The sequence below is a fragment of the Klebsiella sp. K-3 genome (genome assembly GCF_051207495.1).
GTDB classification, from domain to species: domain Bacteria; phylum Pseudomonadota; class Gammaproteobacteria; order Enterobacterales; family Enterobacteriaceae; genus Klebsiella; species Klebsiella aerogenes.
Genome location: NZ_JBPNXF010000007.1, coordinates 113,785 through 170,958, shown reverse-complemented (window position 1 = coordinate 170,958; position 57,174 = coordinate 113,785). Strand labels below are relative to the sequence as shown.

56 protein-coding genes and 1 pseudogene (2 of these 57 cut by a window edge) are annotated in these 57,174 nt (G+C 54.1%); 24 read left to right on the top strand and 33 right to left on the bottom strand.

Translation table 11 applies throughout. From position 1 onward, the window contains the following. Nucleotides 1–506, bottom strand: partial view of a diguanylate cyclase gene (locus ACSEMK_RS13145; RefSeq protein WP_430914514.1) — the 5' portion only. The gene continues 1,279 nt to the left of window position 1, outside the view; 506 of the gene's 1,785 nt are visible here — the first part of the coding sequence; the start codon lies at nt 504–506; the stop codon falls past the left edge of the window. A gap of 74 nt (nt 507–580) precedes the next feature. Continuing rightward, complete coding sequence (locus tag ACSEMK_RS13140; protein ID WP_087859313.1) at nt 581–1,768, bottom strand: HD-GYP domain-containing protein; 1,188 nt, start codon at nt 1,766–1,768, stop codon at nt 581–583. Nucleotides 1,769–2,693: 925 nt separating this feature from the next. Here ACSEMK_RS13140 and lpxP point away from each other — a divergent pair. The 3 genes from lpxP to ACSEMK_RS13125 all read left to right on the top strand — a co-directional run bounded on the left by lpxP (nt 2,694) and on the right by ACSEMK_RS13125 (nt 4,716). Further along, a complete protein-coding gene (gene lpxP, locus ACSEMK_RS13135; RefSeq protein WP_087859314.1) occupies nt 2,694–3,608 on the top strand; it encodes a kdo(2)-lipid IV(A) palmitoleoyltransferase in 915 nt (304 codons plus the stop codon). Nucleotides 3,609–3,699: 91 nt separating this feature from the next. Beyond that, nucleotides 3,700–4,338 (top strand): leucine efflux protein LeuE, encoded by a 639-nt coding sequence (gene leuE, locus ACSEMK_RS13130; RefSeq protein ID WP_087859315.1) that lies wholly within the window; start codon nt 3,700–3,702, stop codon nt 4,336–4,338. Nucleotides 4,339–4,452: 114 nt separating this feature from the next. After that, the gene (locus tag ACSEMK_RS13125) at nt 4,453–4,716 is read left to right on the top strand and encodes a DUF2534 family protein (RefSeq protein WP_015366132.1); all 264 of its coding nucleotides are present in this window, start codon (nt 4,453–4,455) and stop codon (nt 4,714–4,716) included. A gap of 46 nt (nt 4,717–4,762) precedes the next feature. Here ACSEMK_RS13125 and ACSEMK_RS13120 read toward each other — a convergent pair whose 3' ends face one another. The 4 genes from ACSEMK_RS13120 to ACSEMK_RS13105 all read right to left on the bottom strand — a co-directional run bounded on the left by ACSEMK_RS13120 (nt 4,763) and on the right by ACSEMK_RS13105 (nt 6,264). Then, entirely contained in the window at nt 4,763–4,885 is a 123-nt protein-coding gene (locus ACSEMK_RS13120; protein WP_015366133.1) for a hypothetical protein, read from the bottom strand. 133 nt (nt 4,886–5,018) lie between these two features. Further along, entirely contained in the window at nt 5,019–5,093 is a 75-nt protein-coding gene (gene yoaJ, locus ACSEMK_RS13115) for a protein YoaJ (protein ID WP_100279139.1), read from the bottom strand. Next, entirely contained in the window at nt 5,090–5,194 is a 105-nt protein-coding gene (locus ACSEMK_RS13110) for a YoaK family small membrane protein (protein ID WP_045374857.1), read from the bottom strand. Before ACSEMK_RS13110 ends, yoaJ begins: the two co-directional genes overlap by 4 nt. 47 nt (nt 5,195–5,241) lie before the next feature. Next, entirely contained in the window at nt 5,242–6,264 is a 1,023-nt protein-coding gene (locus tag ACSEMK_RS13105) for a sensor domain-containing diguanylate cyclase (RefSeq protein ID WP_271032357.1), read from the bottom strand. A 292-nt stretch (nt 6,265–6,556) separates the two neighbouring features. Between ACSEMK_RS13105 and ACSEMK_RS13100 the strand changes: the two genes are divergently transcribed. Beyond that, a complete protein-coding gene (locus ACSEMK_RS13100) occupies nt 6,557–6,805 on the top strand; it encodes a putative hemolysin (protein WP_015366135.1) in 249 nt (82 codons plus the stop codon). A gap of 10 nt (nt 6,806–6,815) precedes the next feature. Here the strand turns inward: ACSEMK_RS13100 and ACSEMK_RS13095 are convergent, their stop codons facing one another. Beyond that, nucleotides 6,816–7,163: a DUF488 domain-containing protein gene (locus tag ACSEMK_RS13095; RefSeq protein WP_087859627.1), complete on the bottom strand. Its 348-nt coding sequence runs from the start codon at nt 7,161–7,163 to the stop codon at nt 6,816–6,818. A 140-nt stretch (nt 7,164–7,303) separates the two neighbouring features. On the opposite strand from ACSEMK_RS13095, the gene ACSEMK_RS13090 reads away from it, so the two are divergent. Continuing rightward, nucleotides 7,304–7,996 (top strand): CTP synthase C-terminal region-related (seleno)protein, encoded by a 693-nt coding sequence (locus tag ACSEMK_RS13090; protein WP_113373626.1) that lies wholly within the window; start codon nt 7,304–7,306, stop codon nt 7,994–7,996. Between the two features lie 33 nt (nt 7,997–8,029). On the opposite strand, the gene ACSEMK_RS13085 is transcribed toward ACSEMK_RS13090, so the two are convergent. Then, nucleotides 8,030–9,211, bottom strand: coding sequence for a CynX/NimT family MFS transporter (locus ACSEMK_RS13085; protein WP_087859318.1), 1,182 nt, complete (start codon nt 9,209–9,211; stop codon nt 8,030–8,032). 97 nt (nt 9,212–9,308) lie between these two features. Between ACSEMK_RS13085 and ACSEMK_RS13080 the strand changes: the two genes are divergently transcribed. Further along, complete coding sequence (locus tag ACSEMK_RS13080; RefSeq protein ID WP_162750167.1) at nt 9,309–10,103, top strand: AraC family transcriptional regulator; 795 nt, start codon at nt 9,309–9,311, stop codon at nt 10,101–10,103. Here the strand turns inward: ACSEMK_RS13080 and ACSEMK_RS13075 are convergent. From ACSEMK_RS13075 to yeaG, 6 genes are all read right to left on the bottom strand, one after another. Further along, nucleotides 10,087–10,533, bottom strand: coding sequence for a DUF441 domain-containing protein (locus ACSEMK_RS13075; protein ID WP_045393296.1), 447 nt, complete (start codon nt 10,531–10,533; stop codon nt 10,087–10,089). The genes ACSEMK_RS13080 and ACSEMK_RS13075 overlap by 17 nt on opposite strands. 138 nt (nt 10,534–10,671) lie before the next feature. Continuing rightward, complete coding sequence (locus ACSEMK_RS13070; RefSeq protein ID WP_308958960.1) at nt 10,672–11,172, bottom strand: YbaK/prolyl-tRNA synthetase associated domain-containing protein; 501 nt, start codon at nt 11,170–11,172, stop codon at nt 10,672–10,674. 63 nt (nt 11,173–11,235) lie between these two features. After that, entirely contained in the window at nt 11,236–12,723 is a 1,488-nt protein-coding gene (dgcJ, locus tag ACSEMK_RS13065) for a diguanylate cyclase DgcJ (protein ID WP_271032359.1), read from the bottom strand. A 205-nt stretch (nt 12,724–12,928) separates the two neighbouring features. Further along, entirely contained in the window at nt 12,929–13,147 is a 219-nt protein-coding gene (ymcF, locus tag ACSEMK_RS13060) for a cold shock small protein YmcF (RefSeq protein WP_087859322.1), read from the bottom strand. 642 nt (nt 13,148–13,789) lie between these two features. Beyond that, complete coding sequence (locus ACSEMK_RS13055) at nt 13,790–15,073, bottom strand: YeaH/YhbH family protein (RefSeq protein ID WP_087859323.1); 1,284 nt, start codon at nt 15,071–15,073, stop codon at nt 13,790–13,792. A gap of 117 nt (nt 15,074–15,190) precedes the next feature. After that, nucleotides 15,191–17,125, bottom strand: coding sequence for a protein kinase YeaG (gene yeaG / locus ACSEMK_RS13050; protein WP_015366145.1), 1,935 nt, complete (start codon nt 17,123–17,125; stop codon nt 15,191–15,193). Between the two features lie 427 nt (nt 17,126–17,552). Between yeaG and ACSEMK_RS13045 the strand changes: the two genes are divergently transcribed. After that, complete coding sequence (locus tag ACSEMK_RS13045; RefSeq protein WP_087859324.1) at nt 17,553–18,299, top strand: MipA/OmpV family protein; 747 nt, start codon at nt 17,553–17,555, stop codon at nt 18,297–18,299. Nucleotides 18,300–18,526: 227 nt separating this feature from the next. Here the strand turns inward: ACSEMK_RS13045 and ACSEMK_RS13040 are convergent, their stop codons facing one another. Beyond that, complete coding sequence (locus tag ACSEMK_RS13040) at nt 18,527–19,411, bottom strand: D-hexose-6-phosphate mutarotase (RefSeq protein ID WP_087859325.1); 885 nt, start codon at nt 19,409–19,411, stop codon at nt 18,527–18,529. 71 nt (nt 19,412–19,482) lie between these two features. After that, complete coding sequence (gene gapA, locus ACSEMK_RS13035) at nt 19,483–20,478, bottom strand: glyceraldehyde-3-phosphate dehydrogenase (RefSeq protein ID WP_004203784.1); 996 nt, start codon at nt 20,476–20,478, stop codon at nt 19,483–19,485. A 338-nt stretch (nt 20,479–20,816) separates the two neighbouring features. Between gapA and msrB the strand changes: the two genes are divergently transcribed. After that, a complete protein-coding gene (gene msrB / locus ACSEMK_RS13030) occupies nt 20,817–21,230 on the top strand; it encodes a peptide-methionine (R)-S-oxide reductase MsrB (protein WP_045393286.1) in 414 nt (137 codons plus the stop codon). 41 nt (nt 21,231–21,271) lie between these two features. Continuing rightward, on the top strand, nt 21,272–21,550 hold the full coding sequence (locus ACSEMK_RS13025; RefSeq protein WP_015366149.1) for a YeaC family protein: 279 nt from the start codon (nt 21,272–21,274) through the stop codon (nt 21,548–21,550). 79 nt (nt 21,551–21,629) lie between these two features. On the opposite strand, the gene ACSEMK_RS13020 is transcribed toward ACSEMK_RS13025, so the two are convergent. The 4 genes from ACSEMK_RS13020 to sppA form a co-directional block, all read right to left on the bottom strand. Beyond that, entirely contained in the window at nt 21,630–22,886 is a 1,257-nt protein-coding gene (locus ACSEMK_RS13020; RefSeq protein WP_308959101.1) for a glycoside hydrolase family 18 protein, read from the bottom strand. Between the two features lie 368 nt (nt 22,887–23,254). Beyond that, nucleotides 23,255–23,896 (bottom strand): bifunctional nicotinamidase/pyrazinamidase, encoded by a 642-nt coding sequence (gene pncA / locus ACSEMK_RS13015; RefSeq protein ID WP_213795006.1) that lies wholly within the window; start codon nt 23,894–23,896, stop codon nt 23,255–23,257. 10 nt (nt 23,897–23,906) lie between these two features. Then, complete coding sequence (ansA, locus tag ACSEMK_RS13010; protein WP_045393280.1) at nt 23,907–24,923, bottom strand: asparaginase; 1,017 nt, start codon at nt 24,921–24,923, stop codon at nt 23,907–23,909. 140 nt (nt 24,924–25,063) lie between these two features. Further along, entirely contained in the window at nt 25,064–26,917 is a 1,854-nt protein-coding gene (gene sppA / locus ACSEMK_RS13005) for a signal peptide peptidase SppA (RefSeq protein ID WP_087859327.1), read from the bottom strand. Between the two features lie 164 nt (nt 26,918–27,081). Here sppA and ACSEMK_RS13000 point away from each other — a divergent pair, with 164 nt between their 5' ends. After that, a complete protein-coding gene (locus tag ACSEMK_RS13000) occupies nt 27,082–27,633 on the top strand; it encodes an NAD(P)H nitroreductase (RefSeq protein ID WP_316424103.1) in 552 nt (183 codons plus the stop codon). Nucleotides 27,634–27,749: 116 nt separating this feature from the next. On the opposite strand, the gene phoC is transcribed toward ACSEMK_RS13000, so the two are convergent. After that, nucleotides 27,750–28,496: an acid phosphatase PhoC gene (gene phoC, locus ACSEMK_RS12995; RefSeq protein ID WP_015705781.1), complete on the bottom strand. Its 747-nt coding sequence runs from the start codon at nt 28,494–28,496 to the stop codon at nt 27,750–27,752. Nucleotides 28,497–28,722: 226 nt separating this feature from the next. On the opposite strand from phoC, the gene selD reads away from it, so the two are divergent. From selD to ACSEMK_RS12975, 4 genes are all read left to right on the top strand, one after another. Beyond that, on the top strand, nt 28,723–29,766 hold the full coding sequence (gene selD, locus ACSEMK_RS12990) for a selenide, water dikinase SelD (protein WP_032708315.1): 1,044 nt from the start codon (nt 28,723–28,725) through the stop codon (nt 29,764–29,766). A 4-nt stretch (nt 29,767–29,770) separates the two neighbouring features. Then, nucleotides 29,771–31,720, top strand: a complete 1,950-nt coding sequence (locus ACSEMK_RS12985; RefSeq protein ID WP_316424102.1) for a DNA topoisomerase III — start codon at nt 29,771–29,773, stop codon at nt 31,718–31,720. A 299-nt stretch (nt 31,721–32,019) separates the two neighbouring features. After that, entirely contained in the window at nt 32,020–33,720 is a 1,701-nt protein-coding gene (locus tag ACSEMK_RS12980; protein WP_430914513.1) for an Hsp70 family protein, read from the top strand. Next, nucleotides 33,717–36,188, top strand: coding sequence for a hypothetical protein (locus ACSEMK_RS12975; RefSeq protein ID WP_430914512.1), 2,472 nt, complete (start codon nt 33,717–33,719; stop codon nt 36,186–36,188). The genes ACSEMK_RS12980 and ACSEMK_RS12975 overlap by 4 nt, the downstream gene beginning before the upstream one ends. 65 nt (nt 36,189–36,253) lie before the next feature. Here the strand turns inward: ACSEMK_RS12975 and gdhA are convergent, their stop codons facing one another. Then, nucleotides 36,254–37,597 (bottom strand): NADP-specific glutamate dehydrogenase, encoded by a 1,344-nt coding sequence (gene gdhA, locus ACSEMK_RS12970; RefSeq protein WP_430914511.1) that lies wholly within the window; start codon nt 37,595–37,597, stop codon nt 36,254–36,256. 191 nt (nt 37,598–37,788) lie between these two features. Next, entirely contained in the window at nt 37,789–38,187 is a 399-nt protein-coding gene (locus ACSEMK_RS12965) for a pyrimidine (deoxy)nucleoside triphosphate diphosphatase (RefSeq protein WP_087859332.1), read from the bottom strand. A 100-nt stretch (nt 38,188–38,287) separates the two neighbouring features. Here ACSEMK_RS12965 and ACSEMK_RS12960 point away from each other — a divergent pair, with 100 nt between their 5' ends. Beyond that, nucleotides 38,288–38,920, top strand: coding sequence for a CDP-alcohol phosphatidyltransferase family protein (locus ACSEMK_RS12960; protein ID WP_213794835.1), 633 nt, complete (start codon nt 38,288–38,290; stop codon nt 38,918–38,920). A gap of 5 nt (nt 38,921–38,925) precedes the next feature. Here the strand turns inward: ACSEMK_RS12960 and ACSEMK_RS12955 are convergent, their stop codons facing one another. From ACSEMK_RS12955 to xthA, 8 genes are all read right to left on the bottom strand, one after another. Continuing rightward, entirely contained in the window at nt 38,926–40,233 is a 1,308-nt protein-coding gene (locus ACSEMK_RS12955; protein WP_430914510.1) for a rhodanese-like domain-containing protein, read from the bottom strand. A 75-nt stretch (nt 40,234–40,308) separates the two neighbouring features. Beyond that, on the bottom strand, nt 40,309–40,953 hold the full coding sequence (locus ACSEMK_RS12950; protein ID WP_430914509.1) for an ATP-binding cassette domain-containing protein: 645 nt from the start codon (nt 40,951–40,953) through the stop codon (nt 40,309–40,311). Then, nucleotides 40,953–42,485, bottom strand: a complete 1,533-nt coding sequence (locus ACSEMK_RS12945) for a thiamine ABC transporter permease (protein ID WP_430914508.1) — start codon at nt 42,483–42,485, stop codon at nt 40,953–40,955. Before ACSEMK_RS12945 ends, ACSEMK_RS12950 begins: the two co-directional genes overlap by 1 nt. Next, a complete protein-coding gene (locus ACSEMK_RS12940; RefSeq protein WP_435336561.1) occupies nt 42,458–43,636 on the bottom strand; it encodes an ABC transporter substrate-binding protein in 1,179 nt (392 codons plus the stop codon). The genes ACSEMK_RS12945 and ACSEMK_RS12940 overlap by 28 nt, the downstream gene beginning before the upstream one ends. A 9-nt stretch (nt 43,637–43,645) precedes the next feature. Continuing rightward, complete coding sequence (locus ACSEMK_RS12935) at nt 43,646–44,209, bottom strand: carboxymuconolactone decarboxylase family protein (RefSeq protein WP_087859338.1); 564 nt, start codon at nt 44,207–44,209, stop codon at nt 43,646–43,648. Continuing rightward, nucleotides 44,206–44,916 (bottom strand): TVP38/TMEM64 family protein, encoded by a 711-nt coding sequence (locus ACSEMK_RS12930; protein WP_183269065.1) that lies wholly within the window; start codon nt 44,914–44,916, stop codon nt 44,206–44,208. The genes ACSEMK_RS12935 and ACSEMK_RS12930 overlap by 4 nt, the downstream gene beginning before the upstream one ends. Beyond that, nucleotides 44,903–45,523, bottom strand: coding sequence for a TVP38/TMEM64 family protein (locus ACSEMK_RS12925; protein WP_260841583.1), 621 nt, complete (start codon nt 45,521–45,523; stop codon nt 44,903–44,905). Before ACSEMK_RS12925 ends, ACSEMK_RS12930 begins: the two co-directional genes overlap by 14 nt. 237 nt (nt 45,524–45,760) lie before the next feature. After that, nucleotides 45,761–46,567: an exodeoxyribonuclease III gene (xthA, locus tag ACSEMK_RS12920; RefSeq protein ID WP_045393250.1), complete on the bottom strand. Its 807-nt coding sequence runs from the start codon at nt 46,565–46,567 to the stop codon at nt 45,761–45,763. 446 nt (nt 46,568–47,013) lie between these two features. Between xthA and astC the strand changes: the two genes are divergently transcribed. From astC to spy, 5 genes are all read left to right on the top strand, one after another. Then, a complete protein-coding gene (gene astC, locus ACSEMK_RS12915; protein ID WP_087859342.1) occupies nt 47,014–48,234 on the top strand; it encodes a succinylornithine/acetylornithine transaminase in 1,221 nt (406 codons plus the stop codon). After that, entirely contained in the window at nt 48,231–49,265 is a 1,035-nt protein-coding gene (astA, locus tag ACSEMK_RS12910) for an arginine N-succinyltransferase (protein WP_430914506.1), read from the top strand. The genes astC and astA overlap by 4 nt, the downstream gene beginning before the upstream one ends. Further along, complete coding sequence (gene astD / locus ACSEMK_RS12905; RefSeq protein ID WP_411325057.1) at nt 49,262–50,737, top strand: succinylglutamate-semialdehyde dehydrogenase; 1,476 nt, start codon at nt 49,262–49,264, stop codon at nt 50,735–50,737. The genes astA and astD overlap by 4 nt, the downstream gene beginning before the upstream one ends. Before the next feature lie 72 nt (nt 50,738–50,809). Beyond that, nucleotides 50,810–51,772, top strand: coding sequence for a succinylglutamate desuccinylase (gene astE / locus ACSEMK_RS12900; protein ID WP_113373641.1), 963 nt, complete (start codon nt 50,810–50,812; stop codon nt 51,770–51,772). A 367-nt stretch (nt 51,773–52,139) separates the two neighbouring features. Next, a complete protein-coding gene (gene spy / locus ACSEMK_RS12895) occupies nt 52,140–52,622 on the top strand; it encodes an ATP-independent periplasmic protein-refolding chaperone Spy (protein ID WP_015366179.1) in 483 nt (160 codons plus the stop codon). A 92-nt stretch (nt 52,623–52,714) separates the two neighbouring features. On the opposite strand, the gene cho is transcribed toward spy, so the two are convergent. Both cho and nadE read right to left on the bottom strand, forming a co-directional pair. Beyond that, entirely contained in the window at nt 52,715–53,578 is an 864-nt protein-coding gene (cho, locus tag ACSEMK_RS12890; protein WP_430914505.1) for an excinuclease Cho, read from the bottom strand. 101 nt (nt 53,579–53,679) lie between these two features. After that, nucleotides 53,680–54,507, bottom strand: a complete 828-nt coding sequence (gene nadE, locus ACSEMK_RS12885; protein ID WP_045393234.1) for an ammonia-dependent NAD(+) synthetase — start codon at nt 54,505–54,507, stop codon at nt 53,680–53,682. Nucleotides 54,508–54,802: 295 nt separating this feature from the next. Here nadE and osmE point away from each other — a divergent pair, with 295 nt between their 5' ends. From osmE to chbC, 4 genes and pseudogenes are all read left to right on the top strand, one after another. Continuing rightward, on the top strand, nt 54,803–55,141 hold the full coding sequence (gene osmE, locus ACSEMK_RS12880) for an osmotically-inducible lipoprotein OsmE (protein ID WP_045393231.1): 339 nt from the start codon (nt 54,803–54,805) through the stop codon (nt 55,139–55,141). 260 nt (nt 55,142–55,401) lie between these two features. After that, a complete protein-coding gene (chbB, locus tag ACSEMK_RS12875; protein ID WP_308958488.1) occupies nt 55,402–55,737 on the top strand; it encodes a PTS N,N'-diacetylchitobiose transporter subunit IIB in 336 nt (111 codons plus the stop codon). Between the two features lie 70 nt (nt 55,738–55,807). Further along, a pseudogene (locus ACSEMK_RS12870) lies at nt 55,808–55,873 on the top strand (hypothetical protein); the annotation flags it as partial. 11 nt (nt 55,874–55,884) lie between these two features. Continuing rightward, nucleotides 55,885–57,174 carry the 5' portion of a PTS N,N'-diacetylchitobiose transporter subunit IIC gene (gene chbC / locus ACSEMK_RS12865; RefSeq protein ID WP_015366184.1) on the top strand. 69 nt of this gene lie beyond the right edge of the window, so the window shows 1,290 of its 1,359 coding nt (coding positions 1–1,290); it begins with the start codon at nt 55,885–55,887; the stop codon falls past the right edge of the window.

Below are 57,174 nucleotides of genomic sequence, written 5' to 3'. Positions count from 1 at the left end.
TTCGTTCGGCCTTCCAGCAGCAGGCGGAAATGATCGATTTGCGTTTGCACACGCTCCAACTCCTGCTCATAAGGCTTACCGTAAACCTGCAAAATCGCCTCTTTCTCTTCGCCGCGAGCGACGCGATCGATGGCGGTCTGCTGTTCATCTTGTAATTCATCGGCAATACGCAGACCGTCGCGCAACAGCGCCAGCTCCTGCTGGCTGGCGCCAATGTCTTTTAGTTTAAGCAACCGATTTTCAATTGATTTGAGAGTTTGGATCTGCTGACGATACTGTTGCAGCGTCTCTGGTTGTTTTTCGATGACGTACAGTCGCGCGAGGTCTGAAAGCTCCCACGCGTCGCTTTCTATCTCATCGGCAAGACGAACGAACGTATCCCGTTGTTGTACTGCCTGGCGTTCAGCGCGATCGGCGCCGGAAGCCATTAGCATCGCAATACCGGATGCAATGGTCAGCCCTACGGTGATCCCGTAGGCCCAGTTAGTCATGGTGGCGATTCTCACCGAGTATTTCCTTGCAGGCAGATGAATGAGCGATTCGTATTTTTATTATAGAACCACGCCGCCAATCAGAAGATTCAAAGGCGCGGTATGCGGGTGACGAGGTGATGTAGCGCCTGGGCATGCTGGCGCAAAACAAGATACACATCGTTATCCAGAGCGCCATTTATAACATCAGCTTCGATAAGATGTAACGCCTCTTGATACGGCATTCCGAGCCGATAAGGGCGATCCTCAACAAGCGCGGTAAAGATATCCGCAACGGCGATAATTCTGTCTGGAAGGTGTAAATAACGATGATTTAAATGAAGTGGATAGCCGCTGCCATCGAGTTTTTCATGGTGATTAGCGGCCCAATCGATGATTTCCGCCAGATCGGTGAAATCTCGTAATATTTCACCGGTCATATAGCTATGTTCGCGGATCAATAGCGCTTCGTCATCGCTAAGTTCAGCCTGTTTTTCGAGGATCGCCAGTGGAATATATATTTTGCCGATATCATGCAAATAGCCGGCAATTTCAATTTTGCGGCATACCAGCGGCGGTAAATTCATATAGACGGCGAGGGCATAAGAAATTTCGCCAACCATAATGCTGTGGCTGGCGGTGAAACTACTGTAAGTATCGACAATTTTCGCGATCAGCAAACAAATATCTTTCAGACCATCGATGTCAATAAATACGTCATTAATCGGTCCCACAATTTCCAGCAGCCGCTGAATATGTTCTGCTTGCATATGGCGCCAGAAGGTAGGGTGTTGCGCCAGTTCACACAGGGTATCGCACAGTGGCGGATCGATATCGCGATAGTCATCGACAAAGCGGGCGATGAGCGCTTTTTGTTGGTCCGGGGCAACGACGCCTTGCGTAGGAAGGAGCCGTTCAAAGCAGTCCGCAAAATAGACGATATGCTGCTCCAGATTACCTTTGCGAGTAGGGCTAAAGTGGTGATCGCCAATAATGGGGCTAATAAGAGTAAAAGTATCCAGGCCGGCAAGCATCTGTACGCCGCGGATTTGGTGTGGGTCATAAAGATTATCTATCGCATTCAGTGAGTCAATGCGCCGCTTATCGCCAAGTACGCCGATATCATGCAGCAGCGCGGCCAGAAAGACGGTTTTTTGCTGGGGAGCTGGAAGATCCAACGCCAGTGATAATTTGTAGCTTATCAGCGCCGTGCGCTGTAAATGCAGATCCAGCCTCGGGTTGATGGCATTAATGACGCGCGTGATCAGCATTAAAGCCGACTTTAAGGCAATACGCATTTTTTTCTCCGTCCATGCAATCCGCTGTTGCCGTTAATCCTGTGGCATCCGAAAGTGCGCTCAAACGCCTCCCGGACGCGGCGCGAGTGAAGCGACGCATATCTGAGGCTTCATCCACGCTCCGTAAACAATTCATTTTAGCTCACATAGCCGCTTTCATTCTGGTAATCACATGATGAATCACTTCACAGTTTGATTCATATCTAGTTGCGGTGAGGAGTGATGGCTTTTACATCACCTTTCAGGAGACGGTGAGCGCGGACTGGACAATGCCCAAATCCGCGATAATGTTTTGTCAGTCTCAATTTTGTGAGATGGCATCGGCAATGCCGCATTATTGCCTGGAGTGCATCGAAGAGTAATCAAGAGGGGATGAGGTCGATATTCCTGCGAACGTGACTACTAGCTGCAAAGCTATACTTTTGTCAGTATTTATCAGTAAGCATAAATAATCCTGTTCTTATTTATATTTATTAATTACTAACATTTTAATCGGCCAGCGCGGTATGTGAATATTATTATCTACAGTGATTGTTTATATTGAACGCATTTGAGGTATGTATGTTTTTTGGTCGTTACTGTTCGGGGCTTGATGCGCTGGGAGGCAGCGTCAGTAGCGGCCTGCGTGAATCCACGCTTGTAAAATCGCCAGATGGCAGTTTAAGTCCATTCCTATATCAGAAAAAATCATTAGCGCGAAAATGATTATCAGTGTGAATATGAATGAACGGACCTCAATTCTGCTTTACAATTTGTAACATCTGTGAATCTATTATGTATTTTAGCGTTAAGTGTAATTTTTTCTTGCTGCCGTGAATTTACCAGGATTACTATTGTCTGACTTGCTGTATCGCCTAATGACGGATGAAGGGACTCGTTTTTTCCTTAAGCGTTACCCTATATTTTAATGTTTACAGGAAAAACCATGTCTTGCGCCTTTAAAAAACATCTATTGCTTCCCCGTTATTGGGTGACCTGGTTTGGCCTGGCCATTCTTTGGTTAATCGTCCAACTCCCTTATCCCGTGTTACATACGCTCGGCACCAGCGCAGGGCGGCTATCGCGTCGCTTTCTGAAACGTCGGGAACACATCGCCCGGCGTAACATTGAGCTATGCTTCCCGGAAATGTCCAGCGCTGCCCGCGAAAAGCTGCTGGAAGAGAACTTTATGTCCCTCGGCATGGGGCTTATCGAAACGGGTATGGCGTGGTTCTGGAGCGATGAACGCGTTAAAAAATGGTTTGACGTCGAAGGCATCGCTAATCTGAACGCTGCGCTTAGCGCCGATAAAGGCGTGATGGTTGTTGGCATTCACTTTATGTCACTGGAGCTGGGTGGCCGCGCAATGGGCTTGTGTCGTCCGATGATGGCGACGTATCGCCCGCACAATAGCCCGCTTATGGAGTGGGTGCAGACTCGCGCTCGTCTGCGCTCGAATAAAGCGATGATCGACCGTCGTAATCTCTCCGGGCTGGTACATGCGTTGAAATCCGGTGAGGCGGTGTGGTTTGCGCCGGATCAGGATTACGGCCCGAAGGGCAGCGTTTTTGCGCCGTTCTTCTCGGTACCACAGGCGGCGACGACTAATGGTACTTGGGTGTTGTCGCGCCTCTCCGGTTCGAAAATGCTGAGTATCAGTATGGTGCGCAAGCTGGATCGTAAAGGCTACAGCCTGCATATCAGTGAAGTTATGAATGATTATCCCGGCGAAGATAAACAGATTGCCGCCAGCTATATCAACAAGGTCATTGAACGCGAAATTCTGCGTGCGCCGGAGCAGTACCTGTGGGTGCATCGCCGGTTCAAAACCCGCCCGCTTGGCGAAACTTCGGTATATTAGTACCACAGTTGCGCTCCACGCTTTCAAAATGACCGCAGTTGCGTTAACGTGAGCCGGATCATACTTTTTGTTGAAAGCGAAGGAGTGCAGCGTGTTCGCTGAGTTTGGTGTTTTGAATTATCTGACCTACCTGGTCGGGGCTATTTTTATCATTCTCGTACCTGGTCCCAATACCTTTTTTGTACTGAAAACCGGTATCGCGCACGGCGTTAAGAAAGGATACCTTGCCGCCGCCGGCGTGTTTATCGGCGACGCGGTTCTGATGTTCCTGGCATTTGCTGGCGTTGCGACGCTTATCAAAACGACGCCGGTGCTGTTTAATATTGTGCGCTATCTTGGCGCGATTTATCTGCTTTGGCTGGGCGCTAAAATGCTCTACTCGGTATTTAAACAGCGCGAGGGGCATGATGCCGCCGATGCTGAGCCGGGGAGCGCGATCCTCAAACGCTCGTTAACCCTGAGCCTGACCAACCCGAAAGCGATCCTTTTCTATGTCTCTTTTTTCGTCCAGTTCATTGACGTTAATGCGACATCGCCGGGCGTCGCGTTCTTTATCCTGGCGCTGACGCTGGAGATCATTAGCTTTGTCTACATGAGCTTCCTTATCCTGTCTGGCTCGTTTGTTACGCGCTATGTGAAAACCAAAAAGAAACTGGCGAAATTGGGCAACAGCCTGATCGGCCTGGTCTTTGTTGGCTTTGCCGCACGCCTTGCGACGCTGCAGTCCTGATCCCGGAATCGGTTTGCCAGCGATAATCGCTGTGTTGTAACAAAAACCCTTCAATTTTTATTGCATTGGTGTTACATATACAGCCGATTATCGCTCACAGAGAAGGGAACCCGGATGATTCTGCAAAAAATCCTCAGTAATAAAAACGGCAAGAAGTTTCTGTTGTCGATGGCGACGGTATTTGCTATTGCGCTTGCCGTCGTGGGCCGCGCAACGTTCGGTGGCGTGGTGAGCGAGTACAACATGCCGTACTCGGAGTGGACAACCTCGATGTTCTTCCTGCAAGGCGCGATGGTGATGGTTTACAGTACCGTGTTCACCGTATTATTTGCTATCCCGCTGGGCTTTCTGTTTTTAGGCTCTGACCGTCAGGACTAAAAGCAACAAGGCGAACACTAGTTCGCCTTTTGCGTGATCCCGTCTGTCACCATCCTCGATCATGATGATGATGGTGGTGGTGCCGATGATGGTAACCATCATCCACGATACATCCCGATAACAGCGTGCACAGCGCAATAATCAACGGTAACACCATCGGTTTTTTCATTACTCACTTCTCCAGTTAATGCCCGCTTTGCTGCATAAATACAGCGAAGCGGCTGATGAAATGAGTGTATCGTCCTAACTTATTGAGTAGATAAGACAACTCTGCAATAGCGGGGCGGCGGGAAAAATTGAGATTACCACCAGCCCAATTCGGTGCCGGCAACCACCACGATGGCGACGATAATCATAATGATGGTCGTCTTTTTCATGATGCCCCCCCTGGCGCCGCATAGCCGCCAACAAAAAACCAGCCCAGAAAGACCACGGCGACGATGAAAATCACCACCGGAAAAAGAATACCCAATTTCATGCTTAGTTCCTGTCTCTTAACGTTATGTTATCTATCATACTGGAAAGTTATGCTTTCTGGTCAATATCGAAAATGGTCAGCTTGCGGCGTGAGTTTTTGTCGTGATACATGGCTTCATCCGCTGCGCGCAGCGCCTGCTCAACGTCCATATTTTGCGGATCGACTTCGATCACTCCAAAGCTGGCGCCAGGGTATTCTATACCGTGTCCGGCCAGACGGTAACGCCCGGTAAGCTGCTGGCGTAGGTGGGCAATAAATGCCTCCTGCTCAGATGATTCAAGCGCCGGGCCGATGATTAAAAATTCATCGCCGCCGAGGCGGCCAACGGTATCTTCGTTACGTACGTTGGCACTTAATCGTTCACCTATCTGGATGAGAAAACTGTCGCCGCAGGGGTGGCCCAGTTTATCGTTAATCGCTTTAAAATCGTCGAGGTCGATAAAAATAAGCAGGAGCCTGCGCTGCTGGGCGCGAGCTTGAGTAAACAGCGTTTTAAGATGTTTAAACAACGCGCGGCGGTTAGCCAGACCGGTCAGCTCATCGGTATAGGAGTGCATCTCCAGCGCCGCATTCGCGCTGCGCAGCTGCTGAACCAGCGTCTCTTTCTCCACGTAATGGGAGATCAGGCTGGCGAACAGGATCATTACCTGCTCACCTTCAAGATTATAGGGCTGTTTGACGCGGCTGGTGGCGCACAACGTACCATATAACGAACCATCGGCAAGATGGACAGGAATACTAAAGAACGTGGCGATCCCGAGTTCCTGCGCGGCGGTGCAGGAGCGCCAGCGTTGGCCAACCTCGTTGCAAAATATACAGTTATCATCGATTGCGCGTTTGCAGAGCGACTCGTCCCAGGGAACGGAAAAGCCTTCCGGGATCTGCATTTCGCTGCTGTTGTGGGCATACATGACTAACTGGCGCTGCGCTTCTAAATCAATCCGTGTCAGATAGGTGGACTCCATACGAGTCACCAGCTCCAGCATTTCCAGCAGTTGTCGCACCAACGTTTCGAGCGTTCGTTCGGTAGCAAGCGTCTGTGAGACGCGGGCAAGAATGAAGTCTGACATGAATGAAACGGCCCCCGGAGGTTAGCGCAGTACTGCGAGCTGGCGCAGCGAACAGCTAATAACAAACAAATTTATAACGAATGTATCACATTTAGCAGGGGGATATCTGCTATCGCGACGGTAAAAAAAAGCCCCATCGGGGGCGATGGGGCAAAACTCATTGATTATGGAATGATCTGTTCTCTGGTCAATTCGAGAACGAGCGCTACTCTAAAGGGCAAAAGTGTAGTTAAAATGGAGAAACCGTGGAGATTCAGGGCGAAAGGTCGCTTTGAATAAAACAGGAGTAATTATGAAGTGGATAGTAATGATGTTGCCGCTGATGCTAGCGGGCTGCGCTCAGTCACAACAGCCTGATGCGCCGCCGCCGCCAAATTCGATCGGTATGGCCAATCCGGCCGCCGTCTATTGCGACCAGAAGGGCGGTAAGCAGGTTCCGGTCCAGACGCCTCAGGGCGTACGCACCGACTGTAAACTTCCCAGTGGCGAAACGCTTGATGAATGGGAACTGTGGCGGCGCGATCATCCGGCGAAGAAATAATTCGCCGCCGCTAAATTAAGCTCTTCAGCCACTCCGCCAGCACCAGCGCATGATTTTGTTGCGTATCTTTTGCCGCATAGAGCAGGGTTAATGGCTGCTGGTTGGCCAATTTGGCGAGCCGTAGACCTTCATCGCGATGGGTTTCCAGTTCTTCGCGGTACTGCTGGCGGAAGTGAGAGAAGTCAATCGCTTCTCCGTGCAGAGCCTTGCGTAAATCGCTGGAAGGCGTCAGGCTTTTACACCATTCGTCATAATGCAAATCCTCTTTTTTTATCCCCCGTGGCCACAGGCGATCGACCAGCACGCGGTAACCGTCGCTGGCCTCTGTAGGGTCATAAACGCGTTTACATTGAATCATCATTATTCTCCCGTCGTTATGTCATTCTGGCGGCAAGCCCGTGCAGCGCACCGCTAAATAACCATTGTGTTCCGCGAATGATATCGCTAATCTGAGGTTCCTTGTGTTGCCCGATAATCCTCAGACATAAGGATCCTGCTATGAACACCCCTTTGCGCATTGCCCTTGTTGGCGATTACAACCCTGACGTGATTGCCCATAAGGCTATTCCGCTGGCTATTGATGATGCTGCCGCGGTCCTGGAACAACCGGTGAGCTATGACTGGTTAGCCACCAGCGAGATTGTCAGCGCAGACCAGCTCACCGATTATGACGCCATCTGGGTGGTTCCCGCCAGCCCGTATAAAAACGCCGATGGCGCATTCATCGCCATTCGCTATGCCCGCGAAAATAGCATTCCGTTCCTCGGCACCTGCGGCGGTTTCCAGCACGCGATTATCGAATATGCCCGTAATGTTATGGGATGGCAGGATGCGGCGCACGCCGAAACCGATAGCGAAGGGCGAATGGTCATTGCGCCATTAAGCTGTTCGCTGGTGGAAAAATCAGATGCTATCGAACTGCGCGCGAACACGCTGATCGCCCGCGCTTATGGCCGGGACAGCATTGAAGAGGGATATCATTGTAACTACGGTATTGCCGAAAGCTTTGCCCATGAACTGGAGCAGGGCGCGCTGCGGGTAACCGGGTGGGATGAGAACGGCGAGATCCGCGCCGTGGAGTTAACCACCCATCCGTTCTTCGTCGCCACGCTGTTCCAGCACGAGCGCAACGCGCTGGAAGGGCGTCCGGCGCCGCTGGTACAGGCTTTCCTGCACGCGGCTCGGCAATAAAAAATCGGCAGCCCTGGCTGCCGACTCTTGTGATTAATGAATTTCCCGCGCCCTGCCGGCAAGGGCGCCGAACAGCGCCATGACCACTGCGATGAGTGCGACGATAATTAACGGTATATGCCAGTCGCCGTAAGCATCATGGATTTTACCGATGAGCGGCGGTCCGCAGGCGGCCAGCAGATAACCAATAGTCTGCGCCATGCCGGAAAGCGCCGCGGCCTGATGCGCTGAGCTGGCGCGTAGACCAATAAACGTCAGGCCAAGGATCATGGTGGCGCCGGATCCGAAGCCAAAAATCAATGTCCAGATCACCGCCTGACCGGGCAGTAACCACAATCCCAGCGTGCTTACCACGCACATTAAGGCTACCAGAACGGCGATGCCGCGCTGATCTTTTAGCCTGTGGAGTACCAGCGGGATGGCCAGGCCTGGCGCGGCGGTTGCCAGCTGCAGCAGGCCATGTAGCGAGCCAGCCTGCGCTTCGCTATAGCCCATACTCTGCAGGATTGCGGGCAGCCAACCAACGATAACGTAATAGACCAGTGAATTAATCCCAAGGAACAGCGTGACCTGCCAGGCCAGCGCCGAACGCCAGATCCCCCGATTGTGCGCAGCGCCCGATCCGGTCATCGGCGTGGAAGCCTGACGACGGGCCTGCGGCAGCCAGAGTAATAGCGCCAGCAGTGGGAAAACCATCAGTAGCAGCAGCGCGCCGCGCCAGCCAAACCCCGCCAGCGCCAGCGGCACCACCATCGCGGAACCTGCCGCCGCCGCCGCGCCCATGGTAATGGAGTAGGCGCCGGTCATCCGGGCGACATGGCCGGAAAAATCACGCTTAATTAACCCTGGCAACAGCACGTTACCCAGCGCGATGCCGCAGCCAATGAGCGCTGTACCGATATATAGCCAGGCTGCTGAGGGGAGGGAACGTAATCCGATCCCGAGGCAAATAATCACCATCGCCAGCAGCAGGCTACGCTCAATGCCGAAACGGCGGGCGACGCCGGCCGCCAGCGGAGAGACCAGCCCGAAGGCCAGCAGCGGCAGGGTCGTGAGCAGCCCGGTTTGCGCCGTCGTCAGTTGGTATTCAGCGCGTATCGCATCCAGCAGTGGGGCGATACCGGTGAAAGTTACCCGTAGCGTGGCGGCGATAAATAAAATTCCGACAATCAGCAGCAGTTTGTTGCCGTTGGCAGAGGAAGAAACAGGACTCATAACATTCTCAGACTAATAAACAGGGTCGTAACAATAGCCTGTTTAACGGCTGTTTGAATCAAGCTAAAATGACAGATTATCGCTAATATCGGACAATTTGATGATTGGACTGGGTTTAGACGGCTATGAACCAGATAGCGGCCATGAAGCGGCGCTGGCGTTTCGCATTCAGGTGGTGGACGACGAGCAGTTTATTCCGCGTCATCAGCACCGCAAAGGTCAGCTGATCCTCGCGTTGCACGGCGCTTTAACCTGCGAAGTGGATAACGCCATGTGGATGGTGCCGCCGCTGTATGCGGTGTGGGTACCGGGTCAACTCCCGCACAGCAATCGCGCAACGCCAGGAGCGCAGGTGTGCTTTTTGTTCATTGAGCCGGGGGCGGCGCCGATGCCTGAGCATTGCTGCACGTTAAAAATCTCACCGCTGGTGCGAGAGTTGATTATGACCCTTGCCGAACGCGGCAGGGAGGCGCTTGACACGTCGCCTACGCAGCGCCTGGTGCAGGTATTATTTGATGAGCTACCGCAACAACCGCAGGAACATCTGCAGCTGCCGGTTTCAGGACATCCGAAGATCCGCCGGATGGCCGACACCATGGCCCGCGATCCGGCGCACTGGCAGACGCTCTCGCAGTGGGCGGCGGCGTTCGCCATGAGCGAACGCAATCTGGCACGGCTGGTGGTGCGGGAGACCGGGCTTAGCTTTCGCCGCTGGCGGCACCAGCTGCAGCTGATCCTGGCGCTGCAGATGCTGGTGCGCGGACAGACGGTACAGCAAACCGCCCAGACGCTCGGTTATGATTCAACAACCGCCTTTATCACCATGTTTAAAAAAGGATTAGGGCAAACGCCTGGCCGCTACCACGCCAGTTTATCTAAGCCTTTCCGATAAAAAGCGAAATAATGCCGGCGGCGATAAGCGGCCCGACCGGGACACCGCGAAACAGCGCAACGCCCAGTACGGTACCCACCAGCAGCCCGGCGACCAGCTGAGGCTGCGAACCCATTAGCGCGACGCCACGTCCGCCGAGCCACGAGACGAACACGCCCACGGCAATCGCCAGCAGTGACTTCCAGTTCACAAAAGAGTGGATCAGCGTTGAGGGCGGTAGCGTTCCGCTGGCGATGGGAGCCATCACGCCGATGGTCAAAATGATGATACCGATGGTCAGCCCCTGCTTTTCAATCCAGGGAAAGAAAACATTAAGCGGCGTCACCCGCACGATGATGAGCACCAGTATTGAGATAGCGACCGTGGTGTTATGACTGATAAAGCCGAGCGCCGCCAGCCCCAGCAAGATAAACAGGGTTGTATCGAACATTCCAGAGGTCCTTGCCAAAATAAAAAAGAAACCTGCTTACTCTACGCATAATCGCGTGAATAAACAGGCTTTTAATTTATTTACTGCAAATCAGTCTACCAGCGCCGCCCGCGAATCTTGTCGCACACTGGCGATGTGCTAAATGACGCGACGGAACGCTGCCAGCTCAGGGCGGGCGATACGCAGATAGTCGTCGGTATTCATAATGATCGATTTTTCCAGCAGGCCGGCATTAAAGGCTATCTCGGTAAAACGTTCGAACAGCATCGGGTCGGCGACCAGTTTTAGCTTAGGGTGAAAGCTAAAGGGCGGAATGGCGCCAAATACGCAGGCGGTAAGAGCATCGACCTCCGCCGGGCTGGCGAGCGACGCTTTACTGCCGCCAATATGCTGCGCCAGACGGGATAAATCGGCCTGCTGATCGGCGGCAAGGATAGCCAGTACGTGCTGGTTTATCCCATTACCTTTCACTGTACAGACCAGCGCTTTGGCGCCCTGTCCCAACGCGGTACCGCGGATTGCTGATACGGCTTCACATTTGCCAACGGCTTCATGTTCCATGACCCGATAGCGAGCCTGCTGCTCATCAAGGAGGCGGCATAACCGCTGGTGTATGTCGGCTGTCTCTGGCGATTGCATATTGCGATGGTTCCTCTGCTGAAAAGGGCAAGCTTAACTCCGCGCGGCGGCAATGAAAACTTATCAGCGAATGCCGGGGATTTTTTTCTGCTTTTTGTTTATATACAGGCGCGCATCGGCTGCTTTCATTGCTTCACCGAGTGAGTGTTCTGGCGCGAGATGTTCCGCTCCCCAGGAGAAATCGACGCGCTGTTGATGGTCATGAATCGCCAGATATTGCCGGATCCTCGCCGGGATATTTTCCGCTTCATCTTCCGGATAATCGATCAGAATTAGAAAGAACTCATCGCCTCCTAAGCGCACGCCATAATCGCTGCTGCGAATAGAAGCGGAAATAGCCTGCGCCAGAAGAATAATCGCTTCGTCGCCGGCGTTATGCCCCCAGGTATCGTTGATCTTTTTCAGTCCATCGCAGTCAAGGGCCATTGTAACGACGTTAACCCCTTGCGCGGTAAGTCGTTGCAGGCGTGATTCCAGCATCGGGGTAAGGATCTTACGATTATAAAGGCCGGTCATGGTATCGCTGATATTCTCTTTCGACACCGAGTTGTAGTGGCGGAAATGAACCCGCACCAGGTGCAGTAACGCGGCGGTTGAGAGTAAATAAAACAGGAAGAGTTTCCACGAGCTGAGCAGAAAATACATAATATCAAGAGATAAGGTTATCCGTAAGTTTTCTGCTACCTGATGGGTGTAATGGGCGTAATTCAACAGATGTGTTTTACTATTATGTACCTCAATGAGCGCGCCGGTATCGGAGTCCTTCAAGGTAATATCCAGATAGCGCCACACCAAAGGTCGGTCGCTGGTGTATAACAAGGCCTCAATCTCTTGCGCGGTCACATCGACCATCACTACGCCTTTGAGTTTATCCTTGAAATACACTGGCGTTAAAAACGATAAAATATTCTTTCCCGTCATCGCATCAACATACACGGTCGAGATGAGCGAACGACCCTGTTCTAAACCATCAAGGCTGGCCTGGCTAATACCCAGTTTACTGTCCTGAAGAAAATTCCAGTTCTGTATCGGATTGCTTTTAATTCTGACGGGCGCATAAAAGTAGATGTATTTATTTACCAGATCTATGTAATAGCGAAAGCGTTTTTCTGATTTGAGCGTCGCAGGAACCTCTGGCTGCCAGCTATCATTTCTGGCAACCGCGCGATCGAATGCCTGGAGCGCAGGAATATCGCCACGCCATTTGCCGCAGTCGGCATGTGCGGCGCTTAGGGTGCCATGCAATTGGGGATAGGTATAGCCGGCGATATTCAAACCACTGACATCCCCGTTGTGTTGTACGCTATTACAGACCTGTTCTAACTCTGTTTGGTTTGGGGGAGTATCCAGCTTGCGCAGAAACTGAGAGATGATGAGTTGATTCTGATACTTATCATAGAGAAAGGTCGATTCTCCTTTTTCTATGATGTATCGCATATAGCCTGACATATCGCGATGGGTAGCGATTAATTCGTATACGAGAAATGAAGACGTCAACACCACGACGCCTGCGGAAATAACATGTCGCAGTAATTTATTCTGTAATTTCATGATGTTTGCATTCGTCCTACTCGTTTAGCTGATTTTATCATAGTGGATAAACTGGCTACCAGAGCGTGGGTGAACGAACGGCTGGTCAGAAAACTATGCTGACAGATAGTTCAGGAGTGGAGAATAGGGCAAGGCAGGCTGGACTAAAAAGCGGCACTCTTCATGACGCGTGTCTGAAGAGTGCGCAGGACTGGCCTAAGGCCACTCATGAGGCGGCGGAAGCAAACATTTTGCCACTTCCGGCGAGCTGTGACATGACAGGCTGATAAACATCGATAGATTCGATATTGTCAAAAGTCACCATGTCGGATTTACAAAAAATGCATTTCGCGCCGAAGGGATTTTTTTCGCTCACATCAAAATGTGAGGTTCTGTACTGTGACCCATGGCAGCACGGGCATCGGAAATGAATATTGTTAATCATAATTTTATCCTTTTATATTATTATGTTTTTTTACATTTTGTCACTCATCCACAGATTATAAATACGTAAAGTTTCTGGTGAGCTGAGCTTCAAAACGGAAATATCTTTAATGTTACTACTAAAAATAGCATGTCTGACAAATTATGTTATCAATTTATGCCATTTTGTGGTGATTTGAATGAGATGCTTCTTATTTATCTACTCAGGTCAAAGCCGTCATCGTTATCGTAAATCAGAAGTTCGCATCAAATTTAGCCGGCGTTTAACCGTCTTACTAAGCCATTACTCTTATTAGTCATCTTCTATCCAGTTTTTTAATGTATCAAAGCATACAGGATTTGATTTGCAGAAGAATCTTAATACTATTGGAGAGACTCAGGAAAGGTGGTATCAGCGATAGCGCCTGGAGGTGTGAGTAACTGCTTGGGTAATATCTTTCTGTCTTTCAAATCGACGTAGCCATTAACGCATAGTAGAAAAAATAGTGCAACATTTATTTTAGCCATCCAGAGGCCCAATGCGTAAAGGATTAATTCGGTAATTATCTAAATGTAAATGAGCGGAGCCTGAACCTGGCTATTTATGTGTTTGTGGTACAGAAAAATCAGCCAGAATGGGTATTTATCTGGCTGATTGATGAGGCTAAGTATTGCTGGTGGTGCCTTGTTTATGGAACAGTTCGCGGAACACCGGGTAAATATCTTCCTGATCGCGAATATGCTGCATAGCAAAATTCTCAAATGTTGCCTGCAGATGTTCATACTCGCGCCACAGAGTCTGGTGGGCGCGGCGGGTGATTTCGATATAGCTGTAGTAACGAACCACCGGCAGTATTTTCTTCGCCAGCAGTTCATGACACAGCGGCGAGTCGTCTGCCCAGTTATCGCCATCCGACGCCTGCGCGGCGTAAATATTCCACTGCGCCGGGTCATAGCGGGCTTTAACAACCTCATCCATCAACTTCAGGGCGCTTGAAACAATCGTGCCGCCGGTCTCCTGGGAATAGAAAAACTCATGTTCATCCACCTCTTTCGCCTGGGTGTGGTGGCGGATATAGACCACTTCAACGTTTTTATAGGTCCGGCTGAGGAACAAATACAGCAGAATGTAAAAACGTTTCGCCATGTCTTTTGTGGACTGGTCCATTGAACCAGAAACATCCATCAGGCAGAACATCACCGCCTGGCTTGAAGGCTCCGGTCGTTTCTCATAGTTTTTATAGCGTAAATCAAACGTGTCGATAAACGGCACGCGCTCAATTTTAGCCCGCAGTTCCGCAATCTCTTTACGTAGCCGCTCCTCTTCCAGCAGCTGCGCTGGTTCGCTTTTGGCAATGGTATCGAGACAGTCTTCCAATGCCCGCAGTTCGCGCCGCTTACCGGCGGTCATCGCGGTTCGCCGCGCCAGCGAATTCTGTAATGAACGCACCACGCTGATATTGGCCGGCACGCCGTTGGCGGTAAAACCCGCACGATGGGTTTTGAACTCGTTCAACTGGCGTTGCTGGTTTTTCTTCAGGTTGGGAAGGGCCAGATCTTCAAACAGCAGGTCAAGATATTCATCTTTGGAAATCTGAAAGACGAATTCATCCTGGCCCTCGCCATCGGCGCTGGCTTGCCCCTGACCACCGCCGCCTCCACCGCCGCCGCCCTGTGGGCGTTCAATGCGGTCGTTCTGCACAAAGTGATCGTTGCCGGGATGGACGCGATTACGTAGCCCGCCGCGCCCCTGATGAAACATTGGCTCGTTAATATCGTCCGTCGGAATGGAGACGGATTCACCGCTGTCGATATCGGTCACCGAACGTTTATTGATGGCTTCGGAGATCGACTGCTTTATCTGCGCCTTGTAACGGCGCAGAAAGCGCTGACGATTGACAGCGCTTTTGTTCTTCCCGTTCAGGCGTCGGTCTATGAACCAGGTCATATGCCCTCCTGTACTGCATTTGCCAACTGTACCCTGATGTTGCTTAGGGTATATGTCTTTCGTTATACGAGCAGTGGTGCAGAAACCCGGCAGCCGCGGCTACCGGGTTTGTCGCTATCAGGACGATTTACGTACCCGCAGGTACCATTCGCACAGCAGGCGCACCTGTTTACGGGTATAGCCTTTTTCCATCATGCGATCGACAAAGTCATCGTGTTTTTTCTGCTCGTCGGTAGACGTTTTGGCATTGAACGAAATGACCGGCAACAGCTCCTCGGTATTGGAGAACATTTTCTTCTCAATAACCGTGCGCAGTTTCTCATAGCTGGTCCAGTTCGGATTACGTCCGCTGTTATTCGCTCTGGCGCGCAGCACGAAGTTGACGATTTCGTTACGGAAATCTTTCGGGTTGCTGATCCCGGCGGGTTTCTCGATTTTCTCCAGTTCCGAATTCAGCGACTCACGGTCGAACAGTTGCCCGGTATCCGGATCGCGGTACTCCTGATCCTGAATCCAGAAATCCGCATAAGTGACATATCTGTCAAAAATGTTCTGTCCATATTCGGAATAAGACTCAAGATAAGCAGTCTGGATCTCTTTACCGATAAACTCGGCGTATTTCGGGATCAGATAGCCTTTGAGGAATTCCAGATAACGTTCGGCCTGCTCCTGCGGGAACTGTTCGCGTTCGATTTGCTGTTCCAGTACGTAGAACAGATGGACCGGGTTAGCCGCCACTTCGGCATGATCGAAGTTAAACACCCTTGAGAGAATTTTAAAGGCAAAACGGGTAGAGAGACCGTTCATCCCTTCGTCAACGCCGGCGTAATCACGATACTCCTGGTAGGATTTCGCTTTCGGATCGGTATCTTTCAAGCTTTCGCCGTCATAGACGCGCATCTTCGAGTAGATGCTCGAGTTTTCCGGCTCTTTCAGGCGCGACAGGATTGAGAAGCGCGACAGCGTTTCGAGCGTTCCAGGGGCGCATGGCGCATGGGTCAGCTCACTGTTATTCAACAATTTTTCATAAATACGGATCTCTTCCGAGATGCGCAAGCAATAAGGCACTTTGACGATATAGACACGGTCAAGGAACGCCTCGTTGTTTTTGTTATTACGGAAGGTCACCCACTCGGATTCGTTGGAGTGCGCGAGGATAATACCGTTGAACGGCAGGGCGGAGATACCCTCGGTTCCGTTATAGTTGCCTTCCTGGGTCGCCGTCAGCAGGGGGTGCAATACTTTAATCGGCGCTTTAAACATCTCGACGAATTCCATGATCCCCTGGTTGGCGCGGCACAGCGCGCCGGAGTAACCATAGGCATCCGGATCGTTTTGCGCATAGTGTTCCAGTTTACGGATATCCACTTTCCCCACCAGCGCCGAAATGTCCTGGTTATTTTCATCACCGGGTTCCGTTTTGGCGATGGCAATCTGTTCGAGGATTGACGGCCACACTTTCACGACGCGGAATTTAGTGATATCACCGCCGAACTCGTGCAGGCGTTTAGCCGCCCACGGCGACATTATTGTGCCGAGATAACGGTTAGGAATGCCGTATTCTTTATTGAGGATCTGCGCGTCCTCCTGCGGGTTAAACAGGCACAGCGGATGATCGTTGACCGGGCTGCGTTCGCCGTTGGCGCTCAGCACGTAGATTGGCACTCGCTGCATCAGCGATTTCAGACGTTCCGCCAGCGAGGATTTACCGCCGCCGACCGGCCCCAGCAAATACAGAATCTGTTTTTTCTCTTCCAGACCCTGCGCAGCATGTTTCAGATAGGAAACAATCTGCTCGATGGCATCTTCCATACCATAGAACTCTTCAAACGCCGGATAGCGTGCGACAACCCGGTTTGAAAAGAGGCGGGACAGCCGCGGCTCCAGGGCCGTATCGACCATGACTGGTTCACCAATGGCCGTCAATAGCCGCTCTGCCGCGTTGGCATAAGCACTGCGATCTTGCCGGCAGATGGTAAGAAACTCCTGCAGTGTGAACTCTTCGTCCTTGGCAGCTTCATAGCGCTGGCGATAGTGATCGAATATATTCATGGCATGCCGTCCTTTCGTTTTTTAGCACAGGTTGAGAGCCGTTCATATGAATAGTAGGGGCCCCCGGAAGGAGCAGGCTGAACGACATCCTTTACTTATCAGCAACCCTCGTGCCAGGTTACAGAAGCGATTTGGATAACGTGCTCTGCGACTACACCTTCTAAATTTAAGCGTAGATGCATTTAGAAAACTTGCATGCCGCTAAAACTCAATTTCAATGACATATCAATAACTCATCCGGAAACCAGGCAATTTTTCGCATATCTTGCCAAAGCCTTTCATTAATCTGTCATGAAGTCGCAAAAGGGCGGTCATTAAGCAGTGGGAAATTGTTCGGTTTAGTGTAAGAGCAAGTAAAGCATTTGAGGCATGACCTCTACGACGTTAAACTGCACGCGCTAATTATTTGACAACAGGAATATGGATCGTGACTAAAATCAAACTTCTGGCACTGGGTGTGTTCATCGCGACGTCAGCTAGCGCAGTGCACGCTGACGGGAAGTTAACGCTGGGGGCCGGCGTGGGCGTCGTCGAGCATCCTTATAAACAATATGATGCAGATGTTTACCCAGTACCTGTCATTAGTTATGAAAGTGAAAACTTCTGGTTCCACGGTTTGGGTGGTGGCTACTACCTGTGGAATGATACCAACGACAAACTGTCCGTGACCGCTTACTGGTCGCCAATGTATTTCAAGCCGGGCGACAGCGACAATTCGCAGATGCGCAAGCTGGATCGCCGCAAATCCACCATGATGGCGGGTTTAAGCTACGTTCATAACACTCAGTACGGATTCCTGCGTACGACGCTGGCCGGCGATACGCTGGACAACAGCAACGGCATCACCTGGGATTTGGCATGGCTGTATCGTTATACCAACGGCAACCTGACCCTGACGCCGGGTATTGGCGTGGAGTGGAACAGCGACAATCAAAACGAATACTACTACGGCGTCTCGAAGCATGAGTCGAATCGTAGCGGCATGCGCAGCTACGATCCTGACAGCAGCTGGAACCCGTATCTGGAGCTGGCGGCGAACTATCGTTTCCTCGGCGACTGGAGCGTTTACGGTATTGCCCGTTACACTCGTCTGTCTGACGAAATCACCGATAGCCCGATGGTGGACAAATCCTGGAGCGGCCTGATTTCGACGGGGATCACCTACTCCTTCTGATAGTGCACTTCCACAGACTTTTTTATGCATCAAAACAGGGCGTTATGCCCTGTTTTGCTATACGGTGGTGCGGAAGTGGCGACCTCCCACGACAATTCGCGATTATGCCGGGTGGCGGCTACGCCTTACCCAGCCTACGGGTCGAGCCCACTGTCGCCTGGAAAACACGGTGTTAAGTAGGCCGGATAAGCGAAGCGCCATCCGCTCACGCCAGACGCTTGTCGGTCTTAACGCTTCACAACGCGAATGGTCTGCGCCAGGCGAGTGGGTTTCTCTTCGCTGGCTTTCTGCGGCGCGGTAACGCAGCAGGTTTCCACGCACACGAAAGTTTTGTAGCCGTCATCCGGCATATCACCCATGCTGACGGAAAGCGCCGGGCCCGGGTTCCAGGCAACGACGTTACCGTGATGGCGATGGATCACGTCGATGTTGCGCTTCAGCACGTCATCATGAATCACGCTGCACGCTTCGGCATTCAGATAAACGCGGTCGGTGCGGTCCGGGAAGGTCTGGATGCCGTCTTTCAGCACGCCTTCTTCGGCATTCAGCACTTTATCAACATAGCGGTCGCCAAGGCCGCTAACTTTCACCGCCGCGATATCGCCAACGTTGAAGTAGGTGTGCAGGGCGGATGTGGTTTCAAACTCGCCGTGGGCTTCCAGTTCGATCTCGCAGGTCTTACCCAGCTTGAAGCGCGCATACAGCGTAAAGTCGTGCGGCCAGTATTTGCGGGTTTCGTCACTGCTCTGCAGTTCGAAGGTCAGCATCACGCCGTTTTCATCTTCGTCCTGGCATTTTAGCGCCCACGGCAGGTTGCGTGCGAAACCGTGCGACGGTAGCCCCTGCTGCGCTGACGGGCCGAACCATGGCCAGCAGATTGGTACGCCGCCGCGCAGGGCGACGCCGTTTTTAAATGGGGTATTGTTGCTTAACCACAAAACTTCTTCTTCACCGGCCGGCTGCCAGGAGAGCAGGTGAGCGCCCTGTAGGGCGACGGAAGCTTTTACCTGCGGGTGGTCAACGACGATAAGTTCAAGATCGTCCAGCTTACGGCGGGAGAATGCAGGAGAAAGTTGTTCAATCACCGGGAGAGCAAAAATTTTATTAATCATTACGCCATCCTCTTTCAGGCAAAAAAAAGAGCGACCGAAGCCGCTCTTATTGATTACTTATTCATCTCAACTTATTTGGAGATGTGAGCAATCAGGTCCAGAACTTTGTTGGAGTAACCAGTTTCGTTGTCGTACCAGGAAACCAGTTTCACGAAGTTGTCGTTCAGTGCGATACCAGCTTTAGCATCGAACACGGAAGTGCAAACTTCGCCGTTGAAATCGGTAGATACAACGTCGTCTTCGGTGTAACCCAGAACGCCTTTCATTGCGCCTTCAGAAGCCGCTTTGATTGCTTTCTTGATTTCTTCGTAGGACGCTGCTTTTTCCAGACGAACGGTCAGGTCAACAACGGATACGTTCGGAGTCGGAACGCGGAACGCCATACCGGTCAGTTTGCCGTTCAGTTCTGGCAGTACTTTACCTACCGCTTTAGCAGCGCCGGTAGAGGACGGGATGATGTTCTGAGCTGCGCCGCGGCCGCCGCGCCAGTCTTTGTGAGACGGGCCATCAACGGTTTTCTGAGTGGCGGTAGTCGCGTGAACGGTAGTCATCAGGCCTTCAACGATACCGAAGTTGTCGTTGATGACTTTAGCCAGCGGAGCCAGGCAGTTGGTGGTGCAGGATGCGTTAGAAACGATGTCCTGGCCTGCGTAAGTGTCGAAGTTAGCGCCGCGAACGAACATCGGAGTGTTGTCTTTGGACGGGCCAGTCAGAACGACTTTTTTCGCGCCAGCGGTGATGTGTTTACGAGCGGTTTCGTCGGTCAGGAAGATACCGGTTGCTTCAGCAACAACGTCAACACCAACTTCGTCCCATTTCAGGTTAGCCGGGTCACGTTCAGCGGTAACACGGATTTTTTTACCGTTAACGACCAGATGACCGTCTTTCACTTCAACGGTGCCGTCGAAACGACCGTGAGTGGAGTCATACTTCAGCATGTAAGCCATGTACTCTGCGTCTAACAGGTCGTTGATTGCAACGATCTCGATGTCAGAACGTTTCTGAGCAGCACGGAAAACAATGCGACCGATACGGCCAAAACCGTTGATACCTACTTTGATAGTCATATATTCCACCAGCTATTTGTTAGTGAATAAAAGGTTGCCTGTAAAATTACAAAAACCTTACGCAGCGTCAAGCGGAATCGTGTCAATCATTGCGACAAATCAATCCTGAGCAGACCTTTGCGCGATTGATTTGCCTCACTCTCCCTTTGAGCCCAATTCCATATGGGGACTGCGTCCGGAATTTTAAAGGTCATATAAGATAAAAATGTGATTAGCATCACAATTATCTGGCTGCCTGATGGCATCGGATAAGTTTAGAACAAAAGTACAGGTTTCATTGTTAATGTTTTGTTAGAATCGACGGGTAAAGTTGCCCTTTCAAAGCGAGAAGTAATCACATGGCTAATAAACCATCTCCTGACGAGCTCAAACAAGAATTGAGCGAGATGCAGTTTTATGTGACGCAGAATCACGGTACCGAACCGCCGTTTACCGGACGGCTGCTACATAATAAAAAAGACGGCATCTACCACTGCCTGGTCTGCGATGCGCCGCTGTTTCACTCACAATCCAAGTATGACTCCGGCTGTGGCTGGCCGAGCTTCTATGAGCCGGTGAGCGACGACGCGATTCGTTATCTCAATGATTACTCGCACGGGATGCAGCGTACGGAAATTCGCTGCGGCAATTGCGATGCGCACCTGGGGCATGTCTTCCCGGATGGCCCGCAGCCGACCGGCGAGCGTTTTTGCGTCAATTCGGCCTCTTTAAGCTTCACCGATGACCAAAACGGCGAACGAACTAAAGGCTAAGAAACGATTCAGCAAATTATTCCAAGACGGATGAGCAGATGATGGATATCGAGCAAATTATTGCCAGTATGACGCCGGAACTGTACCAACGTTTAGCCACCGCGGTGGAGTTAGGAAAATGGCCGGACGGCGTTGCGCTGACCCCGGAACAAAAAGAAAACAGCATGCAGCTGGTGATGTTGTGGCAGGCGCGCAACAACACGGATGCGCAGCACATGACCATCGACACCAACGGTCAGATGGTGATGAAGAGTAAACAGCAATTGAAAGAGGATTTCGGTATCGTGCCGAAGCCGATTGCAACGTTCAAACCGCAGTAACCTGCCGTACTGAGCGCCCGGTCTAGCCGGGCGGCTCTTCATGTCACCCCGGTTGCGCAGGGCTTCCGGGGCTCATGCTTTATTGCGTCTTAATGCCTAACGACTCGGCCAACTGGCGGGCAAGCTGGTTTTTATCATCAGCGCCATACTCCCAGAACATACCGCCTGCTAACCCTTTGCTCTTGATGTAATCGGCTTTGATCGCCACCGAACGAGGGTTCTCGTAGGACAGGGCGAACAGCGCTTTGCCATCGGCAGAATTTACCGATAACCACGGCACCTTCGCTTCGTCATCCCAGTGCTCAGTAAAGCGTTTCTGCGGATCGTTGAGCAGTTTGGCAACAATATCGTTGTATTTCACATAGGTATCTTTGCTCAGGTCATAACCCAGCGATTTAAACAACTCGATTTGCTGCGCCCCGAAGTAAGGTTGGGTAGCCGGGTTTTTCTGCGCGTCTGGCTTACTCCAGTCAATCCCTGGCTCGACGGCACGTTTCGGGACCCGGCCATAGAAACCAATCCCGAGATTCAGCTGACTTGGTTTCAGACCCGCTGCCAGATAGTTATTCACCACAAAATCGGCGCTGTATTTATCCGCTGCGGCTACGGTCGGCCAGTGGCGGGAGTCATAGAGATTTGAGTTAAAATATTGCGTGCCGTAGGCCATGTCGTAGGTCATCAGATTGATGTAATCCAGCTGCGGGGCGACCGCTTTCACGTCGACCCAGCTTTTTGGACTTTCAACATTAGCGCCCACGGCGATGGTCACCAGTTTCTTTGTGCCGACGGCGGCACGCAGTTCTTTAAGCAACGCGGTAAAGTTATCGCGATCCGCCGGCTGGCTGGCCACCAATCCCCAGGCGCCGTTAACCGGAAACTCCCAGTCAAGGTCGATGCCATCAAGGCCATACTGGTTAATGACCTGCTGGACCGAACGGATAAACACCGCCCGGCTTTCCGGCGTGGCCGCCGCGCCGGAAAATCCACGCGCGCCCCAGCCGCCGACGGAGAGCAGGACTTTTAGATCCGGGTTTTGCTGACGTAGCGCCGGCAGTTTTTGTAAATCCGCCTGTACTTTCGGCGACAGCCAGATTTGATGGAGATGGTCAGGATCTTTCAGCGCGTCGTTGGTCTCGTCTTTTTCATCGTTGTAGATAAGGCCGAACGAGTAATTAAGGTGGGTTATTTGTCGGACATCAAGCTTGTCGATATCGCCGCCGGGGCCTGCGGTGACGTCGCCGCCGCCGTTAAAGTAGCCGACCGACATGTAAGATTGCGCGGAAACGACAGAGGCGCAGAGCAGGGGGAATGCTGCCAGCAAGGGCAAAAGTTTCATCGGAGTTCCTCTTTGACAATGATATACCCGTCATACTTCAAGCTGCAGATGCGTTGGCAGCGTGCACTCACCCCAGTCACATAGTTATCTATGCTCCTGGGGATTAATGAGGGACATCCTTGTCCCTCACCGAAGGCCAGCCTTTGGCTGGTCAAATTCGTTCCTGACGAATTTGTCGCGCCCTTGCCGCCTTTCTACAACTTGAATTATTTAGGGTATAAATAAGCACACGCCACGGAAATGGCGTGGCGAAAAAACAGCCTGTCCACAGTATCAGCCCTTATCCGGGGAAACTGCGAGACAGCTCAATTTATCGAGGTTAACGAGGCGGTAAATACCGCCCGGCGTGAGGTGCGCCGGGCGTGAGGTCAGGGCTGAGTTTCCAGCCAGTCATCGAGGGTGTAGAGCGTGGCTCCGGCGGCGGCCATTTCCATAAAGGCAACGGCGCTGTCCTGCGGCTGCAGGTTGACGCCGCGACAGCCGTCGGTGATAACGTTAACGGTGTAGCCCAAATCCAGCGCATCGAGCACGGTAAATTTAACGCAGTAATCCGTCGCGAGGCCGAGAATGTTCAGCTCCGTCACGCCGTGCGCGCGTAGCCAGCCATCCAGTTCTGTTTTCTGCCGGTGACCGTTGTCGAAAAACGCGCTGTAGCTGTCGATTGCCGGGTTTTGCCCTTTATGAAACACGGCGTTGATGGCCTGCTGTTTCAGTAACGGGTGCAGCGCGGCGCCATCGCTATGCTGCACGCAGTGATCCGGCCAGAAAGTCTGCGGCAGGCCATCGAGCTCTCCCTGGGCATAGGGCTCGGCCTGATGCTGACTGGCAAAGCTACCATGGTTGGCCGGATGCCAGTCCTGGCTTGCGATGATGGCGTCGCCGCGCGCCAGACTCCAGTCGATCAGCTGATTTGCGATATCAATGGTGCTGTCGCCATCGGGGACGGCGAGTGCGCCGCCGGCGCAGAAATCGTTTTGCAGGTCGACCAATAGCAGCGCGCGGTGGCTCATGGCTTGCTCCTTACTCATCGGGGGTCAATTCGCCGCGCAGGTTTTGCTGCATGGCGTTTCGAATGGCCGCACCATCAAGGTTCTGACTGAGCAGATAGTGTAGCTTGGTCAGCGTCGCTTCCACGGTCATATCAAAACCGCTAATGACTCCGGCCTGCGCCAGCGCGTTGCCCGTGGCATAGCCACCCATATTCACCTTACCCGACATGCATTGCGTCAGGTTCACCACCACAATGCCGCGCTGGCTGGCTTCCGCCAGGACCTGAATAAACTCGCCGTTCTGCGGCGCATTGCCTACGCCATAGGAGCGCAGGATCAGCGCTTTCACCGGCTGACGCAGGAAATTACGCACCACATCGGCAGAAATCCCAGGATAGATAGTAACCACGCCGATAGGCTGCGGCGTAATCGGGTGGACGATCAACTCGCCATTTCCGTGCGGCGCCGGCGGGGTACCGAGACGGCGGATATGGATGCCGGCTTCCAGCAGCGGCGCCAGGTTTGGCGAAGCAAAGGCATCAAAACCGTCTGCGTGGGCCTTGGTCGTGCGGTTGCCGCGATACAGACGATTATTGAAGAACAGCGAAACTTCGTTGATGGGATAGTTGGCGGCGACGTACAGCGCATTGAGCAAGTTGATTTGCCCATCGGAACGCAGCTCGGCTAGCGGGATTTGTGACCCTGTCACAATGACCGGCTTACCTAAGTTCTCCAGCATGAACGACAGCGCCGAAGCGGTGAAGGCCATGGTATCGGTGCCGTGCAGGATAACAAAACCATCGTACTGGTCGTAGTGGTCGCGAATGTCGTCAGCGATATGCTGCCAGTCTTCCGGCGTCATATCAGACGAGTCCATTAACGGCGCATATTCATGAATAGTGAAGTCCGGCATCTCCGGACGGTGGAACTCGGGCATCAGCGCTAGCTGGCGCTGCAGGTGGCCGGAAACGGGGATATAACCGTGATCGGAGCGCTGCATACCGATGGTCCCACCGGTGTAGGCAACGTAAATCGATTTCTTTTGCATAGCATCGCTTAGGTTGGACGTGAACAGGCGCAGTATAAAGTGGCAGGCAAAAAAATAAAGCGCTAACCCTGGGAGTTGCAGAGAAGCGCTTGAATTTAATGTCGTTGAAACGCTGCCCCACTGTGGGGGCAGACGGGGAATTAACGAATATTGGCGCAGGTCAGACAGAAGGCATAGCGGTTCTGCGGATCGTTAAATGCCGCCAGTTTATCGCTTTCCGTTTTCACAACGTCTGCTGCAGCCGCAACCGGCGCAGGCAGATATGCCTGAATCGCGGCCGGCAGAGCAGCGCGCACCGAACCGGTCAGACTATCCATCACCATCGCGAAGAACGTTGGTTCTTCCTGATACCAGGTGATATGCCACTGTTTCAGTTTCGCCAGCTCCGCGGCTTTCGCCACCGCGTCGTCGAAATCGCCGAGGCTATCTACCAGGCCGTTGGCTTTGGCGTCTTCACCGGTCCAGACGTGGCCTTGTGCGATTTGGTCAATCTTCTCCGGCGTGCTCTTACGCGCGTTGGCGACCAGAGTGATAAAGCGCTTATAACCGTTCTCGATGCTCATCTGGATCAGCTGCTGAACTTCCGGCGGCAACGATTTGGTGGTCGAGACATCGGCCAGCGGCGAGGTGGCGACGCCATCGGTATGGACGCCAATTGAACCGAGCGTATTTTCCACCGTGTTAATCACGCCGAAGATACCGATGGAGCCGGTGAGGGTGCTCGGGTTCGCCACGATGTAATCCGCCGGGGTGGAGATCCAGTAACCGCCGGATGCCGCCATGCCGCCCATTGAGACCACCACCGGTTTACCCGCCGCTTTCGCCGCCGCCAGCTCTTCGCGAATCACTTCCGAGGCGCTGACGCTGCCGCCAGGGCTGTTGACGCGCAGAACGATCGCTTTCACTTTCGGATCCAGGCGCGCGTCGCGGATTTGCGCCGCGGTGGTGTCGCCGCCGACGTTACCCGGCGTTTCTTCACCATCCATGATGGCGCCGTTCGCAAAGATAACCGCTACCGCTGAACCCTGTTCAGCAGGCGCTTTGACGTTGTAATCGTAGTAGCTAATGGCGCGATAGTTGTTATCCGCTTTGCTCCAGCCAAACTGCTTAGTCAGCGCTTTTTCCACTTCCGTCGAAGTGGCCAGCTCGTCGACCAGCTTGTTATCCAGCGCGTATTTCGCGGTATCGCCATCGACTTTACGCAGGCCGTCGATCACGCCCTGAGCGCCGGGGAACAGCTGCTGCGCGGTGATCTGGCGGTTAGCGGCAATAGTGTTGAGATAGTTCTGCCACAGTTCGCCAATCCAACGGCTGTCCGCTTCACGCGCAGCCGGCGACATGTCGTCGCGAATAAACGGCTCGACGGCGGATTTGTAGGTACCGACGCGGAAAACGTGGGTCGAGACTTTCAGTTTATCCAGCAGCGATTTGTAGTACAGACCGTTGGTGGCAAAGCCGTGCAGGTCGACTTCACCCTGCGGCGAGAGCCAAATTTTATTGGCGAAGCTCGCCAGGTAGTATTGCCCCTGGGTGTAGCTGCTGCCGACGGCATATACCGGTTTACCGCTGTCGCGGAACTCGCGTAGCGCTTTACCGATGTACTGCATTGAGGGCTGATCGCCGCCGACGAAGTTTTTCAGATCCAGTACGATACCGGTGATATTACGGTCGTCTTTCGCCTGGCGAATCGTCTGTACGATATCGAACAGCGAGTTCTCCTGCAGACGATCGGAACTGGCGCCGAACAGCTGGCGGCCGATGACTCCCAGTTTGCTGCTGGCGGAAGGTTTATCAACGACCACGCCGGTGATGTTCATCAGCAGCGCGCCGCGCGCGGTATGTTCCGCGGTGCTGCTGCTAAACTGCGCCCAGATGCCGACGCAAATCAGCACCAGTGCCAGGAACACCAGGTTCAGCGCGAATTGGCGAATGAAATTGAGTATTCGCCATGTCCATTTAAAAAATCCGGCAAGAAATCGCCAAAGGGTTCGCATGTATTCTCCCTAATATTTTGATGATGGGTCAGCCGCAGGGGCTGCCGCGTCTGGCTATCCTAAAGAGAGTGCCGACGCTTGTCAGCAGGAATCACCCATCGGGCTGTAACAAAATCCATGCGCATGTTAATTTTATGCAAAATGACATCACAGGAGTTACACAGATGGATGCTCTCGAACTACTGATAAATCGCCGCAGCGCGTCGCGCCTGACCGACCCGGCTCCGGCTGGCGAACAGCTGGAAAATATCCTTCACGCGGGGATGCGCGCGCCGGATCACGGCACGTTACAGCCGTGGCGGTTCTTTATTATTGCCGATGATGGCCGCGAACGCTTTAGCCAACTGCTGGAAAAAGGGGCGATGGCCGCCGGGCAGGATGAAAAAGCCATTGAAAAAGCACGTAATGCGCCGTTCCGCGCACCGCTGATTATCGCGGTGGTCGCACGCTGTGAAGAACATCCGAAGGTACCGCTGTGGGAACAGGAAATGTCCGCAGGATGTGCGGTGATGGCGATGCAAATGGCCGCAGTGGCGCAGGGCTATAACGGTATCTGGCGTAGCGGCGCGTTAACCGAGAGTCCGGTTGTCCGCGAAGGCTTTGGCTGCCGCGAGCAGGACAAAATTGTCGGTTTTCTCTACCTCGGCACGCCGCAGTTAAAAGCATCGACCACGTTTGCGCGTCCGGATACCGCGCCGTTCGTCACGCGCTTCTGAGTCAGCGCTTGTTCCGCCGGGCGCGTTGTTGCTTACCGGGGCTACAGCGCTGTGCGATTTAGTAGCCCGGAGAAGGCGCGTTAAGCGCCGCCTCCGGGAGTTCAACGGCGATGACGTTACTTCTGCGTTTTGGCGAATTCATCTTTGGCTTTCTGTAACTGCTGCTGGAAGGCCGGGTTGGTGTGCAGGGTCGCCACTACCGCCGAGCCGACAATACGCGCCGCATCGACGTCGCTCTGCCAATGATAGCCGCAGATAACCCGGCTTTCGCCCAGCTCATAGCCGCGCTTAAGAATTTCGTTTTGCCGCTGCGGATTGATCTCCGCCAGTACCAGCGCGGTTGCCCAACCGATAGAGGTGTGGCCGGAAGGGTAAGAGCCATTTTTCGACAGCTTGTCCTGCTCGGTGGTGTTACAGGTTGAAACGCCGTAGAACGCAAACGGGCGAATGCGCATATATTTCTCTTTCGCGCTGCGGGTGGCCAGATCGCCGGCATCCTCAATCATATTCGTCAGCAGCTTATGTAACTGCGGCGCGTCTTTTTCGGTGATGGGCGAACCAAAGGCGCTGGAGAAGGCATTCGCCACGCCGCCGGCGCTAAGGTTGGCATCTTCAGCCGCCAGTTTACCGCGTTCGGTATTGCGCAGCAGTCGTCCTTTCTCATACATCGCCTGATCGTTTAAAAATGCGATGCTGCCAACTTCCGGCGGCGGCGGCAACAGCGCCAGGCTATCGATGGCCTGGGCATTTTTCAGATAATAGAGATCGGGTTTAGTGGTTGCATCGTTGCCGGCAGGGACCAGTGCGAAAGCGTTAACGGAAAACAGGCTGGCGAGGCAGAGGGCGAGAACGCGCTTTTTCATCTACATTTCCTTACGGTGTTATATGTCCAGAACAATGGTTTTGTTTTTAGTCACATTTTTGTCATCTGTAAGTAAAAGTTAAAATCACATTGAAAAAATTGTTCGGTATCGCAAAAACGCATATTTGTCTGCTTAATGAGCAACCACTCGCGATTTCGGACTGTCGCACTTATCACCTTGCCGTTTGGGCGCTACCATAGCGGGATTGCAATGACAGGAGATGTCCATGAGCGAGCAAGCTATTCGTTTAACGCAATACAGCCACGGAGCCGGTTGCGGTTGTAAAATTTCCCCTAAAGTGCTGGAAACCATTCTGCATAGCGAGCAGGCGAAGTTTGTCGACCCGAACCTGCTTGTCGGCAACGAAACCAGCGACGATGCGGCGGTCTACGATTTGGGTAACGGGACGTCGATCATCAGCACCACCGATTTTTTCATGCCGATCGTCGATAATCCTTTTGATTTTGGCCGTATCGCGGCGACTAACGCCATCAGCGACATTTTCGCCATGGGCGGCAAACCGATTATGGCGATTGCGATACTTGGCTGGCCAATCAACACGCTGGCGCCGGAGATTGCTCGCGAAGTGGTTGAAGGCGGGCGTTTTGCCTGCCAGCAGGCCGGGATTGCGCTGGCGGGCGGTCACTCTATCGATGCGCCGGAACCGATTTTCGGGCTCGCGGTGACCGGCGTGGTACCAACCGAACGTATCAAGAAAAACAGCACCGCGCAGGCGGGCTGCAAGCTGTATCTGACCAAACCTCTGGGTATTGGCGTGCTGACTACCGCCGAGAAGAAATCGCTGCTGAAGCCGGAACATCAGGGGCTGGCGACGGAGACCATGTGTCAGATGAACCTTGCCGGCGCCGCATTTGCCAATATCGAAGGGGTAAAAGCGATGACGGACGTCACCGGTTTCGGCCTGCTGGGGCATCTCAGCGAAGTCTGCCGCGGCGCGGGCGTTCAGGCGCAGCTAAACTACGCCGATATTCCTAAACTCCCGGGCGTTGAAGCCTATATCGCCGCCGGAGCGGTGCCGGGCGGCACCGGACGCAACTTTGCCAGCTACGGCCACTTGATGGGCGAGATGCCGGCGGCATGGCGCGATCTGCTGTGCGATCCGCAAACTTCCGGCGGCCTGCTGCTGGCGGTAACGCCGGAAGCTGAAGCCGAAGTCCAGGCCGCTGCTGCGGAATTTGGCATCAAGCTTGCCGCCATTGGCGAGCTGGTAACCGCCCGCGGCGGGCGTCCAATGATCGAGATCCGTTGATTAGATGCGGTTGTTTATTGCAGAAAAACCGAGTCTCGGTCGCGCTATCGCCGATGTGTTGCCTAAACCGCATCGTAAAGGCGATGGCTTTATTGAGTGCGGCAACGGGCAGGTGGTCACCTGGTGTATCGGCCACCTGCTGGAGCAGGCGCAGCCGGATGTTTACGACGGCCGCTATGCGCGCTGGAACCTGCTCGACCTTCCTATCGTACCGGAAAAGTGGCAACTGCAACCAAAACCGTCGGTCACGAAACAGCTGAACGTCATCAAGCGCCTGCTTGGCGAGGCGCAGGAAGTGGTTCACGCGGGAGACCCGGATAGAGAAGGGCAACTGCTGGTCGATGAAGTGTTGGACTACCTGCAGCTGGCGCCGGAAAAGCGCCAGCAGGTGCAGCGTTGCCTGATTAACGACCTGAACCCACAGGCGGTTGAACGGGCAATTAACCGCCTGCGCGCGAACAGCGAATTTGTCCCGCTGTGCGTATCGGCGCTGGCCCGCGCTCGCGCCGACTGGCTGTACGGCATCAACATGACCCGCGCCTACACCATTCTCGGGCGTAATGCCGGCTATCAGGGGGTGTTGTCGGTTGGCCGCGTACAGACGCCGGTATTGGGGTTGGTGGTACGTCGTGATGAAGAGATAGAGAACTTCGTCGCCAAAGATTTCTTTGACGTCAAAGCGCATATTGTCACGCCAAAAGACGAGCGGTTTATCGCCACCTGGGTGCCAAGCGAAGCCTGCGAACCCTATCAGGATGAAGAGGGGCGTTTACTGCATCGTCCGCTGGCCGAGCATGTGGTTAAACGTATCGAAGGCCAGCCGGCAATCGTGACCGGCTATAACGATAAGCGCGATTCCGAACCGGCGCCGCTACCGTTTTCGCTGTCAGCGTTACAGATCGAAGCGGCCAAACGCTTCGGCTTCAGCGCGCAGAACGTGCTGGATATCTGCCAGAAGCTGTATGAGACCCACAAACTGATTACCTATCCGCGTTCGGATAGCCGCTACCTGCCGGAAGAACATTTTGCCGGCCGCCATGCAGTACTGAATGCGATTAGCGTCCATGCGCCGGATCTGCTACCGCAGCCGGTGATGGATCCGGAGATCCGCAACCGCTGTTGGGATGATAAAAAGGTCGATGCGCACCACGCGATTATCCCAACCGCGCGCAGCAGTCAGGTCAAACTCAACGATAACGAAGAGAAAGTCTATAACCTGATCGCTCGTCAGTATCTGATGCAGTTCTGCCCGGATGCGGTATTCCGCAAGTGCCAGATTGACCTTGATATTGCTAACGGCAAATTTGTCGCCAAGGCGCGCTTCCTCGCCGAAGCGGGCTGGCGCGCGCTGCTTGGTAATAAAGAGCGCGACGAAGAGAACGATGGTACGCCGCTGCCGGTGGTCGCCAAAGGCGATGAGCTATTGTGCGAAAAAGGTGAAGTGGTGGAGCGACAGACCCAGCCGCCGCGCCACTTTACCGACGCGACGCTACTGTCGGCGATGACCGGTATTGCCCGCTTTGTGCAAGATAAAGAACTGAAAAAGATCCTCCGCGCGACCGACGGTCTGGGGACGGAAGCGACCCGCGCCGGGATTATAGAGCTGCTGTTTAAGCGCGGTTTCCTGAATAAAAAGGGGCGCTATATCCACTCATCGGACGCCGGTCGGGCGCTAATCCATTCCCTGCCGGAAATGGCCGCGCGCCCGGATATGACCGCCCATTGGGAGTCGGTATTGACGCAAATCAGCGAAAAACAGTGCCGCTATCAGGACTTTATGCAGCCGCTGGTAGGGACGCTTTTCCAGCTTATCGATCAGGCGCGGAGGACACCGGTGCGCCAGTTCCGTGGAATTATCTCACCGAACGAGGGTAAGAAAAAGAGCGCACTTCGCAAGCGTACCAGCAGAAAGACGCCACCTGCGCACGATCGAGGGGAAGATACTCCGACATAACCTCCGCCCCCTGCGCATAAGGATTCCAGGGGGCGATTTTAATGTTATGTTGTATATCATATCGCGGATTTTATTTTAAAATAGACCTTTCCTGTAATGAAGGAATAATTAATATATTTTATTATTGAATGATTCCTGTCTTTTTATATGTCTGATGTAGTGGTGTTGATTTGTTTTTCAAATCATACTTTAATAATATTTAAAATGAGTGGGTTTTATTTATACTAGAGCAGTAATCGCAGAGATTTATTCGCAATAGAAAATAAATCTATTCAGGACTGAAAATATCAAGGACGAAAATGATAATTGGTATCGATTTAGGTACAACGAATAGTCTGGCTGCCGTGTGGCAGAATGGTCAAGCGGTGCTCATACCCAATGCACTAGGTAAATATCTTACGCCTAGTGTGGTGAGTGTTGATGAGAACGGTATGGTGTTGGTGGGTGAAGCAGCCCGCGATCTCCAACTGGTGCGGCCGGCCAACTGCGCGGCGAACTTCAAGCGGTTGATGGGGACTGCGCAGACCATTATGCTGGGTAAACAGGCTTTTCGCCCGGAAGAACTCTCTTCACTGGTACTACGCCAGCTAAAAGAAGACGCTGAGAATTTCCTTGGTGAAACGGTAAATGAGGCAGTCATCAGCGTTCCCGCCTATTTTAGCGACGTGCAACGTAAAGCAACGAAAATTGCGGCCAGTATGGCCGGGTTAACCGTCGAGCGTCTGATTAACGAACCGACCGCCGCCGCGCTGGCCTACGGCCTGCACAACCAGGAAGATGAACACCAGTTCCTGGTATTTGATCTGGGTGGCGGCACGTTTGATGTCTCTATCCTTGAGTTGTTCGACAATATTATGGAAGTACGCGCCAGTGCCGGGGACAACTTCCTCGGTGGCGAGGATATTGTCGATATTCTGGTCGAGGCCTTTCGCCAACAGCAGGAATTCATGGAAGAGATCGAATGGCGGGAACCCACGCTACAGCGGCAACTGCGGGTAGAGGCTGAACGGGTTAAAAGAGCTCTGAGCCTGCGTGAAGCCGCGGTTTTCAGCGTGGAAATAAAAGGGCAACACTACCAGTGGCAAATCACCGAAACGGATTTTGAGTTGCTGTTAGAATCTTTTTTCGCCCGTATTCGGGAGCCGCTGGAAATGGCGATTCGTGATGCCCGGTTGGATATCTCTCAGTTAGATCAGGTCGTTCTGGTGGGAGGTTCAACGCGGATGCCGCTTATCCGCAAACTTGTCGCGCAACTCTTTGGCCGCCTGCCAGCAATGCATCTTAATCCTGACGAAGTGATAGCCCAGGGGGCGGCGATCCAGGCGGCGCTCAAAGCGCGCAATAGTGAACTTGAGGATGTTGTGGTCACTGATGTCTGTCCCTTCACCTTGGGCGTTAACACCTCAAGGACCTTGGGACACACACGGGAACAGGGATACTTTGCACCAATTATTGAGCGCAATCGCAGTATTCCTTGTAGCCGAATGCGGAAATTTTATACTGTTCACGACGACCAAGCCACTGTCGACTTTAAAATTTATCAGGGCGAGAGCCGAATGGTAGAGAATAATATCTTTCTGGCCGAGCTTTCTATTGCCGTACCACCCAAGGCGGCAGGAGAGGTCGAAATAGAAGTTCGTTTTACCTACGATATTAACGGACTGCTTGATGTTGATATTCATGTGCCGTTAACGGGCAATCGCAGCAGTCTGCTGATTGAACAGCATCCCGGAGCGTTGACGGAAGAACAGCTTCAGCAGTCGCTTGCTAAACTCAGCGCGCTGAAAATCCATCCTCGCGATGATCAGGCAAACCAGGCGCTAATGGCGCGTCTGGATCATCTCTATCAGTTGAGCCTTGGTGATACTCGCGAATGGATAAGTGATTGTTCGCGGCAGTTTAGCTACTTGCTGGAAAAGCAGGATAACGATCCGATTGTTGCTTTTCGTGAGCGGCTTAATCACATTCTTGACGACCTTGAGACGGACCGACTGCTATGAACTGTTGGGATATTCTGGGATTAGCGCCGGGAGCGGAGCCACGTGACATTAAGCGCCGTTTTGCGCAATTGGTAAAAATTCACCGTCCGGAGGACGATCCACAGGGCTATCAGCGGCTACGTCAAGCCTATGAAGCGGCGCTGAGCTGGGAAGAGAATGAGGATAATTTTCCGGAAGATGAAGAAGATGATGAGCAAGAGGACGGAGAACGTCATCCGGAGCAGACTTTCTTCCCCCGGCAACGCGGACCTATCCCGCTACGATCCGCAGACGTAGGCCGTGGCGCACTGGGCTGGCAAAATGTGCTGGAACGTCTGTTTCAGGTGAATGAAAGACAGCCTGAAAATGCCAGCAAGCAGCTCGAGGCCGCGTTGGGCGAACTCGAATATCTTGATCTGAAAGCGCGAATACGTTTTGAGGAAGAATTGCTGATCAATCTGCAGCAGCTTACTCGCCCGTTACTGACGTTAGCTGCGGCAAAATTCTTCCGTTGGCATCTGGTTGCCGCCGGGACTCGGGCCGCCATTCAGACTGCGATAAACGAAAGTTGCCTGCTGTATCAAAAATTAGAACAAGAAATAGCACCTCATTTTATTGCCGATATGTCGGGGGCTGAGGAAGTGGAGTGCGGCGATAAAATAAAAAAAATTTATTATTCAATAAGGGATAATGAAGTAAGTAAGACGTGGTTCGATGTCGTACTGCTATTACAGATTGGCAAATTTCAGCTCTCATCCAATTTTTTATGCCAACTCATTGAACTTGTTGAATGGTCATTTAAACCGGATGATAAAGTGCGCATATGGTCTTTGTCCGACCGTTTTCATGCCCTGGCCGCCGTGCATAAACAAAGTTATCGACAGCTCATTGCCGCGATAAACGTGCAGAATAATAATTATACTTCATCGATGGTTGTTAGCAGTTATTTAAAAGCTGCAGAACAGGGCCATGCCTTTTCATATAATAAACTGGCGGAAAAATATTATGCTGGCGCGGATGTCGAAAAAGACGACGCTCAGGCGGCATACTGGTATATCCGCGCGGCCGAGTCAGGACATATTTCTGCCCAGTACAATGTTGGAGTCCTCTATCGTGATGGCGTTGGCGTTGAAAAAAATGCGCAAAAAGCATTTGAATGGTATATGCAGGCCGCGCTGCAGGGCGATGACAAGTCGCAATATGCCGTGGGGGTTATGTATGAGACAGGTTCTGGTATCGAGCAGAATCTGACGCTGGCGTTTGAGTGGTATCTGAAGTCCGCAGAACAAGGAAATAGCTGGTCACAGCTTGAACTGGCAAAGATGTTATGTGGCGGCGGGACTGGCGTTGAAGAGGATCTGGCGAAGGCTTTTGCCTGGTGCGTTAAAAGCGCCGGGAGTGGGTATGACGCCGCGCAAAGTCAATTGGGGATCATGTACTTTCATGGCTGGGGTGTCGCGCAGGATTACCACCTGGCCAAGGAGTGGTATCTCAAGGCAGCGGGACAGGGAGAAAATACCGCTCAACATAATCTGAGTATTCTCTACCGCGACGGACTGGGAGTTGAAAAAGATCTCCAAAAATCTTTTGAATGGTGTTACCAATCGGCCATCCAGGGTTTTGTTAATGCGCAAAATGAACTTGGACATAAATATTATTATGGGCAGGGTATTCCGCAGAATTACATTCTGGCATATGAATGGTTTAGTAAAGCTGCTGGACAAAATGATTGTTGCGCGCAATTTTATCTCGGTGAGATTCATCGCTTTGGTTATATTCCCGATAGTGATTATCAGCAGGCGCTTTATTGGTTAAATCTGGCGGCGGAACATAACTATAGTCATGCGCAATATGCTTTAGGAATGATGTATTTTGATGGAGCTGGCGTAGAAAAAAATACGCAGACGGCGTTTCACTATTTTCATGCTGCTGCATTACAGGGGAACGCAGCAGCACAAAATAGCCTGGCCATTATGTTTGAGGACGGTAATGGCGTGACTCAGGATTTCCATCAGGCTAGCAAATGGTACATGCTTGCAGGTGAACAAGGTTTGAATGACGGCCAGTTTAATCTTGCGCTGTTGTATAAAAATCATCTCGCGGATCACCGCCAGGCCGTCTACTGGTTCACACAGTCCTATGAGCAAGGTGAGGATCTCGACGCGGCATTTATGCTTCATAAGATCTTTCAGGAAGGCGGTAAAGGAGTTGAGAAGGATGAAGAGCTGTCATTTACCTGGTGCGCCCGGGCGGCGCTCAGAGGACATAAAAAAGCTCAAAATGTGCTCTGTATACTCTATTATTGCGGATGTGGGGTCGAGAAGAGTTACGTTGATGCATGGGCCTGGGCACTTATTTTTGGCCCGGTAGGCATACTGTTAAAAATAAAGAAGTCAATGTCGTCGGAGGAAATTACGCAAGCGCAAGCTCTGGCAAAAGACCTGATAATACAGTATGAACTGGAAAGTACCTTTCACCCGCTATCGTAAAAATGGCGAACCTAAAAAACACCTCATCCGGCAGAGTCTTCAGCGGATGAGGTGTTGCAGGTATTTTAAATCACACCCTGCGCCAGCATGGCGTCAGCGACCTTGACGAAGCCGGCGATATTGGCGCCGCGAACGTAGTTGGTCTGTTTATCTTCACCGCCGTATTCGACGCAGGCGTGGTGAATATCCAACATAATGTGGTGCAGACGCGCATCCACTTTCTCCGCTTTCCAGCCCATACGCGCGGCGTTTTGCGCCATTTCAAGGCCGGATGTGGCGACGCCGCCAGCGTTGGCTGCTTTGCCCGGCGCGAACAGCACGCCAGCGTCGAGGAACAGATCGGTGGCGGCAATGGTGGTGGGCATGTTGGCGCCTTCGGCAACCGCTTTAACGCCATTGGCGATCAGCATTTGCGCGGCATCGACGTCCAGTTCGTTCTGGGTCGCGCACGGCAGCGCGATATCTACCGGCACTGACCACGGCTGTTGGCCTTCGAGGTAGGTCAGACCGAATTCGCGCGCGTAATCGGCAACGCGGCCGTGGCTACGCTCTTTAATATCGATCAGGCGGGCCAGTTTCTCTTTGGTGAAGCCGGCTTCGTCTACCACCGTACCGTTGGAATCGGAGGCGGTAATGACGCGCGCGCCGAATTCCATGGCTTTCTCAATGGCGAACTGCGCCACGTTGCCGGAGCCGGAGACCGCGACGCGCATCCCTTCGAAGCCAAGACCGTGGCGCTTGAGCATCGCTTCTGTAAAGTAAACCAGACCGTAACCGGTGGCCTCGGGGCGGATGAGACTGCCGCCGAAGGAGAGACCTTTGCCGGTGAAGACGCAGGCGCTATTGTTGGAAAGCTTGCGCATCATGCCGGCCATAAAACCGACTTCGCGGCCGCCAACGCCGATATCGCCCGCCGGCACGTCGGTGTCCGGGCCGAGATGACGATATAGTTCGGTCATCAAAGCCTGGCAGAAGCGCATCACTTCGCCGTCGCTTTTACCTTTCGGGTCGAAATCGCTGCCGCCTTTACCGCCGCCCATCGGCAGCGTGGTGAGGGCATTTTTGAAGGTCTGTTCGAAGCCCAGGAACTTAAGGATCGACAGGTTGACCGACGGGTGGAAGCGCATGCCGCCTTTGTACGGGCCAATCGCGGAGTTGAACTGCACGCGCCAGGCGCGGTTAACCTGAACCTGATTGCGATCGTCAACCCAGACGACGCGGAACTGGATGACGCGCTCCGGTTCGACCAGGCGTTCCAGCAAATTGAGCTGACGATAGCGCGGATTCTGTTCAAGGAACGGCCACAGAGTGGTCATCACTTCGCGGACGGCTTGAGCGAATTCAGTTTGATGCGGGTCGCGCTGTTGAACGCGGGCGAGAAAACTTTCCAGAGTACACGCCTGATCCATAGATGTAATTTCCCCTTACGGTTGTGGTTGCTTGTTATTTTTTATACCCGGCCTTGAAAATGCCGTTTTTCCGACTATAACACCGGAAATCGTTAGGCTGACAAGGAAAAATTGAGCGCGGAGAAAAATTTATAATTCGACAAGGGTCATAACTAAAAACGATGACCCAGGTCGGAGAGGGGGAAGAGAAACTAACCTGCCTGTTGAGCGATAAAGGCATTCAGCAGAGGAATATCCGCTGGCGCCAGATCAAATGCTAATGCTTGCGCCGGGGTACACCAACGCAGTTCGCTATGGTAACGGGCGACGGGTTCACCGCGAAATTCGGCGACCCACCAGGCATGCAGGTGGATCAAACGCCCGGAGACTTCCCGCTGATGGCTGGCGATATAGCGGGTTGGCCTCGCAACAATTGCCAGTTCCTCTTCCAGTTCGCGGGCTAACGCCTGCGGCTGGCTTTCGCCATGTTCGACTTTGCCGCCGGCGAACTCCCACAGCCCCGGTTGATCGGCGTGCGGCGGGCGCTGCGCCAGGAGAATTTTGCCGTCACGTTCAATAATGGCGGCGACGACATCAATCGTTTTTTGCATAGTTATCCTGAATCATTCAAATACCGGGCTTGCGCATAATGGCGTATTATCTCCGTCTTTCCCCTGTACCGACAACCTTTTAGCCTGATGGAGCGTCACCGTGCTTGATAGCCGCCTGCATCCCCGATTGAAGCCCGTACTGAATGCTATCGCCCGCGTGCTCGACCGTCCGGGGATCTCCCCTGACGGCCTGACGCTTTTCGGTTTTGCTATCGGCGTGCTGGCGCTGCCGTTTCTGGCGCTCGGCTGGTACGGCGCCGCGCTGGCGGCTATTGTGCTGAACCGGTTACTGGATGGCCTGGATGGCGCGCTGGCGCGGCGGCGTGGTCTCAGCGACGCCGGCGGGTTCTTGGATATTTCGCTCGATTTTTTGTTTTACGCGCTGGTGCCGTTCGGTTTTATTGTTGCCGACCCGGCGCAAAATGCGCTGGCGGGCGGCTGGCTGCTGTTTGCGTTTATCGGCACCGGCAGCAGCTTCCTGGCATTTGCGACCCTTGCGGCAAAGCATCAGATTGCCAATCCGGGCTATGCGCATAAATCATTTTATTATCTAGGCGGGTTGACTGAAGGAACGGAGACAATCCTGCTATTTGTGCTGTGTTGCCTGTTTCCGGCGAACTTCCCCTGGCTGGCGTGGTGTTTTGGCGCGCTATGTTGGCTGACAACCTTCACCCGTATCTGGAGCGGCTACCTGACGCTGAGGGAGGCGCAAAGCCAGAACCTCCCTCAGTAGTAGGATTATTTGCTGCTGTCCGGGCCACGTTCGCCGGTGGCTACCGGGTTTTGCGGATTACTGCTCCATTCGTACCAGCCGCCGTCGTAAACGGAGACGTTTTTCCAGCCCATCGCACGGGCGTACATGAAGGTTTCTGAGGCGCGCCAGCCAGTGCCGCAGTAAAATGAGACCTGCTGGTTGGGCAGAATGTTCCACTGTTTCCACATCGCCGCGATATCATCGGCGCTGCGCATCGTGCCGTCCGGATTATGGAAGTCTTCCATATGCGTGGAATCGCTGCCGGCATGACCCCAGCGGGCGCCGGCAATATCGCCCTTCGGCTTGATGTAGCTGTAGCCGCTGGTGGTGCCGATAAATTCCGGCCACGAGCGGACGCTGACCAGCGAAGCATCCTGGCGGTGTAGTAACCCGCGCGCCTGTTCGGTATCGAGCATTAACTGTGGCTGACCGGGGATCGGCGCGCCGAAATCCGGCACCGCTTTTTCTTTGGCTGGCATGCCGCGCTCGACCGGCAGATTCGCGTCGGACCAGCTTTTCCAACCGCCGTCGAGCAGGCGTACATCTTTCACCCCGGCATACAGCATGATCTGCGCGACGCGCGCGGCGGCGTAGACGTCGCGGCCGTACAGAATCACCGTGGTGTCATGGCGAATACCGTGTTTAGCCAGCATCGCTTTTAGCTGTTCATCGGACACTTTGTTCCACAGCGGCTCGCTTTCCACTTCATTGGTATCAATATAACCGGCGCCGGGAATATGATTCAGCAGATAAAACTTCGGCGCGCCCCAGGCCACTTCAAACAGTTTCCAGTCGCCCTGCGGGGCGGCGGTAACGGTTTTACCTTGCTGTAAATCGTGGATCCACTGCGGATACACCAGCTGCTCAAAGTGCGGCAGCTTCTGCAGGCGCTCGCCCTGACTGAAAGCGTCGCTAAGGGTGCTGAGTTTGGTGAATCCGGCTTCTTTCAGGCGCGCCGCAACCCTGGCGTTATCGTCAGCGCCGCCATATAACGCGATTGGCGTATCGGCCTGCAGCTGGTGCTGAGTAGCCCAGGCACGCAGTTGTTCGTTGCTCATTGCGCCAAGCCAGCTAGCAGAGAGGTTTAGCGCCTGCGGTTCATGGCCCTCTGGGCCGTTGGCGCTTTGCGGCCAACCGTTATAGAAAGCGCTGAGGCGGGTGTCTATCGCCACGCCGTGCTGCTGTTGCAGCGTTGAAAAATCCAGCGTTGGCATGGTATCAGCGGCGAAAGTAGAGGAAGCAGCAAGCCCCATGAGCAGGGCGAGTGCGGTCAATTGAGAAACACGTTTCATCGAAATGCCCGACGGTAGAAAGAGGAGGGCTCATTTTCTGCTCCTGATAAGGGAATTTCTTTGCGATAACGCAGGTTAGGCGAAATTTGCCTGCCAGGCGGCGATATTTATACAGCGTCCGCCCGACGGGAGATCCTGGCTGTCATGAGTCACCAGGAGCGCCGGGATTGCCAGCCGGTCAATTTCCGCAAACACCCACTGGCGAAAATCGGCGCGAAGTTCTGCATCCAGGCGATTAAAAGGCTCATCCAGCAGCAGCGCTTGCGGTCTCGCCAGCAGAGCGCGCAGAAGGCTGACGCGCGCGCGCTGTCCGCCGGAGAGCGTGGCCGGATCGCGCGAGGCGAAGCCCGGCATACCGGCGCGCGCCAGCGCCTGTTCAACTTCAACCTGGCGCGCCGCGCCGCGGATCTCCGCAGGCAGGGCGAGCTGTAAATTGTTGCCCACGCTGAAGTGGTCAAACAGTAGCGCATCCTGAAACAGGATGCCAATGCGCCGCGCTTCGGTGGCGAGCCTGTCGCAGCGGCGTTCGTTGAGCCATAATTCACCTTCGGCGCGAAAAGTGTCGGCAAGCGCGCCGATCATCCAGGCGAAAAGGGTTGATTTACCGCTGCCGGAAGGGCCCATCAGCGCCAACACCTCGCCGGGAGCGACAGAAAAATTTACCCCCCACAACAGCGGTTGGCGGTGGAGGGTTAATGTCAGATTGTGAACGGTTAGCATTAGCGTAATCCCCGGCGGCGACGGCCTATAAACCAGGCTATCAGCGCAGTAACCATAAAACAGATCGCCGGTAGCAGCAATTGCCACAGCGCTTGTGCGGCAAGCCGCGTACTGTCGCCGCCGCTGCTCAGCGCCACCGCTTCGCTGGTCAACGTCGGCGTACGTCCGCCGCCGAGCCACACGGTCGGCAGATATTGCGCGATACTCACCGAAAACCCGACCGCCAGCGCGGTGAGCAGCGGGCGCGCCATTGACGGCAATTTGACCCACCAAAACAGGCGGCCGCGCCGCCAGCCAAGCGTACGGGCAATCAATAACAGCCGTGGATCAAGATTGCGCCACGCCGGGGAGAGGATAAACAGCATCCATGGCACGACCCATAACAGATGCCCCCATAATACCGTCATCAATTGACCGTCGAGCCAGCCCGCGAGCGCTAATTGATATTGACCATCGGCAAGCGGCAGCGTCGGGATGATTAATGGCAGCCAGAGTCCGTTATATCTGGCGGGACCGAACTCCAGCCACAGCAGACACAGCGCGGCCCCCAGTATCGCCGCGCCTAACGCCAGCCAGAGGCTGTTGCCGATCGCCTCAGCCGTTGGCAGCGTCCATTGTGAAATGCCAGCCAACAGCAACGCGCAAACCAGACCGCAGGCGGGTACCGCCTGCGCCAGAATATGTCCCGTCGCTGCGTTGGCAGGGGGGGCGCGCTTGCCGCGTAGTGCGGGAATGCTTTGCCGCCAGCGGCGCCAGCCTACCGATGCGATGGCCGCGAAGATTAACGTGAAGGCAAGCAGCAGCAGGCTGGCCAGCGCGCCTTTCGCCTGTTGCAGCGGATCGCCCTGATTAAGCCACTGCCACGCCAGTACCGCCAGCGTTGGTGGATTTCCAGGACCGATCACCAAAGCGGCATCCACCGCCGACAGACTCCAGGCGACGGTGGCCAGCAGAACAAGGCTCATCGATGGCAGCAGCGCTGGTACAATAATCCACTGCAGACATTGCCTGCGGTTGTAGCCGAGGGTTTTCATGACTACGGTTTGGGCGGCCAGCTGTTTTTCGCCCAGTACGCCATACGCCACCCACAGTAAAAAAGCGCTCTCTTTGACCGCCATTGTCAGGCCCAGACCGATACCGTAGCGATCGGCCGGTGGGCTCAAGGCGGGAAACAGACGATACAGCCAGCCGCCTTCGGCAAATAGCAGCAGGGCGGCGGTGGCGAAAGCGACATGGGGTACGGCCAGCAGCAGCGGTAATCTTCTCGCCAGGCGCTGCCAGCCGGCGGCTGGCCATAACGCGCCAATCACCGTCAGGGTGATGAACAGCGCGCCGCCCACCGCCAGTAGCGTAGAAACTAGCGTCGCGGCCAGCGCCTGCGGCAACTGCGGATCGCTAAATAGCCCCCGCCAGGCCGCGGCGTCGACGGCGGGTATCGCCATCAAAGCGGCGGCGGGAAGCATGGGGAGGTAGATAAGCGCTATCGCTCCCCACGTCAGCGCAATTAGTGGGTACCGTAGCGGCGCAACCATTCCTGCTCCAGCGCGTCAACCCAGGCGGCGTGCGGTTCTGCCAGCATCGGCGGCGTCGCTTTCGGTTGTACGGCGTACAATGCGGCGCGCTGGGCGTCGTTGAGTCTTTCGGGATCGAGTACGCAGGGATCGCCCCAGATTTGCGGATCGGCTTTGCGTAACTGAGCCTGTGGCGACAGCAGGAAGTTGGCAACCACCTGTGCGCCTGCCGTCGCGCGGGCGTTGGCGGGGATAGCGACAAAATGCACGTTGCCGAGCATCCCTTGTTTAAAACCGAAGCTATAACTGTCTGGCGGAAGTTCGCCGCTGGCGGCTTTTTGCTGCGCATGCAGCGGATTGAAGGTCAGCGATAGTTGTAGCGTGCCTTGCGCCAGCATCGCGTCCATCCGCGCCGGCGACAGCGGAAAATCGCGGCCCTGGCGCCAGAGCAGCGGGTGTAGCCTGTCGAGATAGGCCCAAAGCGGCGCGGTCACCGCGGCGAAACTTGTCTCCTGCGGCGGCTGGCGCAGGGCCTCCGGCCGATCGGTCAACGCAACCAGCAACTGCTCAAGGAAAGCGGTGCCGGTAAAATCCGGCGGCCGCGGATAGGTGACGCTGCCTGGATGCGCTGTGGCGAAAGCCAGTAGCGCCTGTGCGCTGTCCGGTGGTTGAGCCAGCTGCGATCGGCGGGCGATAAAAGTCAGCTGCGCGCCGCCCCACGGGGATTCCGCGCCGTCGGTGGCGATGGAGAAATCTTCGCGAACCGGTTTTTGCGTATCGACGTAGCGCCAGTTAGGCAGCTTTTCGGCCCAGCCGCTGTGCAGTAAATTCGCCTGCTTCAACGTGCGGAAATTCTCGCCATTAACCCACAATAAATCGATTGAACCGCCGCGGGAACGACCAGCACGCGCCTCGGTCTGAATACGCTTAACGGCATCGGCGGCATCGGCGATATGTACAATACGCAGATCGACGGCGTAATCGCGTTTCACCTCGGCGCTGACCCAGTCGAGGTAGCGGTTAACCGCCGGGTCGCCGCCCCAGGCGTTAAACCACACCGTCTGGCCACGCGCCTGCTGGCTGATGCTCTGCCAGTTCTCGTCGGCGTTGGCGAGAGTCGGGGCCAGCAGCAGCGCGGCAAGCCAAATTAAACAATAACGCAGACTGCGCATATTGACTCCTTAGGGATGAGTGTCAGAAACATCGGGCTTTGGAATTTGGCACAGGCCCTGCGCCGGGATCGCCAGCGCGGAATTAAAGCGTGCGGATAAATTTTGCAGGCCGATCAGCGCGGTTAGCTCGGTTAACGCCTGGGCATCGAACTGCTGCGCCAGCCGGGCGCGCAACGCATCATCGACGGTGGGCGGCGTCATGCTCGCCGCTTCGGCATATTCCAGCGCCAACCGTTCGCTATCGCTGAATAATCCGCTGTTGCGCCAGTCGTTAACCGCCAATAGCTTTTCGCTGCCGCCGGCGCGCTGCGCCAGTTTCATACTGGTGATATCAATGCAAAATTCACAGTGACACAACTGGGCGATACGGGCGCTCACCAACGAGCGTAGCAGCGGATCGAGCGGCGAGCGCCGGCGTTCCAGATATCCGACAAACATTGAGACCAGATAAAACGCCAGCGGGATGCGCCCCCACCAGCGGATAGGGCTGAGTACCGCGCCATAATGGCGACGGTGTAGCCACGCCTGCGGGCGCAGGATCAATGGAATCGACGTTAACGGCGGTAGATTCATGGCGATTTCCTGTTGTGATGCGCAACGTATTGCGCTTTGACTATCGCGACTACGATAGCTAAAGCGAACAAAATAGATAAACCGCTGAGCAGCCAGAACCGCCCCCCCGTCAGCAGGCTTCCGGCCCACGAGTAGACGATAGTCGCCGGTAATTGGCCGACGCCGGTGGCAACCATAAAATGGCGAAAGCGGATTGAGGTTAGGCCAGCGGCATAGCTCACCGGATCGAAAGGGACGAAGGGCAGCAGGCGGCAAACCAGGATGGTGTGCTTGCCGTAGCGCCTAAAAAAGCCATCTACGCTCTGTAATACCGTCTTGCCGGTCAGTTTTTCTACCACTTCACGGCCCAGTACGCGCGCAATAAAAAAACACAGCGCCGCGCCAGCCATCGCGCTGACCCATGACAACACGCCGCCCCACAGTGCGCCGAACAGCGAAGCATTGGCGAAGGTAATTAAAAATGCCGGCAGCGGCGCGACAATCGCCTGCAGGATCATCAGCCCGAAAGAGACCAGCGCCGCCAGCGGGCCATAAGCGTGAATAAAACGCTCCAGCGCCTGCTGATCGAGAGTGGCAAACGCGCTAAGGCTATGTTGCACAAAGGAGCGTACGCCCGGTATTAACCACCAGCCGATGAACGCCGCCAGCGCCAGCAGGACGATAGCGCCGCGTGAGAGCCACAGCCGTTTTCTGTTATCCATTTTCATCGCTTACCGCGGATGTTGCGACACTAATGCGTTTATAGCGGCCATACCGCCTGGCGGCCTGGGTTAATACAAAAAGCGCCAGGCCGGCGATGCTGAGTTTGCCAATAAAGGCCAGGGTGATGCCATCGCGGGCCAGTTCGCTGGCCATAAAAGTATAAATAAACAATCCCGGTAGGGTGGCGATGGTGGAGATAAACGTAAAGGACCAGAAGGGGATCGCCGTCAGCCCATAGGCATAGTTCTGCAGATTATAAGGAAACAGCGGCACCAGCCTGGTGAAAATCAGAAAATCGCAGCCGCTGCGGGCAATACCGCGTTCGAACGCCTGAAAAACGGCGTGGTGACCGCAATAGCGCTGCAGCGCTTCGCGCCCCAGCCAGCGGGCCAGCAGGAACGACAGCGATGAGGCGATAGTCGCGGCGATAAGCGAGAGAAGCGTGCCCAACCAGGGGCCGAATATCATACCGCCGACGATGACCAACGCGCTGCCGGGCATCAGGCACAAGGCGGCGATGATAAACAGCAGGATATAAAGCGCATAGCCTGCGCTACCGCTGTGCAGAATAAGTAATTGAAGATCGTGAAGGTGGCTGAGCAGTCGCGTCAGCCCGGCGTGATGAACAAGCCATGCCAGCAGGGCAAACAGGAGTACGGCAAACAGCAGTTTATAGCGTGTTGGATAACGGCTTCTTTTGCATAGGGGTCTCCTGTCTTCGTTTTGCCCGGCAGGAAACGCCGGGTGCGCGCGACAGTATAGTAAATTGCCGTGAGCGACAATGTATACCGTTCACTTTATTGATTTTGCTCAGGATAGCGGGGCTCCGCGCCGGAGCCCCAAGAAGAATTACGGCTTAAAGGTTGCCCATACCGGCGCATGATCGGAAGGCTTTTCCATTCCGCGGATGTCGTAATCGATGCCGGTTTCGACGCAGCGCTGAGCCAGCGGCGAGCTTGCCAGCAGCAGGTCGATACGCAGACCGCGGTTGTCATCAAAACCTTTAGAGCGGTAATCGAACCATGAGAAGCGCTCATTATTATCCGGGTTGGCGTGACGCCAGGTATCCACCAGGCCCCAGCCCAGCAGACGATCCATCCATTCACGCTCTTCCGGCAGGAAGGAACACTTACCGGTGCGCAGCCAGCGTTTGCGGTTCTCTTCACCAATGCCGATATCAAGGTCGGTAGGGCTAATGTTCATATCGCCCATGATAAGCACCGGATTTTCTTTGTTCAGCTCGGTATCGAGGTAGTTCTGCAGATTCTGATAAAACGCCGCTTTCGCCGGGAACTTGGTCTCGTGGTCACGGCTCTCTCCTTGCGGGAAATAGCCGTTAATTACCGTGACATTGCCAAACGGTGAGGGGATTTCCGCCATGATGATGCGGCGTTGCGCATCTTCGCCGTCGCCCGGGAAGCCGCGACGCACGGCTATCGGAGTCTCTTTGGTCAGCAGCGCGACGCCGTAATGGCCTTTTTGCCCATGGTAAAAGACGTTGTAGCCCAGCTTCGCCACCTCTTCGAGAGGAAACATATCGTCGTGTACTTTGGTTTCCTGGAGGCCGATAACATCGGGCTGATGTTTATCGACGATGGCGGCCAGTTGATGGGGGCGGGCACGCAGGCCGTTGATATTAAAAGAGATGAATTTCATAGTCGCTGCCACTGTGCAAGGTGAATAGTGCAAGGATGTTAGCAGAATTTCATCATGGTGGCTGCCGGCAGGTGGTTAATTCTACCGATTACTGCGGTTGGCGAGCGAATCGCACAAATTATGCACCGTTTTGGCGCATGTCGCGCCAAAAAAGCGCAGATATCTACGATAAATTTCGTAGAGGATCACAATTACAGAATTATATCTTATCGCTGCATAACTTCTCGTCGTTTTCCTCTATCCATCGCCGTTTATTTGATGATTATTCACTAAATATGCATTTTTATTGAATAATTAGTGTCTGTAACTCATTGATATCACGTGATTGAGCTCAATTTATGCATTTTTGCCTCTGGCTGGCACGATGCGTGCAATCTACATTTACAGCGTAATAACTCATAAATTTTAACATTGTGCTTACTTTTAATTTACCGGAAGAGGTCGATATGTCTCAGTCAATTACGCGTAGCAATTTTGATCAATGGATGATGCCGGTATATGCGCCGGCGGCTTTTATTCCGGTACGCGGCGAAGGTTCACGGTTGTGGGATCAGCAGGGGAAAGAGTATATCGATTTTGCCGGCGGTATCGCGGTGAATGCGCTGGGGCACGCTAACCCACAGTTAGTAAAAGCGCTGACCGAGCAGGCGGGAAAATTCTGGCATACCGGTAACGGCTACACCAACGAACCGGCGCTACGCCTTGCCAAACAGCTTATCGACGCCACCTTTGCCGACCGCGTTTTCTTCTGTAACTCCGGCGCCGAAGCCAACGAAGCGGCGCTGAAACTGGCGCGTAAATACGCCCACGATCATTACGGCAGCCACAAAAGCGGCATTGTCGCGTTCAAAAACGCCTTCCACGGGCGCACGTTGTTCACCGTGTCCGCTGGCGGCCAGCCTTCCTATTCGCAGGATTTTGCGCCGCTGCCGCCGCAGATCCAACATGCTACCTATAACGACCTCGACTCGGCGCGCGCGATGATTAATGACGACACCTGCGCGGTGATCGTCGAGCCGATGCAGGGCGAGGGCGGCGTGGTGCCGGCGAAAGCGGAATTTTTGCGCGGCCTGCGCGAACTGTGCGACCAGCACAACGCGCTACTGATTTTTGATGAGGTACAAACCGGCGTCGGGCGTACCGGCGAATTGTATGCCTATATGCACTACGCCGTGACGCCGGACGTCCTGTCGACGGCGAAAGCGCTGGGCGGCGGCTTCCCGATCGGCGCGCTGTTGGCGACGGAGAAATGCGCCAGCGTGATGACCGTCGGCACCCATGGCACGACCTACGGCGGCAACCCACTCGCCACCGCTGTTGCCGGGGAGCTGCTGTCTATCGTCAATACCCCTGCGCTTTTGAACGGCGTTAAACAGCGTCACCAGTGGTTTAGCGAACGCCTGAGCGCGATTAACGCCAAATACGGCCTGTTCAAGGAAATTCGCGGATTGGGGCTGCTGATTGGTTGTGTACTGAACGACGAATATGCCGGGAAAGCTAAAGCCATTAGTACCCAGGCGGCGGAAGATGGGCTGATGGTACTGATTGCCGGGGCAAACGTCGTTCGCTTCGCTCCGGCCCTTAACGTGAGCGAGGAAGAGGTGAACACCGGTCTCGATCGCTTTGAGCTGGCCTGCCGTCACTTCCTTGCGGGAGTTTCATCATGATGGTGATCCGACCGGTTGAAAAAGCCGATTTGCCGGGGCTGATGGCCCTGGCGGGGGAAACCGGCGGCGGCCTGACGTCGCTGCCGGCAGACGAACCCACGCTGACTGCCCGCATTGAACGCTCCCAGCGCACCTGGCGCGGCGAACTGCCGAAAAGCGAGCAGGGCTATGTCTTTGTGCTGGAAGATAGCGTCAGCGGCGCGGTCGTTGGGATCTGCGCGATTGAAGTCGCCGTTGGCCTCAACGATCCCTGGTATAACTATCGGGTCGGCACGCAGGTACATGCATCAAAAGAGCTCAACGTTTATCACGCGCTGCCAACGCTGTTCCTTAGCAACGATCACACCGGCTGTAGCGAACTCTGCACGCTGTTCCTCGATCCTGCATGGCGTAAAGAGGGCAATGGCTACCTGTTGTCGAAATCGCGACTGCTGTTTATGGCCGGTTTCCGCGACCACTTTAATGACAAAGTGGTTGCCGAGATGCGCGGCGTGATTGATGAGCATGGCTATTCTCCGTTCTGGGAAAGCCTCGGCAAGCGCTTCTTCGCGATTGAATTTTCCCGCGCCGATTATCTCTCCGGCACCGGTAAAAAAGCGTTTATCGCCGCATTAATGCCAAAACATCCGTTATATATCGACTTTCTTTCCGATGAAGCGCGGGCGGTCATCGGCCAGGTTCATCCGCAAACGGCGCCTGCGCGTGCAGTACTGGAAAAAGAAGGCTTCCGTTTTAACAACTACATCGACATTTTTGACGGCGGCCCGACGCTGGAGTGCGAAATCGACCGGGTGCGGGCGATACGCAAAAGCCGCCTGCTGACGGTGGAAGAAGGGCAGCCTGCGCCGGGAGAGTGGCCGCAGTGTCTTGTCACCAACGAGCAGTATCAGCAGTTCCGCGCCATTTTGGTCCATGCCGACCCGGATAGCGAAACGTTGCTGCTGAGCGCGCGTGAGCTGGATACGCTGAAATGCCACCCAGGCGATCGCGTACGGATGGTCCGCCTGATCCCGGAGGAGAAAACATCATGAGTTTATGGATTAACGGCGAATGGCAAAGCGGGCGCGGCCTGCAGCGCAGTAAATATAATCCGGTCAGCCAGGCGCTGCTGTGGCAGGGGAATGACGCCGACGCCGGGCAGGTCGCACAGGCGGTTAGCGCCGCGCGTCAGGCTTTCCCCGCCTGGGCTTGCCTGCCATTTAGCGCGCGTCAGGCGATCGTCGAGAAGTTTGCGGCGCTGCTTGAAGAGAACAAAAGCCAGCTGACGGCGATTATTGCCGCCGAGACCGGTAAACCGCGCTGGGAGGCGGCCACGGAAATTACCGCCATGATAAATAAGGTGGCAATCTCAGTGCGCGCCTATCATAGCCGCACCGGCGAAAGCGAGACGGCGATGGCCGACGGCGCCGCCACGCTGCGCCACCGTCCCCACGGGGTACTGGCGGTGTTTGGGCCGTATAACTTCCCGGGCCATTTACCTAACGGACATATCGTGCCGGCGCTACTCGCTGGTAATACTGTCGTCTTTAAGCCTAGCGAGCTTACGCCGCAAAGCGGCGAAGCGGTGGTTAAGCTATGGGCGGAGGCAGGCTTACCCGCTGGGGTCTTGAATCTACTGCAGGGCGCTCGGGAGACCGGCGAGGCGCTGAGCGGGCAGGCGGATATCGATGGACTGTTGTTCACCGGCAGCTCCGCGACCGGCTTCCAACTGCATCGCCAACTGGCCGGGCAGCCGCAAAAAATCCTCGCTCTCGAAATGGGCGGCAACAACCCGCTGATTGTTGACGAACCGCAGGATATTGACGCTGCGGTCCACCTGACCATCCAGTCGGCATTTATCACCGCCGGGCAGCGTTGTACCTGCGCGCGCCGCCTGTTGGTGAAGCGCGGCGCGACGGGCGATGCGTTTTTGCAGCGTTTAGTGACAGTGTCACAACGTCTTATTCCCGGCGAGTGGGATGCGCAGCCGCAGCCGTTCCTGGGCGGACTGGTATCGCCGCAGGCCGCGCAAAAGGTGCATCAGGCCTGGCTTGGGCATGTGGCGAGCGGCGGACAGACGTTACTTGAGCCGCGTCTGTTGCGCGACGGTACCTCGCTGCTGACGCCGGGGATCATCGACATGAGCAACGTGCAGCAGGTGGCGGATGAAGAAGTTTTTGGCCCGCTGTTGTGCGTGTGGCGCTATGACGATTTCACGCAAGCGATCGCGATGGCTAACGCCACCCGGTTCGGTCTCTCCTGCGGATTGATTTCTGCCGAGCGCGACAAATTTGAGCGCCTGTTGCTGGAGGCCCGCGCCGGGATCGTCAACTGGAACAAGCCGCTCACCGGCGCCGCCAGTACCGCGCCGTTTGGCGGAACCGGCGCTTCGGGAAATCATCGTCCAGGCGCCTGGTACGCCGCCGATTATTGCGCCTGGCCGATGGCCAGCCTGGAATCTGCCGAACTGACGCTACCGGAGACGCTCAGTCCGGGTCTGGATTTTTCATCGCAGGCAAGCTGATTAAGGCACGCGAGGCCAGACTGTCGGCCTCGCGTGCTTTCCTCGATCCGTTTCAGTAATAGAGGAGGCGTCGTGGACGACTTTCTGGCATTAACTCTGGCGGGGCGCTGGCCGCATCAATTTCATGGCGAAACCGCCCATTTTCGTTGGCACTGGATCGATTGCGGCATCCTGCTGTTGACCCCGCATGCGCGCTGCGAACGTTCACTGGTGCTTTCGTGCGGTATTCACGGCAATGAAACCGCGCCGGTGGAGATGGTTAACGCTTTGCTTCAGCAGTTATTTAGTGGCGAACTGCCGCTGCGCTGGCGTGTGCTGGTGATATTCGGCAACCCGCCGGCGCTGCGGCAAAATAAACGCTATCTCGAAAGCGATATGAACCGCATGTTCGGCGAGCGATGGCGCAAATTCGCCCCCGGTGGTGAAACAGTGCGGGCGCGGCAGTTGGAAGGCGCTGTGACGCGTTTCTTTAGCGATAGCCATGGCGTGCGCTGGCATCTGGATATGCATACCGCTATTCGCGGCTCGCTGCATCCGCGCTTTGGCGTATTGCCGGCACGCGAGGAGCCGTGGAGTGAAGATTTTCTCAGCTGGCTTGGCGCGGCCGGGCTGGAGGCGCTGGTGTTTCATCAACAACCGGCGGGAACCTTTACCCACTTTAGTTGCGAACGTTTTGCCGCGCTGGCCTGTACGCTGGAGTTGGGTAAAGCGCTGCCTTTTGGCGACAACGATTTAACCCAGTTCTCAGCGACGCGGCGGGCGTTAAGTAGACTGTTAGTGGGCGATTTAGCCGTGGAAGAGGCGCCTGCGCCGCTGCGCTACCGGGTGGTGCAGCAGATCACGCGCCACAGCGACCAGTTCCGGTTGCATATGTCAGGGGAAACGCTCAATTTTACGCCGTTCAGCGCCGGGACGCTGCTGGCGGAGGATGGCGAAACGCGCTATGTCGTCGAAAAGGCGCAAGAGTACGTGCTGTTTCCCAACCCCGGCGTGGCGCCAGGGCTACGGGCTGGGCTGATGCTGGAACGGTTGTAATTCCCTTTCTTAACTATTCACAGCCGTTGTTGTTCGCGGTTGTGAATATCGAGTGAAATATCGCTGTACGCCGATCTTATTTATTTGTGCCATTGATATGGTTTGCGGATTATTCCTGGTTAAATGCTTTGTTTTTAATCTCTACTGTTTTATAATCTTCACAGTTTCCTTATAAAACAGCTTGTTATTTATTTTTTGTTGCATATCCCTCCTCATTTTCCTTATTTTCTCCACAATTGGTGAGAAAATGTTTTTTACACTTTCATTGTTTTACGCTTGCACTGACTAATTGACGATAAAGCGCGTAAAGTTAATCTCGTCAACACGGCAATGCGCCGTCAGAATAACTGATAGTAAGGACATAACCATGAAGAAGATTACTGCTCTGTTTGTTGCCTCTACTCTGGCTCTGGGTGCTGCTAACCTGGCTCACGCAGCCGATACTACCGCTACCACCCAAACCGACAGCAAACCGATGATGCACCATAAAGGTATGCCGGGTCATCACGATATGATGTTCAAAGACCTGAACCTGACCGATGCGCAAAAGCAGCAGGTTCGCGACATCATGAAAAGCCAACGCCAGAACATGAAACGTCCGTCCCTTGACGAACGTCGCGCCATGCACGATCTGATCGCCAGCGATACTTTCGACAAAGCGAAAGCCAGCGCGCAGATTGATAAGATGGAAGCACAGCATAAAGAGATGATGCTTTCCCGCATGGAAACCCAGAACAAGATTTACAACATCCTGACGCCGGAACAGAAAAAACAGTTCAATGCGAATTTTGAGAAGCATCTGACAGAACGTAAAGCGCCGGAAGGTAAAATGCCTGCACCTGCTGAGTAACTCAGCGCGCGAAATGAAGACCGCCGGTCTTGCCCAATCATTGCCATTAAGGCTTTGGGCAGGGCCGGCGGTTTTTTACGTTTGCGATATCATTAGCCAAGAAGGTGCAGCGGATACTCACCGCTGAGCAATGGCTTACAAAGAATCTTGTAGCCATCGTGATCGAAACCGGCAGGCAGTGTGGTGAGTTTAGCGGCTTGCGCCAGTGAATCTACCGCGCCCAGCCACAGCCAGTTATGAATGATATGGTACTGAACCATATCCGGGCCGCGCTCTTCCAGCGCCACCGGACCCGCCCACGGCCAGCACACCAGCTGAAGTTTACTCATTTGCGCCAGCAGCCGCTGGTTATGATCTTCGACGCTCTCTTTACCACAGCAGGCGCCGGCGCAGCGCCCCAGTGCGGAACGAAAACAGGCGCGCCCGCGACTCAGCGGCTCCAGCCCCAGAATGCCATAGCACAGACGGTGCTCATCGGCGATGGTTTGTAGCGCCTGTAATGCCGCGCGGCGGTTAGCGAACAGGCCGTAGAGGTGCTGTTGATGGGAGAAATCGACTTCTCGCGCATACACAATTTGCGGTTTACCCGCCTCCAGCAGCCAGGAGCAGAGCTGCTTATTACGCCGCAGTCGTTTATTAAACAGCGGCTGCTGTTCTTTAATCAACCGCGCTTCAAGTAACAGCGCGCCTAATTCCCCGGCGGTGCGTTGCCAGCTGATGCGCCGCGCCTGCCGCAGCATGGAGGCTTCGTCAGCGGTACGCAAGTGCGACAGCACCCGGCTGCGGATATTCACGCTCTTACCGATATAAAGCGGCAATGTTTCGCTTTCACCATGAAACTGATATACCCCCGGCAGCTTTGGCAAGGCCTCCAGCCATGGGCGCAAATGTTCGGGATACTCATAGATTGCCGCCGCCTCAAATTCCAGACGCGGGGCTGATTGCTTTCTGGCCACAACAACTCCTGGTACTGTTTATGTATCCAGTATAGCAGGCGAATTTTGCGGCGAAAAGGACAAAAAATAACCCCGGCACTGGCCGGGGTGTTGGGGAATAGTTACTTCTTCCAGAAATCGTCGAAAACGGTAATTGGTGGGCGGCGCTTATGCTCGGTTTTCAGATACCAGCCTTCGATGGTTTTGGCGATGTTCTCGTCCAGGGTTTTGCCTTCCAGATAGTCATCAATGTTTTCGTAGGTCACGCCTAGCGCGACTTCATCCGGCAGAGAAGGGCGGTCATCTTCGAGATCGGCGGTCGGCTGCTTCATATAAAGGTGCTCAGGACAGCCCAGCTGAGCCAATAGCTGTTTGCCCTGACGTTTATTGAGGCGGAAGATAGGGTTAATGTCGGTTCCGCCATCGCCGTATTTCGTAAAGAAGCCGGTGATCGCTTCTGCGGCATGATCAGTTCCCACGACCACGCCTTTGGTCATACCGGCGATACTGTATTGCGCTTTCATTCGCTCACGGGCTTTCTCGTTGCCGCGAACAAAATCGCTCAGCTCAATACCCGCTTCTCGCAACGCCTGCTCGCTGGCCAGCACCGCGCCTTTGATATTGACGGTCAGCACGCGGTCAGGTTGGATAAATTCGATGGCATCCTGGCAATCCTGCTCATCGGCCTGGACGCCATAGGGCAGGCGCACGGCGATAAATTGCAGGCTCCGATCGCCGCTTTCAGCCCGCAGCTCATCGATCGCCATCTGACAGAGTTTGCCGGTAAGGGTCGAATCCTGACCGCCGCTAATCCCGAGCACCAGTGATTTAATGAACGGATAGGTCTGCAGATAGGATTTCAGGAAATCCACGCTGCGGCGAATTTCGCCTTCGACATCAATCTGCGGCTTCGCGCCCAGCGCCTGAATAATTTGTTGTTGAAGCGTCATTACGCCCTCCGGAAAGTGAGCCTGTATGGCAACCAGCATGGTCTAAAACTACCTCTTTGCTGCTGAAACGACAAGGCTGGTACCGCTGACTGACGGAAAAGAAGGCAGCCAATGTCATAGTCTTTACTTATGGTGTGTCAGGAAGTCTGTAGAGGAGTTCGTTCCGTCGCTGTTTTTTTGCACATATCTGGTTACCAGAAAAGTTCTGAATTTACATGGATTCGACGTTTGGCTTGAAAAATAACGCTTTTTATTCCAGGCTTAAAACACGCCGATTACATAATGAGGACGGAATATGAACAAAAAATTAGCAGGATTGATGGGCGCAGCGGCAGTATTAACCATGCTGGCAGGGTGTACGGCCTATGACCGCACCAAAGACCAGTTCACACAGCCAGTTGTTAAGGATGTCAAAAAAGGCATGACCCGCAGCCAGGTTATGCAGATTGCCGGTAAACCGTCGTCTGAAGTCACCATGATCCACGCGCGCGGAACCTGCCAGACTTATATCCTGGGTCAACGGGATGGTAAAATTGAAACCTACTTTGTCGCGCTGGACGAAACCGGTCACGTGATGAACTCTGGCTACCAGACCTGCGCCGAGTACGACACCGATCCACGTAACAGCAAATAACTACGCGTCATAAGCTGAGAGCTACGAAAGCCCGACCATTGGTCGGGCTTTTTTATGGCGGCTAATGCTTATTTAATTGCGCGAATTATTTGGGGGAAATGTGAGGGTAGTCAAAACGCGAGGTCAATGAGAGACAATTCTGTTCAACAGGGAATTATCCTGCCGCCAAATGTTGCCGTATACTCAATGCATAAACAAAACTAACCGAAAGTTACCAGTCTTACCGGCTCTCAGCCAGTGCTGAAGCCCAGGTCCTACACATTGAGGAAGCGTTCATGGAAAAGAAACATATCTATCTGTTCTGCTCGGCTGGCATGTCCACTTCATTACTGGTCTCCAAAATGCGCGCCCAGGCGGAAAAGTATGAGGTCCCGGTTATTATTGAAGCGTATCCTGAAACGCTGGCCGGCGAAAAAGGTCCGGAAGCGGATGTCGTATTATTAGGGCCACAAATTGCTTATATGTTGCCGGAAATTCAACGGCTACTGCCGAACAAACCGGTAGAGGTAATTGATTCGATTCTGTACGGTAAAGTTGATGGCTTAGGTGTATTGAAAGCGGCCGTCGCGGCCATTAAGAAAGCTGCTGCACAATAATTTTATTTTTTAAACTCGCGATATTCTGGCGTCTGGTCGTTAATTAATACTAGCCGCCACTATATTCAACAGTTTATTTTCCCGTCAAAGAGTAATTTCATACATCATCGCCGTAATATTTTATTGCGGCTTTTAAGGGTATTGACTATGAGTAAAGTGATCGATTCGCTTGAAAAGGTACTCCTTCCTTTTGCAGTTAAAATAGGAAAGCAACCGCACATTAATGCGATTAAAAACGGCTTTATTAAATTAATGCCGCTGACCCTCGCCGGGGCCATGTTCGTATTAATCAACAACGTTTTTCTGAGCTTTGGTGAAGGTTCTTTCTTTTATTCAATGGGGATTCGTCTGGATGCCTCCACTATTGAAACCTTAAACGGCTTTAAAGCCATCGGCGGTAATGTCTACAACGGTACATTGGGCATTATGTCGCTGATGGCGCCGTTCTTTATCGGCGCCGCGCTGGCCGAGGAGCGTAAAGTCGACCCCATGGCAGCAGGTCTGCTGGCGGTTGCCGCCTTTATGACCGTCACGCCTTATAGCGTGGGTGAAGCCTACGCCGTCGGCGCCAACTGGCTCGGCGGGCAGAACATCATCTCCGGGATGATTATCGGCCTGGTGGTAGCGGAACTGTTCACCTTTGTTATTCGCCGTAACTGGGTCATCAAACTGCCGGATAGCGTACCGTCATCGGTATCACGTTCCTTCTCGGCGCTGATCCCGGGCTTCCTGATTTTGTCAGTCTTCGGCATTATTTCGTGGATTCTGTCAAACTACGGCAGCAACTTCCATCAGATCATCATGGACTCCATCTCCACGCCGCTGGCGGCGATGGGCAGCGTCGTTGGCTGGGCGTACGTTATCTTTAACTCCCTGCTGTGGTTCTTCGGGGTGCACGGCTCGCTAGCGCTGACTGCGCTGGATAACGGTATTATGACGCCGTGGGCGCTGGAAAACATCGCGCTGTATAACCAGTATGGTTCTGTCGACGCGGCCATCGAAGCCGGCAAACAGTTCCACTTCTGGGCGAAGCCGATGCTCGACTCCTACATCCTGCTGGGTGGTTCCGGTGCGACGCTGGGTCTGATTATCGCCATCTTCATCGCTTCTCGCCGCGCCGATCATCGTCAGGTCGCTAAGCTGGCGCTGCCGTCAGGCATCTTCCAGATTAACGAACCGATTCTGTTCGGTCTGCCGATCATCATGAACCCGGTTATGTTCATCCCGTTCGTGCTGGTACAACCGATTCTGGCCGCGATTACGCTGGCCGCTTACAGCCTCGGCATTATCCCACCGGTGACCAACCTGGCGCCTTGGACGATGCCAACCGGTTTGGGCGCTTTCTTTAACAGTAACGGTAGCGTTGCTGCCCTGCTGGTCGCGCTCTTCAACCTTTGTGTCGCTACTGCCGTGTACCTGCCGTTCGTCATCCTGTCG

Bases quoted from the DNA above. Each gene is read 5' to 3' on its own strand.
- spy (WP_015366179.1), top strand. From the start codon at position 52,140: ATGAAGAAGATTACTGCTCTGTTTGTTGCCTCTACTCTGGCTCTGGGT.
- ACSEMK_RS12940 (WP_435336561.1), bottom strand. From the start codon at position 43,636: ATGCGCAGTCTGCGTTATTGTTTAATTTGGCTTGCCGCGCTGCTGCTG.
- nadE (WP_045393234.1), bottom strand. From the start codon at position 54,507: ATGACGCTTCAACAACAAATTATTCAGGCGCTGGGCGCGAAGCCGCAG.
- ACSEMK_RS12935 (WP_087859338.1), bottom strand. From the start codon at position 44,209: ATGAATCTACCGCCGTTAACGTCGATTCCATTGATCCTGCGCCCGCAG.
- ACSEMK_RS13070 (WP_308958960.1), bottom strand. From the start codon at position 11,172: ATGCAATCGCCAGAGACAGCCGACATACACCAGCGGTTATGCCGCCTC.
- osmE (WP_045393231.1), top strand. From the start codon at position 54,803: ATGAACAAAAAATTAGCAGGATTGATGGGCGCAGCGGCAGTATTAACC.
- ACSEMK_RS13120 (WP_015366133.1), bottom strand. From the start codon at position 4,885: ATGAAAAAACCGATGGTGTTACCGTTGATTATTGCGCTGTGCACGCTG.
- yeaG (WP_015366145.1), bottom strand. From the start codon at position 17,125: ATGAATATATTCGATCACTATCGCCAGCGCTATGAAGCTGCCAAGGAC.
- ACSEMK_RS12975 (WP_430914512.1), top strand. From the start codon at position 33,717: ATGAACTGTTGGGATATTCTGGGATTAGCGCCGGGAGCGGAGCCACGT.
- ACSEMK_RS13090 (WP_113373626.1), top strand. From the start codon at position 7,304: ATGAACACCCCTTTGCGCATTGCCCTTGTTGGCGATTACAACCCTGAC.
- ACSEMK_RS13020 (WP_308959101.1), bottom strand. From the start codon at position 22,886: ATGAAACTTTTGCCCTTGCTGGCAGCATTCCCCCTGCTCTGCGCCTCT.
- ACSEMK_RS13040 (WP_087859325.1), bottom strand. From the start codon at position 19,411: ATGATTAATAAAATTTTTGCTCTCCCGGTGATTGAACAACTTTCTCCT.
- ansA (WP_045393280.1), bottom strand. From the start codon at position 24,923: ATGCAAAAGAAATCGATTTACGTTGCCTACACCGGTGGGACCATCGGT.
- phoC (WP_015705781.1), bottom strand. From the start codon at position 28,496: ATGAAAAAGCGCGTTCTCGCCCTCTGCCTCGCCAGCCTGTTTTCCGTT.
- pncA (WP_213795006.1), bottom strand. From the start codon at position 23,896: ATGAGCCACCGCGCGCTGCTATTGGTCGACCTGCAAAACGATTTCTGC.
- ACSEMK_RS13140 (WP_087859313.1), bottom strand. From the start codon at position 1,768: ATGCGTATTGCCTTAAAGTCGGCTTTAATGCTGATCACGCGCGTCATT.
- ACSEMK_RS12965 (WP_087859332.1), bottom strand. From the start codon at position 38,187: ATGCAAAAAACGATTGATGTCGTCGCCGCCATTATTGAACGTGACGGC.
- gdhA (WP_430914511.1), bottom strand. From the start codon at position 37,597: ATGGATCAGGCGTGTACTCTGGAAAGTTTTCTCGCCCGCGTTCAACAG.
- astD (WP_411325057.1), top strand. From the start codon at position 49,262: ATGAGTTTATGGATTAACGGCGAATGGCAAAGCGGGCGCGGCCTGCAG.
- ACSEMK_RS12950 (WP_430914509.1), bottom strand. From the start codon at position 40,953: ATGCTAACCGTTCACAATCTGACATTAACCCTCCACCGCCAACCGCTG.
- lpxP (WP_087859314.1), top strand. From the start codon at position 2,694: ATGTCTTGCGCCTTTAAAAAACATCTATTGCTTCCCCGTTATTGGGTG.
- astA (WP_430914506.1), top strand. From the start codon at position 48,231: ATGATGGTGATCCGACCGGTTGAAAAAGCCGATTTGCCGGGGCTGATG.
- ACSEMK_RS13085 (WP_087859318.1), bottom strand. From the start codon at position 9,211: ATGAGTCCTGTTTCTTCCTCTGCCAACGGCAACAAACTGCTGCTGATT.
- xthA (WP_045393250.1), bottom strand. From the start codon at position 46,567: ATGAAATTCATCTCTTTTAATATCAACGGCCTGCGTGCCCGCCCCCAT.
- ACSEMK_RS13105 (WP_271032357.1), bottom strand. From the start codon at position 6,264: ATGTCAGACTTCATTCTTGCCCGCGTCTCACAGACGCTTGCTACCGAA.
- ACSEMK_RS12980 (WP_430914513.1), top strand. From the start codon at position 32,020: ATGATAATTGGTATCGATTTAGGTACAACGAATAGTCTGGCTGCCGTG.
- selD (WP_032708315.1), top strand. From the start codon at position 28,723: ATGAGCGAGCAAGCTATTCGTTTAACGCAATACAGCCACGGAGCCGGT.
- ACSEMK_RS12985 (WP_316424102.1), top strand. From the start codon at position 29,771: ATGCGGTTGTTTATTGCAGAAAAACCGAGTCTCGGTCGCGCTATCGCC.
- ACSEMK_RS13100 (WP_015366135.1), top strand. From the start codon at position 6,557: ATGAAGTGGATAGTAATGATGTTGCCGCTGATGCTAGCGGGCTGCGCT.
- ACSEMK_RS13055 (WP_087859323.1), bottom strand. From the start codon at position 15,073: ATGACCTGGTTCATAGACCGACGCCTGAACGGGAAGAACAAAAGCGCT.
- ACSEMK_RS13095 (WP_087859627.1), bottom strand. From the start codon at position 7,163: ATGATTCAATGTAAACGCGTTTATGACCCTACAGAGGCCAGCGACGGT.
- ACSEMK_RS13110 (WP_045374857.1), bottom strand. From the start codon at position 5,194: ATGAAATTGGGTATTCTTTTTCCGGTGGTGATTTTCATCGTCGCCGTG.
- dgcJ (WP_271032359.1), bottom strand. From the start codon at position 12,723: ATGAAATTACAGAATAAATTACTGCGACATGTTATTTCCGCAGGCGTC.
- ymcF (WP_087859322.1), bottom strand. From the start codon at position 13,147: ATGATTAACAATATTCATTTCCGATGCCCGTGCTGCCATGGGTCACAG.
- gapA (WP_004203784.1), bottom strand. From the start codon at position 20,478: ATGACTATCAAAGTAGGTATCAACGGTTTTGGCCGTATCGGTCGCATT.
- sppA (WP_087859327.1), bottom strand. From the start codon at position 26,917: ATGCGAACCCTTTGGCGATTTCTTGCCGGATTTTTTAAATGGACATGG.
- ACSEMK_RS12955 (WP_430914510.1), bottom strand. From the start codon at position 40,233: ATGAAACGTGTTTCTCAATTGACCGCACTCGCCCTGCTCATGGGGCTT.
- ACSEMK_RS12930 (WP_183269065.1), bottom strand. From the start codon at position 44,916: ATGAAAATGGATAACAGAAAACGGCTGTGGCTCTCACGCGGCGCTATC.
- ACSEMK_RS13125 (WP_015366132.1), top strand. From the start codon at position 4,453: ATGATTCTGCAAAAAATCCTCAGTAATAAAAACGGCAAGAAGTTTCTG.
- ACSEMK_RS12945 (WP_430914508.1), bottom strand. From the start codon at position 42,485: ATGGTTGCGCCGCTACGGTACCCACTAATTGCGCTGACGTGGGGAGCG.
- ACSEMK_RS13075 (WP_045393296.1), bottom strand. From the start codon at position 10,533: ATGTTCGATACAACCCTGTTTATCTTGCTGGGGCTGGCGGCGCTCGGC.
- astC (WP_087859342.1), top strand. From the start codon at position 47,014: ATGTCTCAGTCAATTACGCGTAGCAATTTTGATCAATGGATGATGCCG.
- ACSEMK_RS13025 (WP_015366149.1), top strand. From the start codon at position 21,272: ATGGATATCGAGCAAATTATTGCCAGTATGACGCCGGAACTGTACCAA.
- ACSEMK_RS13000 (WP_316424103.1), top strand. From the start codon at position 27,082: ATGGATGCTCTCGAACTACTGATAAATCGCCGCAGCGCGTCGCGCCTG.
- msrB (WP_045393286.1), top strand. From the start codon at position 20,817: ATGGCTAATAAACCATCTCCTGACGAGCTCAAACAAGAATTGAGCGAG.